The organism is Cytobacillus sp. NCCP-133 (genome assembly GCF_026011715.1).
Classification (GTDB): domain Bacteria; phylum Bacillota; class Bacilli; order Bacillales; family Cytobacillaceae; genus Cytobacillus.
In genome coordinates, this window is record NZ_BRVM01000003.1 from 233,981 (window position 1) to 283,653 (window position 49,673).

At 39.4% G+C, this 49,673-nt stretch carries 42 protein-coding genes, 4 tRNA genes and 1 pseudogene (1 of these 47 cut by a window edge); 7 read left to right on the forward strand and 40 right to left on the reverse strand.

Features of this window, described 5'->3' with window-relative positions:
- The 3 genes in view from NCCP133_RS06825 to NCCP133_RS06835 are tightly spaced (at most 12 nt apart) and all read right to left on the reverse strand, a layout consistent with a single transcriptional unit that may run on beyond the window.
- A protein-coding gene (locus NCCP133_RS06825) for a DEAD/DEAH box helicase family protein (protein WP_264804179.1) crosses the window boundary here: on the reverse strand, positions 1 to 2,409 show its 5' portion. Its footprint begins 756 nt before the window's first position; 2,409 of the gene's 3,165 nt are visible here — the first part of the coding sequence; its start codon is at positions 2,407 to 2,409; its stop codon lies beyond the left edge, outside the window.
- A gap of 11 nt (positions 2,410 to 2,420) precedes the next feature.
- Positions 2,421 to 5,417 carry a DNA methyltransferase gene (locus NCCP133_RS06830; protein WP_264804180.1) on the reverse strand — a complete coding sequence of 999 codons (2,997 nt, stop codon included), beginning with the start codon at positions 5,415 to 5,417 and terminating at the stop codon, positions 2,421 to 2,423.
- A 12-nt stretch (positions 5,418 to 5,429) separates the two neighbouring features.
- A complete protein-coding gene (locus tag NCCP133_RS06835; RefSeq protein WP_264804181.1) occupies positions 5,430 to 8,288 on the reverse strand; it encodes an SNF2-related protein in 2,859 nt (952 codons plus the stop codon).
- 311 nt (positions 8,289 to 8,599) lie between these two features.
- On the opposite strand from NCCP133_RS06835, the gene NCCP133_RS06840 reads away from it, so the two are divergent.
- The 3 genes from NCCP133_RS06840 to radC all read left to right on the forward strand — a co-directional run bounded on the left by NCCP133_RS06840 (position 8,600) and on the right by radC (position 10,419).
- Positions 8,600 to 8,848 (forward strand): hypothetical protein, encoded by a 249-nt coding sequence (locus NCCP133_RS06840; RefSeq protein WP_264804182.1) that lies wholly within the window; start codon positions 8,600 to 8,602, stop codon positions 8,846 to 8,848.
- A 19-nt stretch (positions 8,849 to 8,867) separates the two neighbouring features.
- Positions 8,868 to 9,593, forward strand: a complete 726-nt coding sequence (locus NCCP133_RS06845; protein ID WP_264804183.1) for a hypothetical protein — start codon at positions 8,868 to 8,870, stop codon at positions 9,591 to 9,593.
- Positions 9,594 to 9,813: 220 nt separating this feature from the next.
- The gene (gene radC, locus NCCP133_RS06850; RefSeq protein WP_264804184.1) at positions 9,814 to 10,419 is read left to right on the forward strand and encodes a RadC family protein; all 606 of its coding nucleotides are present in this window, start codon (positions 9,814 to 9,816) and stop codon (positions 10,417 to 10,419) included.
- Positions 10,420 to 10,567: 148 nt separating this feature from the next.
- On the opposite strand, the gene NCCP133_RS06855 is transcribed toward radC, so the two are convergent.
- Together NCCP133_RS06855 and NCCP133_RS06860 are read right to left on the reverse strand one after the other, a co-directional pair.
- Positions 10,568 to 10,807, reverse strand: a complete 240-nt coding sequence (locus tag NCCP133_RS06855; protein WP_264804185.1) for a hypothetical protein — start codon at positions 10,805 to 10,807, stop codon at positions 10,568 to 10,570.
- A gap of 259 nt (positions 10,808 to 11,066) precedes the next feature.
- Positions 11,067 to 11,978, reverse strand: a complete 912-nt coding sequence (locus tag NCCP133_RS06860) for a hypothetical protein (RefSeq protein ID WP_264804186.1) — start codon at positions 11,976 to 11,978, stop codon at positions 11,067 to 11,069.
- Between the two features lie 336 nt (positions 11,979 to 12,314).
- On the opposite strand from NCCP133_RS06860, the gene NCCP133_RS06865 reads away from it, so the two are divergent.
- From NCCP133_RS06865 to NCCP133_RS06875, 3 genes and pseudogenes are all read left to right on the forward strand, one after another.
- A complete protein-coding gene (locus tag NCCP133_RS06865; RefSeq protein ID WP_264804187.1) occupies positions 12,315 to 12,872 on the forward strand; it encodes a helix-turn-helix domain-containing protein in 558 nt (185 codons plus the stop codon).
- 30 nt (positions 12,873 to 12,902) lie between these two features.
- Complete coding sequence (locus NCCP133_RS06870; RefSeq protein ID WP_264804188.1) at positions 12,903 to 13,076, forward strand: hypothetical protein; 174 nt, start codon at positions 12,903 to 12,905, stop codon at positions 13,074 to 13,076.
- A pseudogene (locus NCCP133_RS06875) lies at positions 13,073 to 14,110 on the forward strand (recombinase family protein); the annotation flags it as partial. The gene NCCP133_RS06870 and the pseudogene NCCP133_RS06875, both read left to right, overlap by 4 nt.
- 618 nt (positions 14,111 to 14,728) lie before the next feature.
- Here the strand turns inward: NCCP133_RS06875 and rlmH are convergent.
- The 24 genes from rlmH to NCCP133_RS06995 form a co-directional block, all read right to left on the reverse strand.
- Positions 14,729 to 15,208 (reverse strand): 23S rRNA (pseudouridine(1915)-N(3))-methyltransferase RlmH, encoded by a 480-nt coding sequence (rlmH, locus tag NCCP133_RS06880; RefSeq protein ID WP_264804189.1) that lies wholly within the window; start codon positions 15,206 to 15,208, stop codon positions 14,729 to 14,731.
- Positions 15,209 to 15,288: 80 nt separating this feature from the next.
- Positions 15,289 to 15,450 (reverse strand): CxxH/CxxC protein, encoded by a 162-nt coding sequence (locus tag NCCP133_RS06885; protein ID WP_264804190.1) that lies wholly within the window; start codon positions 15,448 to 15,450, stop codon positions 15,289 to 15,291.
- A gap of 161 nt (positions 15,451 to 15,611) precedes the next feature.
- Positions 15,612 to 16,838, reverse strand: a complete 1,227-nt coding sequence (locus NCCP133_RS06890; RefSeq protein WP_264804191.1) for a S1C family serine protease — start codon at positions 16,836 to 16,838, stop codon at positions 15,612 to 15,614.
- A gap of 268 nt (positions 16,839 to 17,106) precedes the next feature.
- A complete protein-coding gene (locus NCCP133_RS06895; protein ID WP_264804192.1) occupies positions 17,107 to 17,901 on the reverse strand; it encodes an MBL fold metallo-hydrolase in 795 nt (264 codons plus the stop codon).
- Positions 17,902 to 17,907: 6 nt separating this feature from the next.
- Entirely contained in the window at positions 17,908 to 18,720 is an 813-nt protein-coding gene (locus tag NCCP133_RS06900; protein WP_264804193.1) for a two-component system regulatory protein YycI, read from the reverse strand.
- Positions 18,707 to 20,032, reverse strand: coding sequence for a YycH family regulatory protein (locus NCCP133_RS06905; RefSeq protein WP_264804194.1), 1,326 nt, complete (start codon positions 20,030 to 20,032; stop codon positions 18,707 to 18,709). The genes NCCP133_RS06900 and NCCP133_RS06905 overlap by 14 nt, the downstream gene beginning before the upstream one ends.
- Positions 20,029 to 21,864: a cell wall metabolism sensor histidine kinase WalK gene (gene walK, locus NCCP133_RS06910; protein ID WP_264804231.1), complete on the reverse strand. Its 1,836-nt coding sequence runs from the start codon at positions 21,862 to 21,864 to the stop codon at positions 20,029 to 20,031. Before walK ends, NCCP133_RS06905 begins: the two co-directional genes overlap by 4 nt.
- An 8-nt stretch (positions 21,865 to 21,872) precedes the next feature.
- Complete coding sequence (gene yycF, locus NCCP133_RS06915) at positions 21,873 to 22,583, reverse strand: response regulator YycF (RefSeq protein WP_264804195.1); 711 nt, start codon at positions 22,581 to 22,583, stop codon at positions 21,873 to 21,875.
- 205 nt (positions 22,584 to 22,788) lie between these two features.
- The gene (locus tag NCCP133_RS06920; RefSeq protein ID WP_264804196.1) at positions 22,789 to 24,264 is read right to left on the reverse strand and encodes a M23 family metallopeptidase; all 1,476 of its coding nucleotides are present in this window, start codon (positions 24,262 to 24,264) and stop codon (positions 22,789 to 22,791) included.
- Between the two features lie 394 nt (positions 24,265 to 24,658).
- Positions 24,659 to 24,731: transfer RNA gene (locus NCCP133_RS06925), tRNA-Phe, on the reverse strand.
- 182 nt (positions 24,732 to 24,913) lie between these two features.
- Positions 24,914 to 24,990: transfer RNA gene (locus tag NCCP133_RS06930), tRNA-Asp, on the reverse strand.
- Between the two features lie 62 nt (positions 24,991 to 25,052).
- Positions 25,053 to 25,124, reverse strand: a tRNA-Glu gene (locus NCCP133_RS06935).
- 14 nt (positions 25,125 to 25,138) lie between these two features.
- Positions 25,139 to 25,214, reverse strand: a tRNA-Lys gene (locus NCCP133_RS06940).
- A 365-nt stretch (positions 25,215 to 25,579) separates the two neighbouring features.
- A complete protein-coding gene (locus NCCP133_RS06945) occupies positions 25,580 to 26,872 on the reverse strand; it encodes an adenylosuccinate synthase (RefSeq protein ID WP_264804197.1) in 1,293 nt (430 codons plus the stop codon).
- Between the two features lie 391 nt (positions 26,873 to 27,263).
- Positions 27,264 to 28,628: a replicative DNA helicase gene (gene dnaB, locus NCCP133_RS06950; RefSeq protein ID WP_264804198.1), complete on the reverse strand. Its 1,365-nt coding sequence runs from the start codon at positions 28,626 to 28,628 to the stop codon at positions 27,264 to 27,266.
- Positions 28,629 to 28,803: 175 nt separating this feature from the next.
- Positions 28,804 to 29,253, reverse strand: a complete 450-nt coding sequence (gene rplI / locus NCCP133_RS06955) for a 50S ribosomal protein L9 (protein ID WP_264804199.1) — start codon at positions 29,251 to 29,253, stop codon at positions 28,804 to 28,806.
- The gene (locus NCCP133_RS06960; protein ID WP_264804200.1) at positions 29,250 to 31,223 is read right to left on the reverse strand and encodes a DHH family phosphoesterase; all 1,974 of its coding nucleotides are present in this window, start codon (positions 31,221 to 31,223) and stop codon (positions 29,250 to 29,252) included. Before NCCP133_RS06960 ends, rplI begins: the two co-directional genes overlap by 4 nt.
- Before the next feature lie 28 nt (positions 31,224 to 31,251).
- The gene (locus NCCP133_RS06965; RefSeq protein WP_264804201.1) at positions 31,252 to 32,193 is read right to left on the reverse strand and encodes a YybS family protein; all 942 of its coding nucleotides are present in this window, start codon (positions 32,191 to 32,193) and stop codon (positions 31,252 to 31,254) included.
- 401 nt (positions 32,194 to 32,594) lie between these two features.
- Positions 32,595 to 32,834: a 30S ribosomal protein S18 gene (gene rpsR, locus NCCP133_RS06970; protein ID WP_144544623.1), complete on the reverse strand. Its 240-nt coding sequence runs from the start codon at positions 32,832 to 32,834 to the stop codon at positions 32,595 to 32,597.
- Between the two features lie 57 nt (positions 32,835 to 32,891).
- Entirely contained in the window at positions 32,892 to 33,404 is a 513-nt protein-coding gene (gene ssb, locus NCCP133_RS06975; RefSeq protein WP_264804202.1) for a single-stranded DNA-binding protein, read from the reverse strand.
- Positions 33,405 to 33,441: 37 nt separating this feature from the next.
- A complete protein-coding gene (gene rpsF, locus NCCP133_RS06980; protein WP_053433307.1) occupies positions 33,442 to 33,729 on the reverse strand; it encodes a 30S ribosomal protein S6 in 288 nt (95 codons plus the stop codon).
- Between the two features lie 520 nt (positions 33,730 to 34,249).
- The gene (gene ychF / locus NCCP133_RS06985) at positions 34,250 to 35,350 is read right to left on the reverse strand and encodes a redox-regulated ATPase YchF (RefSeq protein WP_264804203.1); all 1,101 of its coding nucleotides are present in this window, start codon (positions 35,348 to 35,350) and stop codon (positions 34,250 to 34,252) included.
- A gap of 540 nt (positions 35,351 to 35,890) precedes the next feature.
- Complete coding sequence (locus NCCP133_RS06990; protein ID WP_264804204.1) at positions 35,891 to 36,088, reverse strand: DUF951 domain-containing protein; 198 nt, start codon at positions 36,086 to 36,088, stop codon at positions 35,891 to 35,893.
- Between the two features lie 2 nt (positions 36,089 to 36,090).
- Positions 36,091 to 36,993, reverse strand: a complete 903-nt coding sequence (locus NCCP133_RS06995; protein WP_264804205.1) for a mechanosensitive ion channel family protein — start codon at positions 36,991 to 36,993, stop codon at positions 36,091 to 36,093.
- A gap of 361 nt (positions 36,994 to 37,354) precedes the next feature.
- Between NCCP133_RS06995 and yyaC the strand changes: the two genes are divergently transcribed.
- Entirely contained in the window at positions 37,355 to 37,984 is a 630-nt protein-coding gene (gene yyaC / locus NCCP133_RS07000) for a spore protease YyaC (protein ID WP_264804206.1), read from the forward strand.
- A gap of 397 nt (positions 37,985 to 38,381) precedes the next feature.
- Here yyaC and NCCP133_RS07005 read toward each other — a convergent pair whose 3' ends face one another.
- The 11 genes from NCCP133_RS07005 to rpmH form a co-directional block, all read right to left on the reverse strand.
- The gene (locus tag NCCP133_RS07005) at positions 38,382 to 39,095 is read right to left on the reverse strand and encodes a DUF554 domain-containing protein (RefSeq protein WP_264804207.1); all 714 of its coding nucleotides are present in this window, start codon (positions 39,093 to 39,095) and stop codon (positions 38,382 to 38,384) included.
- Between the two features lie 122 nt (positions 39,096 to 39,217).
- Complete coding sequence (locus NCCP133_RS07010) at positions 39,218 to 40,063, reverse strand: ParB/RepB/Spo0J family partition protein (protein WP_264804208.1); 846 nt, start codon at positions 40,061 to 40,063, stop codon at positions 39,218 to 39,220.
- Positions 40,056 to 40,817, reverse strand: coding sequence for a ParA family protein (locus NCCP133_RS07015; protein WP_264804209.1), 762 nt, complete (start codon positions 40,815 to 40,817; stop codon positions 40,056 to 40,058). Before NCCP133_RS07015 ends, NCCP133_RS07010 begins: the two co-directional genes overlap by 8 nt.
- 230 nt (positions 40,818 to 41,047) lie before the next feature.
- A complete protein-coding gene (gene noc, locus NCCP133_RS07020) occupies positions 41,048 to 41,929 on the reverse strand; it encodes a nucleoid occlusion protein (protein ID WP_264804210.1) in 882 nt (293 codons plus the stop codon).
- Between the two features lie 140 nt (positions 41,930 to 42,069).
- Complete coding sequence (rsmG, locus tag NCCP133_RS07025; protein ID WP_264804211.1) at positions 42,070 to 42,786, reverse strand: 16S rRNA (guanine(527)-N(7))-methyltransferase RsmG; 717 nt, start codon at positions 42,784 to 42,786, stop codon at positions 42,070 to 42,072.
- Positions 42,787 to 42,845: 59 nt separating this feature from the next.
- The gene (gene mnmG / locus NCCP133_RS07030) at positions 42,846 to 44,735 is read right to left on the reverse strand and encodes a tRNA uridine-5-carboxymethylaminomethyl(34) synthesis enzyme MnmG (RefSeq protein WP_264804212.1); all 1,890 of its coding nucleotides are present in this window, start codon (positions 44,733 to 44,735) and stop codon (positions 42,846 to 42,848) included.
- A gap of 59 nt (positions 44,736 to 44,794) precedes the next feature.
- Positions 44,795 to 46,180 carry a tRNA uridine-5-carboxymethylaminomethyl(34) synthesis GTPase MnmE gene (gene mnmE / locus NCCP133_RS07035; RefSeq protein ID WP_264804213.1) on the reverse strand — a complete coding sequence of 462 codons (1,386 nt, stop codon included), beginning with the start codon at positions 46,178 to 46,180 and terminating at the stop codon, positions 44,795 to 44,797.
- Between the two features lie 365 nt (positions 46,181 to 46,545).
- On the reverse strand, positions 46,546 to 47,172 hold the full coding sequence (gene jag, locus NCCP133_RS07040; RefSeq protein WP_264804214.1) for an RNA-binding cell elongation regulator Jag/EloR: 627 nt from the start codon (positions 47,170 to 47,172) through the stop codon (positions 46,546 to 46,548).
- Positions 47,169 to 47,951, reverse strand: coding sequence for a YidC family membrane integrase SpoIIIJ (spoIIIJ, locus tag NCCP133_RS07045; protein WP_264804215.1), 783 nt, complete (start codon positions 47,949 to 47,951; stop codon positions 47,169 to 47,171). Before spoIIIJ ends, jag begins: the two co-directional genes overlap by 4 nt.
- A gap of 134 nt (positions 47,952 to 48,085) precedes the next feature.
- Positions 48,086 to 48,454 carry a ribonuclease P protein component gene (rnpA, locus tag NCCP133_RS07050; RefSeq protein ID WP_264804216.1) on the reverse strand — a complete coding sequence of 123 codons (369 nt, stop codon included), beginning with the start codon at positions 48,452 to 48,454 and terminating at the stop codon, positions 48,086 to 48,088.
- Between the two features lie 115 nt (positions 48,455 to 48,569).
- The gene (gene rpmH, locus NCCP133_RS07055) at positions 48,570 to 48,704 is read right to left on the reverse strand and encodes a 50S ribosomal protein L34 (RefSeq protein WP_026584874.1); all 135 of its coding nucleotides are present in this window, start codon (positions 48,702 to 48,704) and stop codon (positions 48,570 to 48,572) included.
- Between the last annotated feature and the right edge of the window lie 969 nt (positions 48,705 to 49,673).

Here is a 49,673-nt window from a genome sequence, read left to right on the forward strand (position 1 = left end):
TTCGCAATACTTCTTTAATAGAACTAGAGCAATTTCTTCCCATCGTTTTACCTTGTTAAAGGAATCAAATACAAGTTCCTCTTTGGGTATTTCGATTTCATACCAATAATCATTAGATAATAATTTAATGATTTCTTCTTTAGATAAGCTTAGGTTATACCATGAACGCTCATTCTTAAATTTTTGCATCTCATAGTAAATATGGTCCATATCCATAAAGGCAATATGTTTTTCCGAAAATGCTTCTTTGTTTAAAGTTATTGATTGAGTTTCTCGAACACTTAACCTTTTAATTCGACTATCATGTATTTGAAGCTTTGGATACCAGTTAACGATTATCTTATCGTTACTTGATAATCGTTCTGATGGAGCAGAAAATTTTGGTTTTGGTCCTTGCTTTTTAAAATCGATACCATCTTTTAATCGTAAGACCTTTAACTTTAGCTTTCTTTTATGGTAATCCTTCAAAACGGGCAGTCGTATTTCTTCATAGTCGGTTTCCGTTTGGATACCTTCATCTTCTAGATATTCTTTAAATTGCTGCATGTAGTCAGCACGAATGCCAAAAATGTTTAATGTTTCAATAAAGTTAAGATATTTAGGAATATCAGGTACTTCACCCTTTAATGCTTCGCTTCGCTTTAAGCTAAAGTCATATCCTTTAAGGCGTACCCCACGGCCAAATAATTGGATGATTTGTGAACCTTCGCTTCTACCTAAATTCATTAATCCCATTGTGCTTACACGCCAACTACTCCAACCCTCAGTAAACTTTTTAGAGCCAATTAAAATATTTATGCCTGAATCTTTTTTATCAATTTCATGAAAATACGATTTTGAAAAATCTCTGTCGGTAACAAGAAGCTCTGTGTAAGTTGCACAAAGCTTACTAAGTTCATTCGAATCACCTACATTGATAACACCAAAAGGTTCATGGTCTCCAATACGAAGTGCTATTTCACCATCGACACCTTTTAAATTTTCTACACGTAACGTAGCATTAGATAGAGTTGAATTAAAAACGATTAAGAGAATTTCACGATAAACTTCTTCAGCAGACATTTGTTTGTCTAGAAGATACGGGAAGGAGTTACCAAATATTTCACTCCCTTTTCCGTCTAAAAGACCTGGTTGCCCGCTTAGAAGGCGTTCTATCATACTTATGCCTTCTTTACTATCCTTTACAAAACGAGCAATAAATAACAAGATGTCTGTTACATCAGATACTTTTCTTTTATTTTGGGTTCTCAGTGCATTAACGCTGCCACCTACAAAAACCCATAAAGGTTTAGCCACCATAAAAGGACGATAAGCTACTTCATTTTCACTATAAAGTTTTAACTGTTGATAAAAGGCTGTTAAACATGCTGTTAAATATAAATGACGAATATGTTCATCTTCATCATCCTGTAGATTTAAGATGCGATAATCTTTTCCATATCCATCGCTATAAAAATAACGATAGGAGTAATCAAATAAAATACATTTTGAATACTCATCCATTAATTTCTTATTACCTGATACAGCTTGTCCAAACGTTGCTGAATACTCAAAGGCAAATCCTTGCTCACTTAGCTTTTCTCTTTTATTTCTCCATTCATCACCAGATGAACCACGATGTCCTTCATCAACAAGAACAAGGTTATTCCCTTCAAATGCATCAATGGCAACCGTTTTTTCGCCCATTTCATCCTTTAGTTTATGAATATCAATTATTGAGATTTCATTTCCTCGGAATAAGCCTTGCATATTCTTATCAAAGAGCGCCGCTTGTAGCCCTGATACTTCAAACTCCCTCAAATGTTGTTTGGATAGGTCTTCACTTGGTGTTAATAGAATAACCTGTTCCAATTCATTGCGACGATGTTTGTTATAAAAATAATGTTTATATTGAAGTATATTTACATGCATCAGCAGCGTCTTTCCAGAGCCAGTTGAATTCCAAAATGCTAACTTTTTTAGGTCTGTAACATTGTAATAGTTAAGTTGCTCACCTTTTGATTTATCCTCATTAAATACATCAATAAATGCATTTAAGTCATTCAATAGTTTTTCTCTGTGGTTAAAGTAACGGTCTAGATAAATTTCCGTAAACAACAACGAAAGATATTGGAAATATTTCCACCTTATTTTTTTCTCTCTCTTTTCACTAATTGTAAGGGTATGACTTACGATGTTTTCATCATACTGTCTTAAGATATCATTACTTAGTTCTTCCCGTTCGACTAATTTCATAGTAAGTTGTTTATAAAACTGCGAGACATTATCAATGTCTAATTCTTCGAGGGAACTATCCTTCATGTCTTTTGTAAGGTGCTCAAAATCCTCCACTTCAAAGAGACGCAGCATAAACTGATTCAATATTAATTGGTCACTTAATTGAATCTTTTTGGTTGTCCCTCTAGGCATAATCTCACCTCCTACATATCTTGTACATCAAACATTAGACGCTTAAATTCTTCCTCAATAAGAACCACTTTCCACTTATTTTCCGCCAATTTCAAGTTTTCTAAGTGATTATCTCCATTGACATAAATTCGTTCAAACTCAGAGTCACGTGTATTGTAACCTTGCTTTTTAAAGAAGTCTTCTAACTGTTCATTTGTGACTTCATCCGTGTTTCTCCAAAGAACTAAAGTATTTTCCCCTGTCCGTAATGTTCCTGTTATTACTTTAATACCTTTAATCAAATCAATGGTCTTAATATGTAAACCAATCAAGTAGTTAAAGGTTTCCACAAGGTCAACATTTGTAAGCTTAGATTCCGTTCCATTTGTAATCATCATTTTATAATCAAATGGATTTCTAAATGCCTCGGTATTTAATAATGATGAACTTCCTTCTGCTTCAACTTCTAGCATATATGAAAGTAAATATTCTTCCTTCGCTTCGCTAGACATTAATTCAGTCATAGCTGATTGTTGCTGGGAAGAACGTTTGAGTTGAATATTATTTAGAGCATCCTCATAAGACTCAAGCTTTATATATTTAAACATATGACTTGAACCCTCACGCGAAACAGGTTTCCCATCTTTCCAATCCTTCGAATAGATTGCCTTTTGTATTCTTGGTTTTGTTACTGTATTAAAGTATTCTCCCATTTCAACAAGAATGTATTTAAGGTCACTACCATTTTCCCTATTTAACTCTACAACTGCATGACCAGTCGTGCCTGAACCAGCGAAATAATCGAGTATTATATCCTTATTTTCATTTAAGGTAGATAAACTAATGCTTCTCTTTACAGTATTTATGGATTTAGGAAAATCAAATAACTTTTTTCCAAGCATATTTATTAACAATGTATTTCCATAATTTCCAGCATCGTATTCTCCACCACTCCACACGGTTTTGGGAACGGTTAATTCATGTGTTAAAAACAAATCAAAGACGCCATCATTCTCTATAATTGCAATTCTATCTAAATTACTCTTAATGGTATCTAAACCAAAATTCCATCTTCTTTCTATACCATTTTGGTCTATTGGCCATATTTCAATTTCACCGTTTTCTTGTCTTACATTCCTACCTGCCGGGCTAAATTCATCACTAGGAACGTCACCAATTCTTGTTATTTTCCCATCTTTAATATAAATTGGATAAAAGGATAATCTCCTTTCAGTTCTTAAAGAATTCTCTCCCCACCTTCTCATTTTTCTTGGTGTATCATTTTCTTCTAGAGTACGATTTATAACATTTTTTTCATCTTCATTAGTAATAAAAATTGCATATTCATGTACTCTATTGAAATCTTTAGTAATGGAACCTTTGGGATTATGGACTAATGTTATTGGAGAAATTCTATGGTTTGTGAAACTCCCTTTTAAGACAGACATCAGATTAACCATCTCCGTATCATCGATAGCAATAGCACACACACTTTTTTTATCCATTAAAGGCTTAGAGAATTCCAATCTATCCTTCATTAATGAAAGCCACGATGAATGCTTATAACCATTTTTATATATTATTGGAGTGGAATTGGTATTGTATGGTGGGTCAATATAAATGCTCTTAATACTTTTTTGATATTTTTCCTGTAATAAATTTAATGCTTGGAAATTCTCACTATGAATTAATAATCCATCAGCATTACCGTCAATATTTTCTATTTGAGCTAGTAATTTATCTGTAAAATTACTACTAAAGAATTTTGTATCTAGTAAGAGATAACGATTCTCTGATAAAAATTTAACTGATAATGGTTTGGTAAAATTACTTAATTCATCAATTGAAAAAAGCTTTTTCCATTCATCTATTTGCTGCTCATTTTGGCTAATTTCTTCATATAATTCTTCTGGGATTCTATCGAGTGAAATACAATAGTTGGTTTCAATGACAAATTTCTTTTTTAACCAAAGTTTCTTTTGGAAATCTTCTATTTGTTCTAGAAATGCAATGATTTTCTCGCCAATAGATTTAATCACCTTCACCTTTGATAGATATTGTTCAAATCGTTTCTCGTTTTCAGTATCAAGGTCATCTAAGTGCATTATTTCATTTTTGATAAAGAAGTCTAACTCACGCCGTAAAAAGCCACCTAGATCTTTATGGATAAAATAATCAAAGGTATTACGTGCTGTATAGTCATTTAAATACTTTTCTAGAATAGTACGTTTCTTATTCTTTTCAGTTGGAGAAAGAGTCTGTAGTTCTTGTAACCAATCAGCATTCCCTTTTATAGTGAATATCTTTTCTAATGCACTTTCATTTAATTGCTTTTGTGTTTGCTTTCCTTCACCAGGACGATATTCAAAATGGATAAATAGTTCCCCATTTTCCTCTTTAATTGGGTCATCTTCAAAAAGAATAAACCGTCGTTCTTTACCTTCCTGAGCTTTATTATTATTTTGTTCTGTATTAGCCTCTATCAATTTAAAATGGACTGTTCTTTCCGAAGGTAGTTTGAACGTATAATCACGGAAATACTCGGATGTTTTCACATAGTATTGGTCTGAGTTCGCCCAGTGAAGTTTTACTTCTTCCCCTTCGTATGGAATTGCATAAACATCCTTTTTATAACGTCGTAAAGAAATAAAATCACCATTGTCATAATACCGTCTGAAGAAACTTGTTAAATCGGAGAACACTTCATTTTCGAGCGCTGTAACATCTACGCCTTGATTAAGTTGTTCTGTAAGGGTTTTATACTTTTCAGAACTTTCCTTTGCCACACCCATATCACTTAGTTTTTTCTCAAGGTCTTCTATTTGTTGTTTAATTGTTTCTATATCTGCATTCTTGTATTTTTCAAATGCCTTTTGAGCCTGAGGTACTAATTCCTTCTCCAAAAAGTTAGTTACCTCATCACGTTTTTGGTTCATAATTCGATATATGCCGAAGTCTAAATCTGCTTGGTCAAATTGAAATATTTCTTTAAGTAAATCGATAAATTTCTTTTGTTGCGTTGTTGTCATTAAAAATCCTCCTTAAACCACTGTCCAACGTATAGTAAATAATTCTTCCTGTTCTGTTTTTTGAACCATTTTCTTTTCAAGTTCATCAATAAGGTCATCACGCTTATCCATTATTTCATCTTCAACATCAAATATACGTTGCCTTTGCCTCCGCTGCAGTCGTTCCAAGTCCTTAATGTGTTTTTGTATTTGGTGTTGCTCTTCTGTCGATTTGGCCAGCCTCGCTTGCCGCTTGGCCTCTTTAATTTTTGCCTTTGTATCATTTAATTCCTTTTCAGAAGCAAGTACTAAATCGTCCGCCCACTTTTCTAATCTTTCTCTTTCCTCATGGAAAAACTTATTATTGCTTTCAAGTGATTTGCTAATGGTTGCTTCAACGTGACGGTTAGCATCTTTTTTTAAGGTCAAAAGTTTATCACTAGAACAATTCGTTTGCTTATTTTCATGGCCAACGCATTGAAACAACTTTTCACATGTTTCCTGGTCCATTGTTTTATTATCATCAGTAACTCCGTTAAAAAGCAAATATTCTTCTTTACCGTAGGAATCTATTGATAATTTAGTTAATGTTAAAAAGCCACTTTTACCCTTAAGAGATTCAATTACAGATATTCGGACAGGGTGATTGGTTATATCAAATTGCACTTCGCTTAGATGGGTTGGTATTAATTTTGCCGAATTTATGACATATTCCCCGAGAGGGTCTGAAAGCCGGTAAAGATGTGCTCCTGTTTCCTTTTCGTCTTTGGAGATAAGCTCATATTTCCCCATAGGAATATTGGAAATTGGTGGCTCCTTTACTAGAGTAAATGTTAAGTCATCATCGTTGAATTTTGCCTTTTCCTTTAACATAATTTTAGTTAAAGACCAGAACATCTTACCTACTCGGTCTAAATGGTATTTGGTATCTTCAAGATGGACTTTTAATCTCGAATGGACATCCATATCAAAGTGCTCTAGTAAAGCTTTCCTTGTATCGTCTAAACGGCTTTGGATTTGTTGCTCCAATTCATTTTGCAACTCTTTAAAAGCATTCTCAATTTCTTCTGGTGTACGACAGCGTTGATAGATTGATAAAATTCGTTTTTCAAAATCGACGCCTGATTCAATACTACCTAACACTTCATCGGAAGCACCTAGAACACCTGTAAAGAGGTTAAATTTCTCTTTAAGGAGTTCATAAACCCTTCTATCTGCTTCATTACGCTCATTTAAGAAGTTAATAACCACCACATCATGCTTCTGTCCATAGCGATGACAACGTCCAATCCGTTGCTCAATTCGCTGCGGGTTCCAAGGGAGGTCATAATTAATAACCAATGAGCAAAATTGAAGGTTAACTCCTTCTGCTGCTGATTCTGTAGCTATCATAATTTCTGAAGAGTCTCGGAAATATTCAATTAACGCAGCTCTCATATCTGCTGTTTTAGAGCCACTAATTCTACTTGTATTTTGGTTCTTCTCTACCCAATTTTTATAGATTCCTTTTGAATGTTCATCAGTGTTTGTCCCATTAAACAATACAATTCTACCTGCATATCCATTCGCCTCCAAAAAGTCTTTTAGATACCCCTGGGTACGTCTAGATTCAGTAAAAATTAGGGCTTTTCGACTCGCACCCATTTTCCCCATTTCGACAAATCCTGTTTCAAGAGCTTTTAATAATGAACGTGATTTACTGTCAACACGGATAGACCTAGCCCAGTTTAATAATCTGTTAACCTCTTCTATTTCTTTCTTCAGCTTTTCTATATTTAAAGGCTGTATTACCTCATTTTCATCATCATCTTCATTGTACTCTTCCTCTATTAATTCCGTTTCCATTTCATCCAAATCTACTAATTTCTCTAACCAGTTATCTTCAGGAGTGTAACTGCCTAAAGTGGCTTCTAAACGCTCCTTTATCGTATTTAGTGTACCTGAAAGAGCCTGGGATGATGATGCAAGTAATTTGCGAATGATTAACGTCGTTAAGACCTTTTGTCTATTAGGGATGGCATAGGTATCTTCACGTAATAAAAACTCTGATACCGCTTGGTACAAAGCTTGTTCATCATCTGTAGGTCTGAACGGGAAAGTTATTGGGATTCTCTCTGTATAACGTATGTATTCCAAAACTTGAGAACGAAGGGTTATGTGACAGAACGCCCTTAACCTATCCTTTAAGTCTTGTAAATTACCATTATTACTCATATATTGCGAACGGAAAGCTCCTATATCACCAAAGATATGTTCATCTATCAATAAAGATAGGCCAAATAACTCTAGTAACGAATTATGCAAAGGTGTCGCTGTTAGTAGTAGTTTCTTAGTGTCATCTAACGCCCATTTGATTCCTTTACCTAGCTTGTTACTGTGACGATAAACATTCCGTAATTTGTGGGCTTCATCAATAACAGCCATATCCCAAGGAACAAGCTTTAATTCATTTCTTTTACGATTTGCAAATTGAAAAGATGTAATTATTATTGCATCTTGTATAAACGGATTACCTTTTCCATTACGTATATAGTCGTTAAACGATTTCGCCTCTAAAATAATACTTGGAAGATTAAATTTCTCTTTAAGCTCCATGCTCCATTGTTTACGCAGAGATGCTGGGCAAATAATAATAAGCTTCCTCTCACGCTCTGCCCACTTTTGACACAATACTAACCCTGCTTCAATTGTTTTCCCGAGTCCGACCTCATCAGCAAGTACAACACCTTTAGATAAAGGAGAACGGAAAGCAAACAGGGCTGCTTCAATTTGATGAGGGTTTAAGTCAACGGATGCATCAAATAGAGACCTGGACAGCTTCTCAACCCCAGCTTCGGTTGATTGCCTCGTTAATTCATGAGCAAAATATTTTGCATGATAGATTGTTGACACAAAAATCCCCCCTTCAAAATAATTATAACCATTAATATATTCAAATTCTATAAATTCCCTTTTTTTATATCTTCATTTAATTCCAGCATATCCGTGCTTCGCACTATTTACTAAGTTTCTAAAAAACTATATATACCAAAAATTTGATATAAAATTTCTGGGGGTACTAGGTATATCTATAATAGACTTTGTTGCCGTTCGGTGCCCCACCCCTTTTTAACAGGCCTACTCCAATATGGAATAGGTCCTTTTTTTATTTACAGTGAGGACTAGGATGGTGAGAGGCTTCCAACAACAAAGGAGGTGAAACAATGAGAAAGCTTCACAAGGAGACAGTAAAACGTGTCATAACTGAAAGAGGAGAATGGTCAGGGTTCCTAGCATCTAGCCAAGAAAGTAAGGGTCATCTCAAAGACCTATGGTGCTTTGGGATAAAGTGTACTATTCGTAGTTTAGAAGAACTTGAACAGACTATGGAGAGGTTAAGCAATTATAACGGAAATGGTGAACTGGAACATCTAATGTCATTTTATGAAGGAAGTAACGGAGAAAGCAACTAATACAAAGGAGTGAAAAACATTGAAGGATGCATTAGAAAAGCTACGTAATGTAATTCCACTGTCAGAAAAAGTGGAACAGGCTAATATTGTTCCTAGTCTAGCAATCTCTTTACGAGAAGCGAAAGAAAGAATTAAATTACTAGAACAGTTTGTTAGAGAGATGATGACGGAAGGGGTAGATTACGGGAAAATTGAAGGATTTGACAAGCCAACCCTACTTAAACCTGGTGCAGAAAAACTGTGTGATATATTTGGTTTTTCCAAACAAGTCAGTATTATCAATCGTATTGAGAACTGGGAGAAAGGGATATTTGCATACGAGGTAAAGGTCACTCTTATTAGTAAGCAAACAGGGCTGATGGAGGCTGAAGGAATCGGAACATGTAACAACAAAGAGAAAGCTTATATTAACCAAGACCCATTCAGCGTAATCAATACACTTCTAAAGATGGCAAAGAAACGTGCATTAATTGATGCAGTACTATCAGCAACAAGAGCTAGTGGAATTTTCACTCAAGATATTGAGGACTTCTCAAAACAAACTCACATCAAAGGAGGTAATGAACCAGTCACTGAAAGGCAGCTACAAATGATTTTTAGAACAGTTAAAGAAATCAACATGCTTCCTGAAGTTGCAAGGGAACTGATGAGGATGCAATACAACGTGGAGCACAGTACAATGCTAACAAAACAACAAGCATCATCTTTCATCCAGGACTTGTTGCTACTTAAGGAACAGCCCTAAGGAGGTGAATCAAATGAATATTAGTCATAAGATAAACCCATGAAGCTCTTTGAGTGCAAAAGCATTCTAAGGGCTCTTTTAATGCACAAAAAAAATGAGCTCAATTTACGAACTCATCAATAATCACCTTATAAACATCATACAGAAAAAATCTATTTCAATCAATTGGAGGGACATTTGTCTCTCCTTTTTTATTTCAAAATAACTGGAGGAATATTCTATGGATATATTTGATAAATACACATTTAAAATTTTACTTGCAGCTACAATCAGAGAAAAAGAAGATGGATATATCGTAAATGAGATTTTCAGCCGCTTTCCGTCCATTCAGGAATTACTTGAAGTAACAGAAGAAGAACTCTTGCAAATTAAAGGGGTTGGCAAGGGTAAAGCCCAACAAATTATGTCGGCATTAAAACTTGCACGTATGAATCCGACACCAATGGAAACTCGCTTTGCAATCAGAAGCCCTGAGGATGGTTATCGCTATTTAAAAGACATGCAGTACCTAAATAGAGAAGAGTTTGTTTGCTTAGGCCTTAATACGAAAAATGAGGTATTATTTCGTGAGACTGTATTTGTCGGCTCGTTAAACGCTTCGATTGTGCATCCCCGCGAGACGTTCAAATGTTTAATTCGTCGCAGTTGTGCCAGTGCCATTGTGGCTCATAATCATCCATCTGGACAGCCAGAGCCTTCAAGAGAAGATATAGAGATTACCAAACGTCTTGCCGAAGTTGGTAAGGTTGTGGGCATCGAAATTCTTGACCACCTAATAATTGGACATGAAAAATATATTAGTTTAAAAGAAAAAGGATACCTATAAAATTAAGAAGGATTAAAATGGGGACTGACTATTTGTTGGTCCCTATCCTTTTATAATTATAAGTACCCATTACAATTGAAATAATCCATTAATAGTTACAACCGCATGACGAGCATGAAGGACATAAAATCCAACCGTATCTATTACATTACTCCATTGTCTCATCAAGGCGTTTTCTACATTTCTTACTATGACATCTTGGAGTCCTTCCATCGTGCATCAATTCACTAGAATGGACATGCTTAGGAAGAATTTCTCCTGGAACTCTAACCACGCAAATATCTTTATGTACCTTATTACTTTCATATTCGTTAGAATCATAGATAATATCGTTTTTCCCCTTATAACCTTCCTTTTTATGCCTAACAGTTTGTCCGACCTTTAACATAATAAGAATCCCTCCTAGCTTTGATAATACATTATATGAACTAAAAGGGATTCTATTACTATATTCACTATCTGATAGATTCATAATAAGTTGTAAAATTGGTTATCACTTAATTGGTTATAACGATAATGTTTATTGGTAACTCCCCTTTACATATAGGTCTATCCCTAGTTTTGTCCGCTTTTTATTCACTTACTGTTATATTAAAGCCATTGAATCTATATATAATCCTATGAAAATGTTGGTTTTGTAACACCTATTATAAAAAAAATTCGTTGTCCTGCTTTCTCCATTTTAATATGGCATCTTTATATTGTGATAATAAAGATTTAACGAAACCTAATTCATTCAAAATACGTATGACTCGGTTTCTTTTACGAACATCTAACTGTTTTAATGTCGCTATCATTGAATACTTGCCATTATTAATTGCCTGTACATTATATTGTCTTAAAATATCATTTATATCTTTAGTTTCAGCATTAACAAGGATAACATCTTCAAATAGCTTCAATTCTGTTACACTATTCAAAAAAGTAATTAGAGTCATTTGTTCTGTTTTATCATATGACCTTGTAGTCTCTATCCTTGTCCAAACGATGCTTATCCCCTGTTCTTTCCCTTTGTCATATATCCGTATTCTTATTTTGCTATGAGTGCTTCCCAGATACAGAGTACCTTTTTCAAAATACCTTTCATCTATCTTTCTAAAATCCGAACACCACCATATTTTATTCATACACTCATATGGGTCAAGACCAAAGAAATCTAACTTTGTATCTACCTTTTTTACAAATATTCGTTGCACATCAGTTACTAAAAATCGACACCATTCATACAACTGTTTTGGAGAAAGCCCTCCTTTAGACGGATTAATCCTTATTTTGACTGCAGGGACACATGGAAATATTGGTTCAAGCATAACTGTAACACAACCTAAAGAATAACTGACCTTATATGGCTGCTTCTCGTTTGCTTTAAGATATTCTTTTCTAAAGAGGGGCTCAATTTCATAAAATCCAGCCGCTAAAGATGAGTCTGTCAATACCTCGATTCCATCAATCGGGCAGTCGCCTATCTCATTGTGTTGTTCAAACAAATAGGAATACGTTATAGCAACAGACGACGGTAATTGTTGTACCTTAGTGTTCCAAGTCTTTGATAACTTCAAAGCTACTTCCCCTATGCTGGTAAAACCAGAGGAGCATTATATTAACTTAAAGTATAAGTTTACTCCTCAAGGTCTCTATTGGTATACGGTTAGAGGAGTGGCAACCATATTATACCGACCTTAGCTAGTACCTGGTGTTCAAGCTTGTTCCAAACCTGATTAAACTAGATATATTGTATACAGCTTAATATAAATTGCAGCTAATACCTTATGTTATAGTAAACAATACATATTGTTAATTAAAATTCTTACACTATCTAAATAATATAGTATTATATTGAATTATTATTGTAAATAACAAATCTTACATTTATAATAGAATAGAGGTGATTAATAATGACATTTTCGCAAAAAGTTAAGAGAAAACGTTCAGATTTGGGACTTAGTCTACGTCAACTATCAGAAAAAACCGGTATTTCACACGCACACATATCCGATATAGAGAAGGAAAAACATCCTCCTTCATTTGAAGCATCGTTAAAATTAGCTAAGGCACTCGAATTGGATATTAAAGAAATCATCATCGAAACGTACCAGGCTCAGTTAAGACAGTCTTTAATGGAATTAGTTAAAACATGTCATGAAAATAATATTCGGATTCCCTATGAAGAGTGGGTTAAATCTAATTTACCAATGCAACCACTTGGAACTGAAGAAAGTAAAATCAGTGATGCGGCTTTTAAAATTGCTACAGCTTTGTTTAATGATTCAAATCAGTTTTCTGTTGAAGAAAAAATTAATCTACTTACAGCTATTTCAGCATCCTCAAATCAAGGAACAGTGTATACCTTCCTTCAAAGGCTCTTAGAACCTATCAGTATCGCTTGTGGATTAAAAGGGAGTCTTAAAGTGAATGAAGATATAAACAGATATATTAAAGAGTTAAGTTCTTAAGGAAGTAAGTTTTAAAAGGATGTGTTAATTATGAATATGTGGCAGAAAACAAAACCTTTTTATAATGAACTTAAAAGCTTACCTATTGAATCACAAAATGGTAAGCATAACAAACAAATATTTATAGCCGCGGTGTCTCAAGCAATTAACCGTGTTAAATACAAGGATTATAAAACACACATAGAAACGGAGGGAAAAGAATGAACATTAAAAAGGCAGTAATATATGCTCGTGTAAGTACAGAAGAGCAAGCAACCGAAGGATTTAGTATTAAGGCTCAGTTATCCGAACTATACAGACAAGCAGAACTGTTGAACATGGAAGTTATTAATGAGTACATAGATGAGGGCGTAAGTGGTAAGAGTATCGCTGGCCGTCCAGAAATGAAAAAACTATTAGCTGATGCACGTCATAGAAAATTTGATATTGTTCTGGTATATAAATTAGACCGTGTTTCAAGAAAATTAAAAGATGCTTTGGAAATTAGCGATGAACTGGAACGTAATAATGTTCAATTGATGAGTTTAAATGAAAACTTTGATACGACAACTCCTATGGGTAAAATGGTGTTTCAAATGATAAGCTCGTTTGCTGAATTAGAACGTAACACCATTGTTGGCCGTGTCAAAATGGGGATGACAGAACGAGCAAAGCAAGGGAAATTCAACGGAGGACTTTGCCTAGGATACGATAGTATTAATAAACATTTAGTCATAAATGATGCTGAAGCTATCATCGTGAAGGAGATTTTTAACCTTGCTGAACAAGGATTAGGATTAAAGGCTATAACACATCGTATAAATGAAAAAGGATTTAAATCAAAACGGGATAAACTTTTCTCCACTAATGCAATTAAACAAATATTAGATAATTCAATGTACATTGGTAAAATACGCTTCAATCAAGTTGAGGATTGGAATGAAAAACGCCGCAGAGGTAAAAATGAGAACTTTATTCTTGCAGATGGAGAGCATGAACCAATTATTACTCAAGAACAATGGGATAAAGTGCAGAGTATCCGTCAAAAAAGGTCTATCAAGCCATCCCGCTCACAAGAGCCATATATTCTCAGTGGCTTATTAAAATGCCCTGTATGCGGTCACGGAATGGTTCCGAGTCGTTCAAAAGGAGCTGCAGGTCAGACTTATCGTTACTATACTTGTGGCCAGTATCATAATAAAGGCAAAGAAGCATGTCGACCAAATTCAATACGTGCCGACAAAGCCGAACAACATGTATTTGAAGAGTTATTACGTATTGTCTCACAACCATCAGCATTAAAGAAAATCATTGCAGAAACCAATAAGCAGAGAAGTCATTCAATGGAGCCAATTCAAGAGGAAATAAAGCTGCTAAAGTCTAAGGTTAACAAAATCACAGGCCATATAGATAAACTAATGAATGCTCTTCTTGACGAGGAACTGCCAAAAGAAATTGTTAAACCAAAGCTAGTTTCTTCCCAGGAACAAAAAAAGCAGCTAGAAGAACGCCTGGAAGCGTTAAATACGGAAATAACAGAAGCCGATACTTCACCTGTTGACTATGATTCAGTACAACAACTATTAGGGGACTTTCAGGTTTTACTCTCACGGGTTGAGCCAGAAGAACAAAAGATACTGCTCCGCTCTATCATCAAAGACATCCAGGTAAGTCTGGAAGCCCCACGTGGTATAGGTCGTCATATTACAAAGATTAACCTTTTCTTTGATTTCACTATCGATGCTATGGCCGATAGCTACGAATTATTGCAAAGTATTTATCCTGACCTTGAGCAGCAGCTAGATACTTGGTCAACAAGCTCCATTTCATACGGTAAATATAAAAGGGACATGCTTGAGTCCCTTAATAGTTTACCTTTATTTATGGTACGGTTCACCCCGATTAATCCGAAATGCCCGATAAACCTGTTCCAAGAGTATCAGCTTCATCAGCTGATGAGGAAACGTCATTTTCGAAAAAGAAAGCTTCTCATCCGCCCGCTGCAAAACCTCCTGGCTTAATCCAAGTGATCCCCCGATAACAAAAGCAATTCTGCTTTTCCCGTATGTAGCTAGTTTATCGAGAGTGTCCGCAAGCTCTTCCGATGATTTCATTTTCCCTTCGATAGCCAATGCAATGACATGGGCATCTAGATGGATCTTCGTAAGGATCCGTTCCCCCTCTTTTTGCTTAACCTGAATCATTTCCGTTTCACTTAATTCCTCCGGAGCTTTTTCATCCGATACCTCTATGATATCCATTTTGGCATATGCCGACAGTCTTTTTAAGTATTCGTCAATTCCTTGCTTCAGGTATTTTTCTTTTAGCTTTCCGACCGTAATAATTGAGATATTCACAGCTCGTCCTCACTTTACAAACAAGATATCCACATAAGTTATCCACATGTCCACAATTTTCATCCACATCTTGTATGGGATCACTCGTTCGCTACAACATACATTGCGTTATTTTGACAATATTCACAGGGTGTTGATAACTTTTTTTCCTCTTCAATTTTTGTTAATTGTGGGAATGTTTCGTACTCATCGACGACTGTATCTATTGCCAGATCAACATGTTCCTCACAGCAGTAAATCATTTTTAGCTTGCTCCTTTTTAGGCTGGCAGCCTGTTTTTTTATTCCGTTCTGTGGATAATTTTTATTTTTCCATGTATACAACTTATCCACATCTCATCTTATCAAAACAACAAAAAACAGGAAAGCGCTAACCGCTTCCCCGTTTAGTATTTCCTGTATTCCTAAAATGTCTCGCCGCTCAGTTTAATTGTTGTTTCCTTCAGTTTGCCTTCACGATAAAACTTTATTTTCATTTGTTCTCCTACAGCTTTTTTCGTATAAAGGTGCTGGCGCAGCTCAATGATGTCCTTTATCTCTTCACCATCCATCTCAACAATAACATCCATCTCTTTCAAACCGGCCTGCGCAGCAGGAGAATTCGGCTCTACCGAAGTAATAGCCACTCCGGTTTTAACATCTTGAGGGAGCTTCAGCGCTTCCTGCTGGTAATAGCCTGGAATATCAGATACGGAAGATAATTGAATGCCCATGTAAGGACGTCTCACCTCTCCAAATTTCTCGAGGTCATCAATGACAGGTTGGGCATAGTTAATTGGAATAGCTAAGCCAATTCCTTCAACAGCCTGAGTAGCAATTTTCATGGAGTTTATGCCAACAAGCTGGCCGCTGATATTCACTAAAGCACCGCCGCTGTTTCCTGGGTTAATGGCAGCATCCGTTTGAAGAACCTCAGCCTGCCAATCAATCGTCCCATTTTGGTCAATATCAACGGGCACCGCCCTTTCGACTCCAGAAATAATCCCCTGTGTAACAGAGCCTGAAAATTGGCCTAGAGGGTTTCCGATTGCTATAACTGGTTCCCCTGGCTTTAGGGTATCTGAATCGCCAAACTCAGCAACTGTCTTAATTTCCTTCGCCTCAACCTCAAGCACAGCCAGATCAGTCCATATATCGCTTCCAACAAGCTTTGCTGGAATCTTCGTGCCATCTTGCAAGCTCACTTCAAGTTCCGTTGCCCCTTCCACTACATGGTGGTTTGTGACAATGAAAGCTGTATTTCCCTCTTTTTTATAGATGACTCCTGATCCTGTTCCAGCAGGCTGTGCACCGCCATTTCCGCCATTAGACCAAAATCCCGCAGTTTGAATATTAGTAATGCTCACAACTGCATCACCAGCTTTATCAACAGCCTTGGTTACATCGGTTACAACATCAAGAGTGACATTTTGAACATTGGCATTGCCATTGTTTACACCTGCTTCCTTCTGCAATTCCGCATCCGGTTCAACCGTATAAGGGAGCACATTATAATCGGATAGTTTAGGCACTGCGACAATAATAAGAATGGCACCTAAAATAATGCCAATGAGGCTGGCCAGAAAATAACCGCCTTTATTGCCTTTTTGCTCCTTATATCGGTTCTGATGATCTTGATCATAATAACCCAAGCCGCACCAATCCTTTCTTTATCATTACAGAAACACTTTGCTTCTCCCTGTACCGGAAGAAGCCGTTTAAGAATAATTGCTAAAATTTATTCTTCCTTTATACCCAATATTATACTCTCTCGATTTTAAAAATCTAAACAAAATGCATGGGTGAAAGAAATCTTACGACTTTGTTCATATTTTTGTTTAAAATTTTTAAAAAATGCCAAATAAAAAAGAAGGAGGAACAAAAACCAAAGATTTCGCTCATTCCTTTTTCACTTTTTTATTAAACTGCCGTTAAAATGGTTGGTATCTTGGGGTCTGTATCGAAAAGATCAAATTGTTCACCTACAATGATGCCTCGGCTCTCAAGTGTCTGTGTAACAGACATTCTCGCCAGATCCTTTATATTATTATCAAGGCTTAAATGGGCGAGATAGAAGCTCTTTGTCCGGTCTCCAGCCACTTCACTCATCGCAAAGGCAGCATCCTCATTTGATACATGCCCCACATCACTAAGGATTCTTCTTTTTATATTCCACGGATAGCGGCACATACGAAGCATCTGGACATCATGGTTGCTTTCAAATACATAGGCCTCTGCATTCGAAATAAGCCCCTTCATACGGTCACTGACATACCCTGTATCGGTGATTAACACAAGTTTTTTCCCATCTTGATGGAACACATAAAACATTGGGTCGGCCGCATCGTGAGAAACCCCAAAGGATTCAATATCCAGGGAACCGAATGTTTTAACGGTTTCCATATCAAAATGGAACTTTTGGTCAACGGGAACCTGTCCAATTAAACTGTCCATAGCCTGCCATGTTTTTTCATTCGCATAAATCGGCAAATTATATTTTCTTGCAAGAATACCGACACCTTTAATATGGTCACTATGCTCGTGGGTAACTAAAATGCCAGAAAGTTTCCCTGCATCCCGGTCAATTTGCTCAAATAAGGCTTCCGTTTGCTTACCGCTTAAACCGGCATCAACCAGAAAGGAATGTTCCTCCGTCTCGACAAAGATCGCATTCCCTGTACTGCCGCTCGCGAGAACGCTAAATTGTAAAGACATATTCTCTCACTCCACTATTTTTTTTTCGTCGTTGGTTAACTGAATAATTTGCCCCTCGAAGGCATGGACAAATAAATTTTCCTCGTCATTTATGACAAACCGCCAAGCAGGAGTCAGTACCTGGGAGGAACTTAAATGCACAAACGTAAAATAACCCAATTCCAAGTTGGTAATCTTGGATTTTGGCTTTAACAAGCCGTTTTCACTAAGGGTTTCAATTGCCTTTAATGGCTGAATCACTTTTTCGCTTTCCTGCATCTCTTCAATTTCTTCAAGCAATGTCTGCTTATAAGATACAATTTCATTTTCGTCATTTAAGTAGAAAGTCAGCTCACCGTTTATATTCATATAGAACATCTTATCTTCAAATTGCTGATAATAAGTCAGCGTATTACTGTTTTTGCTTTTTTCCCAAAAACGATACTGATCACCGTATAAGACTTTATTTTTAATAAATGAATTAAGTTCTGAAGGGTTAAATTTCTCACTGATTTCATATGGTTCATCCAGGACTGAATTTAGGATCGTGCCATCCGTAATCTTGATGTCCTGCCCTTTCAGCTTTGTCCTTTTAGCCTCTTCTATTTCATCAGTATCAAAAACCATCGGCTTCGCGCTTAAGTATCTATCTTTCGGATTTGTTTTTGGAAGATCAACACCAAACTCAATTTCATCCGTCTTAAGCCGCTTTTCAAATGATGCGTGTGCCATCGGTTCATATTGGCTTGAATCCTTCAATTTAAAAAATTCATACATCAAATAGATATCCAAGACCAGGAAGGTTAAAATAAAGATTGTTTTGATTTTACTCCAATCCATTATTCATCCCTCCTGTTTCATTGAGTGACACACTTTTCCATTCGCCTTCATAGCGGTAAAACCAGGATGGCTCTATTCGGACAAACATGGTTTGAGGGACTTTAACCATTTGGTACCCCAATTTAACATCCTCCAGATTTTTAGGATCAAAACCTTCTAACTTCTGCAAAGAATCAATAATTGCCTTTCCGGAACTTAGTAATACTTCGGTAGTTTCTGCCCGCAGGCCAAGCTGGAAATTGCTGCGGTAATATTCATAGATTTCATTTTGTCCCCAAACTTGGCGAATTTCAGAAATCTTTGAATCATCGCTGAAAACCGGGTAGCCTGAAGAATCATAAAGACGGAATATGACTCTATGGTTTACTGGATCCATCTCAGCATATTGGTAATTATCTGTCCACCCGGCATGGCCATTTATAAACTCAATACTCTTTTTTAGCAGGTCTGCAGAAGGGAAGGTTGGATTATTGCCCGCAGCCGGCTTTACATATCGAAGTGTATTCTTAGCAGAATTCACCCGAAGCAAACTTAAAGTATCATTGTATTCTTCTTCTGATTGCTGATCATTTTTCTGAACAACACTTGGGTCACTGAATAAGGCATTTTTATATTTTTCAGAGTCCAGCTTTTTAGCCAGATATTGATATCTCTTCATTTTTGTATCTTCTGCTGGAAAGTATAGAGTTCTGTTAGCTGAAGCTTTATACGCAAAATACTCTTTGTATTCCCCAGTTACTTTAAAGAAGTTACTTTTGAAATTCTGAATAAAAGAAGCAGGAACATGACTTCTATAAACCTGCTGGCTGTCCATGGAGACAAAATAGACGTTCCCATTATCCTTTTGAGTTTCATCTACATCAATAACAATTCGATCAAATTGGAAGTTGGGGAGACTTTTATCGCCTACTTTTATGACGGATCTATATAAATCTATTGGAACAGAATCAGGATAGGCAATCACTGCATTTCCCTCATTGTGAACAAAAGAGGGCAACCCATTCCCCTCCTTTTGGGAGGTGATATTTTCGAAATCAGTAAAGTTCCATCTGCTTATTTCTTTAATGATATTTTCGATCTCACTTGGACTGACAGTTCCGAAATGCTGATTTCCGTCATAGTGAAGCAAGAGGGTGTCCGGTCTTACCACTTTCCCGATTTCCTTTTTCGCTGCAATGGCAACTTCCTGGACCGTATTTGTCTGCTCCATGGTTTCGTAGTTGGGCTGATAGGTCCAAAGATTCCAGGTTAACAACGCACTTGTCAAAACCAGGATGGTTAGTAGGATGGTTTTAATATTTTCATATGTCATTCCCAATCATCCTCTTCCGTCCGCACATAAGGAAGGCTGAATGAAATCGTTGTTCCTTTTCCTTCCGTACTGGTTGCCCAAATTTTCCCGCCATGTGCTTCCACCATTTCCTTTGCAATAGCCAGTCCAAGGCCTGTTCCGCCAAGTTTTCTAGTTCTCGCTTTATCCACACGATAAAAACGTTCAAATATCTCATCAATATTTTCTTTTGGAATGCCGACTCCCTGGTCAGAAATACTGACAATAATAAAGTTATCTTTCTCTTCCATACTGAAAGTCACTTTTCCGCCCTCAGGAGAATATTTAAGCGCATTCGAGATGATATTGTCCAGGACCTGAGTCAGTTTGTCTTCGTCTATATCTACAAAAGCTGAATGATCGGGAAGCTTTCTTTCAAACGTCACATTCTGCTGCTTCGTCATCTCAAAACGATCGATAATCCTGTTGTAGAAAAAGATAAAATCAATCCATTCCTTTGTCAATTGATAATCCTTGCTGTCCATCTTTGAAAGCTGAAGCAAGTCATTAACAAGGCGAATCATCCGTTCCGTTTCATTTTGCGTGACATCCAGGAAGTTTGGAGCAATTTCTTCATCTTTCCAAGCACCTTCTGCAAGTGCCTCGAGATAGCTTCTCATTGTGGTAAGAGGAGTACGGAGTTCATGTGAGACATTGGCTACAAACTCACGGCGTTCCATATCAATCTTCTCCTGCTCAGTAATATCGTGCAAAACGGTAATTAACCCGTTTACAAATCCCGTTTCTTTCTGAATAACTGAAAAGTTAGCACGGAGGATCAGTGTGTTTGCTTTGCTGCTATAATCCAAAATCACAGAATCCCGTTCATTTAAAAGCTCTTCAAACGTGTACTCCTCTTCCAGGCCCAGTAAGGATACAATTGGTGAAGATAATACTGTTTCACGTGAAACATTTAGTATTTTTGCAGCTGGCTCATTGATTAAAATGACTCGGCCTTTTCGATCGGTTGCAATCACTCCATCTGTCATATAAGAGAGGACAGATGAAAGCTTTCGACGCTCGCCCTCGGTTGTTGCCTGCGCTTCCTGCAGCTTCTTTGTCAGACTGTTAAATGTAATCGCCAATTGGCCAATTTCGTCATAGCCATAAACCTTTACCTTTCGGGAGAAGTTCCCTTTTGCCATGGCTAAAGCCTGTTTTCTCATATCCGATATCGGGCGTGTAATGGTCTGGGCCAGAAGAATGCCCAATACCGCTGTAATCGCAAGCGCTATCGCTGTACCGCTTGAAAAAATGTTGTTGATTTGCCGCATCTGGTCGTAAATATTTTCTATTTTAGCCACCAGATAGATGGCCCCAATCACCTCTCCATTATTTTCAATAGGAGTCACCAGGACCCAAATGCGATTGCCTGTTAAGGGGTCAATATAATCCTCTGGAACCGGCTTAGAAGTAGCGATAGCCATTTTGATTAAATTGTCAGTCGATCTCTGGCCGACGATCCCTTGATTATCCGGATCAGATGTCCCCAATATTTTTAGTGTGTCTCCTTCGATTACACGAACTTCTGTTATATCAGTAGAGTAATAATTTTCCCTTAATAGCCTGTGGACATCTTCCTCCAATGACGGTCCATCCTCATCTGGCAGCCTTTCCTTCGTCATCTGCTCTTCCAGATAATACTCAAGCAAATCAACCCGCTCCTGTATGGTGTCTTTGAAGTTATCTTTTAAGGTGGATTCCAGCTGCCTGACAAAGTAAACGCCAATAATTTGCATCGCAACCAGGATAAGAAGGACATATATAATCACAAACTTTAAGTGAATGGACCGAAAAAACCCGACTTTTTCCATCAATTTTCTTACTCCTGTTCAGGATTCCGCAAGTAATAACCGACTCCTCTTCTTGTAACAATCCATGTCGGATGGCTTGGATTATCCTCAATCTTTTCCCGCAGCCTTCTTACAGTTACGTCAACTGTACGTACATCACCATAGTAATCATAGCCCCAAACAGTCTGAAGCAAATGCTCCCTTGTCATGACTTGGCCAATATGCTTCGCTAAATAGTGCAGAAGCTCAAACTCTCGATGTGTTAATTCAATCGTTTCACCGCGTTTGGATACCACATAAGCATCCGGGTGAATAACAAGTGAACCCACCTCGATTTCATTTGTTTCTTCCTCTTTCTCAGCCTTGGAAGCAATTTGCTGATGACGCCGTAAATTGGCTTTCACACGGGCAATTAGCTCTCTCGTGCTGAAGGGCTTTGTAACATAATCATCCGCACCCAGTTCAAGGCCCAACACCTTATCAATCTCAGAGTCCTTGGCTGTCAGCATAATGATTGGCATATCATACTTTTTACGTACCTCACGGCATACTTCAATGCCATCTCTTTGAGGAAGCATGATATCCAGCAGGATTAAATCCGGTTTCATTTCTTCAACTTTTTCCAAGGCATCATTGCCATCATAGGCACAAACCACCTCATAGCCTTCTTTTTTTAAGTTGAACTGCAGAATATCTGCAATTGGCTTCTCATCATCTACAACTAGAATTTTTTTATCCATCCCTATCTCCTTTTTCTTGCAAAATGTATTTATTTTTGGAGCAGTAGAATTCATTAAAAAAACCACATGTTATCTACTTTACTTTACCATGTTACAGGTGGGAATTCATCTATTTGAAAAGCTCTGTTAAACTTTGGTGTTTCTTATATATGTTGTTGTTAACTATAAAAGCCTCTAGCACGTAACTAGAGACTTCTCTCATCCATTATTTTTTTATATATTTTAGCGGGTCCTGCATTTTTCCATTTTTATAAAGTTCAAAATGAAGGTGAACACCTGTCGAATCTCCAGTTGTGCCCATAATGCCAATCTTTGAACCTTTTGAAACGGTCTGGCCTGCACTTACGCTAATGGAATCCAAATGAGCGTAAACAGTGCGGAATCCATTATTATGATCAATTACAATCTTGTTTCCATAACCGCCATCCCAGCCTGCAGAAACGACCATGCCATTATCTGCTGCTTTGATGGTCCGGTCACTGGGGCGGGCAATATCAATTCCTTTGTGCATTTTGCCCCAGCGATAGCCAACCTTGCTGGAAATATAGCCGCCGACAGCAGGGTAGGCAAAGCTTCCTTCTCCTCTGGATGGAATTACTTTTGTTCCTTTAATGACAATATGCTTAACTGGTTCTTCCAGTACTTTTTCTTCGGATACCTCTTTTTTAATGGTTTGACCATTTTCTTCAGAGATCAGATAGGTTGCAGAAAGGATACCCTTTTTTCCTTCTTGTTTCACTTTTGTATCGCCTTTGGGCATGCCGCTATCTTCGATTACTTCTTTTTTATATGCAATCTCTTCTTTTTTGAATACTTCTTTATCAACAACAACTTTAATATATGGTTTAAGAGCGGTAACATTCAATTCTTGTCCAGCTTTGATGACTGAATCTTTCTTAAGTCCGCTGTTTAACTTCATTAATTGCTTCAGATCAAGACTGTGTGCAGATGCTATGCTGCTCAGTGCATCTCCCTCTTTCACCTGATATTTCTTTTCTTCAAGCGTTCCTTTCTGAAGAAGCTTTGCTGCATCTGCTGCACTAACAATCTGGTCCGGCTTAACTTTTGTTTGTGATACTGAAACTTTCTCATTAAACCGAACATCTAAAATACGTGTTTCATCTTCCTTCAGCTGTGGTAAAGATTCAGAGGAAGCTTTCCTTTGTTCTAAATCTTCTAGTTCTTTTTCTGTTACATAGGATGCTTTAATTTTAGTCAGCGCTGCTTCTGCCTGTTCTTCATCTTCAACATAAGCGACTTCCTTTCCGCCAATAACCAGGGCGGCTGCTTCAGCTTTAATGTCGATATCGTCCTTAATTTCATTTACAGTCTCTGCGTTATTAACCTCAGCATTGGACTCGAATACTTGCTCAGGAATAAAAGAAAGGTCAGAACCAAGCGATAAATTCAAACCTTGATAAGAGCCCTCAAGCTCCTTAATTTTGGTTTTAACCAGATTCTCCATTACACTTTTATCAGAAACGGTTCCGATATACTGATCGTCCATATAAACATAATAAACAGTCATCAATTGATCATCATTAGCTAGGGCGGAATCACCGCCTGCAAACGTTACAGCGGCGGCTGCAACTCCAGCTGCAACTGTTTTATTGATTATATTTTTATAGCTCTTGGCTGTATATTCTGTCGCAGAAAATAAATTCCTCACCCATTTAAACACGGCTACATCCCCCTAGACTACGGTAGCAAACACTTTCATTTATTGCTATGTAACGACTAATTTATATACCTGATTTTTCACCATATTTACTTTATCATATCGAGGATGAAATAGATTAAGAGACTTTGTAATGTTACAAAAATGTATAATAACTGCCATTTTGTTACTATTAATGGCAAATAGTTAAAAGCAGCATGATTAATTTCGCCGAAAAAAAAGGGTAAAAAAATAGGCACTAATCCCTATACAGAAGGATTTTCGAATGTTTCAGATGTAATAGCAGGATCGAAAAGATCGAACCAAAATCATTACAAGCGATTAGCAGAAAATAACTAGTTATATTACAATAACGTAACAAAAAGGAGTATGAATGATATCATACTCCTTTTTAGGATGGCTCAGGACGGAATCGAACCGCCGACACAAGGATTTTCAGTCCTTTGCTCTACCGACTGAGCTACTGAGCCATATTGAATTATTGGGCCTAAACTTCGAAAGATGTGCTTCAAAGTCCCTGCGTGCTTTGTCGCAGATTTTAAAAGCATGCCATTCGATGCTGAATCGCTTCGCAGCTGCATTCTTTTAAAATCCTCTACCGACTGAGCTACTGAGCCATATTGAATTATTGGGCCTAGATTATGTATGTAAATGGCGGTCCGGACGGGACTCGAACCCGCGACCTCCTGCGTGACAGGCAGGCATTCTAACCAACTGAACTACCGGACCAGAATAATAACCGTCAGCAAGTGAGCTGGGCTTGCCAGCTGTTTGCTGACGATTATTCGCCATGACCCCTACGGGATTCGAACCCGTGTTACCGCCGTGAAAGGGCGGTGTCTTAACCGCTTGACCAAGGGGCCATATAAAAATATAATGGTGAGCCATGAAGGACTCGAACCTTCGACCCTCTGATTAAAAGTCAGATGCTCTACCGACTGAGCTAATGGCTCATACTAATAATGTTGCCTAAAACTTGATACTGCTACGTCAGATGTTCCAAAGCATTGCATGCTTTGTCAAAGATTGCTATTCGGTGGAGTACTACAAGGATGCTGCAATCTGCTCTACCGCTGAGCTAATGGCTCGTACTTAGCTGTCATCTTGGCGACGCTTTTTATAATATCATATAGTTTTATAAAAGCGCAATAACTTTTTCACAAAAAAATTTTTTCAAAGAAAACTCGGCAGGATGTGCCTGATTCCTAGACTGCAGGCGCCCATTGGAGGATTTCATTCCCCAAGTTCACAATTTAATTGTTTTTACCCAAAAAATCAGAAAAAGCCCTAATTCTCATTAGGGCTTTCCATTCAAGTATTAGTTCTGTCTCCAAGGGCTGCGGACTACATTTGTTTGCGTACGATCAGGTCCTACAGAGAAGATGGATAACGGGATGCCTGTCAGCTGAGATACGCGCTCAAGATAATGGCGGGCATTAACCGGAAGCTCGTCCAGTGATTTGCAGCCTGTGATGTCTTCTGTCCAGCCTGGAAGCTCTTCAAATACCGGTTCACATTCAGCCAATACTTTTAAGCTTGCTGGGAATTCTTCAATAACTTCACCGTTTTGGCGGTATGCTACACAGATTTTCAGGGTTTCAATGCCTGTTAATACATCGATGGAGTTAAGAGAAAGATCTGTAATTCCGCTGACGCGTCGGGCATGACGGACAACCACGCTGTCAAACCAGCCAACACGGCGGGCACGGCCAGTAGTTGTACCATATTCACGGCCTACTTCACGGATCTGGTTTCCAATTTCGTTATCAAGCTCTGTCGGGAATGGACCGTCTCCAACTCGGGTCGTATAAGCCTTTGAAACACCGACAACATGTTTAATTTTTGTTGGTCCTACGCCAGAGCCGATTGTTACACCGCCAGCTACCGGGTTGGATGACGTAACAAATGGGTAAGTACCCTGGTCGATATCAAGCATAACACCTTGTGCACCTTCAAATAAAACACGGCGGCCTTCGTCTAATGCATCATTTAACACTACTGATGTGTCGCATACATGATGTTTGATCTGCTGCCCATAATCATAGTATTCGTCTAGAATGTCTTCCATTTTGAATCCTTCCGTTTCATAGAAGCGCTCAAGCAGGCGGTTCTTCTCTTCAAGGTTACGCGCCAGCTTTTCTTCAAAAACTTCGCGGTCAAGAAGATCTGCGATTCGAATGCCATTACGGGCTGCTTTATCCATATAAGCAGGGCCAATTCCTTTTTTGGTTGTACCAATCTTGTTGGCGCCTTTACGCTCTTCTTCCACTTCATCAAGCTTCAGATGATATGGTAGGATGACATGGGCGCGATTACTGATGCGCAGGTTTTCAGTTGTAACACCTTTATCATGAAGATATGCCAGTTCTTTCACAAGCGCCTTCGGATCGACTACCATACCATTTCCAATGGTACAAATCTTATCGCTATAGAATATTCCAGAAGGAATTAAGTGAAGCTTATATGTTTCACCGTTAAACTTGATTGTATGACCAGCATTGTTTCCGCCTTGATAACGTGCAATTACTTCAGCATTTTCAGAAAGAAAGTCTGTAATCTTTCCTTTCCCTTCATCTCCCCACTGTGTTCCAACAACTACTACTGATGACATTAAAAAAGCACCTCCGGGAATCCCATGGTTTTAAAATTTCTATAAATTCATTTTTAATTAAGTAACTCATTTCAACCACTTTAGTTTATCAAGATGCAGTGTGATAGTCAATAAAACACGAACGATTTTAACAAAAATATAAAAATATGTTCGTAAAACCATGAAAATATGAAAATAAGAATAAGAAAAGCGCAAGGCGCCTTGTCCACGAAGGAACGTAGACTAAGAGCACCGCGTCCTGTGGCAACGTCTGCATGACCGCATCCCCAAGAGCGCAACAAGACAAACTTGTGACCTTGAGGGAGTGGGCTGGAGCATTAGATGAAGTTCAAAGTTTTATACTTTCTTACTCTGTAAAAAAGAGGGCTTGCAGCACAGCTGCAGGCCCTCTTTATGCACCAGGCGGAGCAAAAGAATCGTCAAAGCGTTTCTCTAAGTTTACGAATTTATTATACTCCTTAACAAATGCCAGCTGAACAGTTCCAACCGGGCCGTTACGCTGCTTTGCAATAATAATTTCAATGATATTTTTATCCTCGGACTCTTTATCATAATAGTCATCACGGTATAAGAATGCCACAATATCGGCATCCTGCTCGATACTTCCTGATTCACGAATATCCGACATCATCGGACGCTTGTCCTGGCGCTGTTCCACTCCACGTGATAGCTGAGATAGTGCGATAACAGGAACATGAAGTTCACGGGCTAATTGTTTAAGGGAGCGAGAGATTTCAGATACTTCCTGTTGGCGATTTTCTCCAGAACGTCCGCTTCCAAGAATTAACTGCAAGTAGTCTATCAGGATCATGCCAAGCCCATGCTCCTGCTTTAAACGGCGGCACTTAGAGCGAATATCTGTGATTCTGACACCTGGGGTATCGTCAATAAAAATCCCTGCATTTGATAAGCTTCCCATCGCCATGGTCAGCTTCCCCCAGTCCTCGTCCGTCAGGGAACCAGTACGAAGCCTTTGTGCATCAATATTTCCTTCTGCACAAAGGATACGCATGACAAGCTGTTCGGCGCCCATCTCCAGACTAAAGATTGCAACGTTTTCTCCGGTTTTCATTGCAACATTTTGTGCGATATTCAGAGCGAATGCAGTTTTCCCCACGGAAGGGCGGGCACCCACTATAATGAGGTCATTTCGCTGGAAGCCGGCTGTAATATGATCCAGCTCGGCAAACCCAGTCGCGATTCCTGTAACTTCACCTTTATGGTTATGCATTTCCTCGATATTATCGTAGGTCCTGACAAGAACATCCTTAATATTATGAAAGGCACCAGCGTTTTTGCGCTGTGCTACCTCCATGATATTTTTCTCAGCTTCTCCCAATAGGACTTCCACTTCATCTTCACGGCTATAACCGTCTTGTGCAATATCTGTAGCTGTTCGGATCAAACGGCGAAGCAATGATTTTTCTTCGACGATTTTAGCATAATACTCGATATTTGCAGCAGTTGGAACGGATCCCGCCAGCTCACTCAAATAGCTGACTCCTCCAGTATCCTCCAGCAGTTTCGCTGCACTGAGTTCTTCTGTCACTGTGATTAAGTCAACCGCTTTTCCCAGATCACTCAGCTTGAGCATCACATTGAAAATCTTCTGGTGTGCCGCCCGGTAAAAGTCTTCTGGTATTAATATCTCTGATGCTTGTGTAAGAGAGGAGGGTTCAAGAAAGATTGCCCCAAGCACTGCCTGTTCCGCTTCAATATTTTGAGGCGGGAGCCGATCCGCAAATAAATCACTCATCTATTGAGACCTCCTTAATATAAAAGCATGAATCAATCTATAGTTATATAAAAATCTTTAGATTTCCTTTAAAAAATGTGACCAGCAAAAACTGATCACATTTTTAATCAACCCTTTTATTTTAACATGTTTGCAGGCAAAATCTACTTCCAATATTAGTTTATATACAGGAAGATTAGTTCGCTTCTTTAACATGCACGTTTAATGCTGCCATTACTTCTGTGTGAAGTTTAACCGGGACCTTCGTGTATCCAAGAGAACGGATCGCATCATCCATTTCAATTTTACGCTTATCAATTTTGATGCTGTGCTTCTTTTGGAGTTCTTCTGCAATTTGCTTGCTTGTGATGGAGCCGAATAAGCGTCCGCCCTCACCAGCTTTTGTAGTAATCTCAACCGTCAGCTTCTCCAGTGTTTCTTTCAGCTTTTTTGCTTCAGCCAGCTCTTCTGCAGCAAGCTTTTCTTCTTTTTTCTTTTGTGCATTCAGGCTGCTGACATTAGACTGGTTTGCTTCAAGAGCCAGCCCTTGTTTAATCAAGAAATTATGTGCATAGCCGTCTGCCACGTTTTTTACTTCGCCTTTTTTCCCTTTGCCTTTAACGTCTTTTAAAAAAATCACTTTCATTCCTTTTTTCTCCCTTCAAGATATTCATCTATAGCCATTTTTAAGCGGATCTCGACATCATCAAGCGTCGCATCATGAAGCTGTGTGGCAGCATTCGTTAAGTGCCCTCCGCCTTCAAGGTTCTCCATAATCACCTGAACGTTGATATCCCCGAGGGAACGAGCGCTCACACCAATCAAATTCTCAGAGCGGTTTGAAATAACAAAGGAAGCTATGACACCGTCCATTGTCAGCAATGTATCAGCAGTCTGCGCAATCAGCACCTGATCAAATACCTGCTCTGGCTGTCCTTTGGATATGGCAATGCCCTCACGGTAAAATTGAACCGTCTCAATTAGCTTTGCTCGCTTGATATATGTGTCTACATCCTCTTTTAAAAATTTTTGGACGAGAACGGTATCTGCACCCTGTCCACGAAGATAGGAGGCCGCATCAAATGTCCTGGAGCCGGTTCTAAGGGAAAAACTCTTCGTATCGACAATGATGCCGGCCAGCAGCGCTGTTGCTTCCAGCATTTCAATTTTCCCGTTTTTCGGCTGATATTCCAGAAGCTCAGTTACAAGTTCTGCCGTTGAGGATGCATACGGCTCCATATAAACAAGCAGAGGGTTATGAATAAATTCTTCTCCCCGGCGATGATGGTCGATAACCACGACATGCTCGATTTTATGAAGCAATTTTTCCTCAATGACCAAGGAGGGCTTATGGGTGTCTACCACTACAAGAAGTGTATCATCAGTGGATATTTCCAATGCCTGTTCAGGTGTAATGAATTTTGAAAAAAGTTCTTCATTCTTCTCAATTTCCTTCATCATTCTTTTGACACCTGTATCCAATTCATTGAAATTCAAAACCACATAGCCTTCACGCTGGTTCATCCGTGCTACCTTCTGAATGCCAATGGCTGCCCCAATGGCATCCATATCCGGGCCTTTGTGACCCATTATCATTACTTTGTCACTCTCTGAGATAAGTTCTTTTAAAGCATGCGAGATGACCCGTGCTCTGACTCTGGTCCGTTTTTCCACCGGATTGGTTTTTCCTCCGAAGAACTTAACTTTTCCATTTGTCTGCTTTATCGCTACTTGGTCGCCGCCACGGCCCAAAGCCAAATCAAGGCTTGACTGGGCCAGTGAACCCAGCTCCGGAAGAGAGGAAACCCCTGTTCCTACACCAACACTTAACGTAAGAGGTACATTTTGTTTAGATGTTGTTTCCCGAACATCATCGAGAATAGTGAACTTTCCTTTTTCAAGAAGCTGCAGAATGTGTTCATTAAAGACTGCAATGAATCTTTCAGATGACACCCGTTTCATGAAAACGCCATTATCCTGTGCCCACTTATTTAAAATCTGTGTAACAAGGCTGTTTAGGCTGCTTTTTGTTTGATCATCCATGCCTTGTGTCATTTCGTCATAATTGTCGAGGAAGATGAAGGCAATTACTGTTCTTTCTTCCTGATACAATTTTTCAATTTCAGTCTGTTCCGTGACATCAAAAAAGTATAAAAGACGTTCTTCAGGCTTATGAATGACCCGGAACTTTCGGTCATGAAGTGTTATAATTTCTGTTTCCACTTCTTGTTTAATAAGTGGAACAAGCGAATCCGCGACATCATAAAGTGATCTTCCGACTAGCGTATCTTCATCGAAGCAAGATGCTAAAAAGGGATTGGTCCATTCAACATAGAAGTCATCATTAATCAGCATGATTCCAATCGGCATTTCCATCAGAGCTTCTTCGCCAACTTTTTTTACCCGGTAAGATAGGGTAGAGATGTATTCTTCCGTTTCCTTTCTTTGCTTTTTATCAGCCCGAAAAAAATAGTAGTAAGGAAGGATGGCTAGAAACAGTCCTAGTAGTGCAAAAAGCCAATTATAATACGCCAATATACCGATAAGCACCACTGTTATGCCCATCAATCCAAATAAGGAATAGCGCATGGACCGCTTTTCTAAGTACGAAGGCATGTTTTCAGCTCCTAAACAGTAGTGTTGTTCATCGCTTTTTTCCTAATCTTTGCCTTAAATCAAATCCTAAGTCAATTATACCTAATATCCTCACAATATAAAGAAGAAATGGAATTAGAAATGTAAATACAGTTGCGATAACTGGCACAGCCTTTGGAAATCCTTTTAAATGGCTGAAAAAGAATATAAATGCCAGACCTTGAATGACCATAAACAGCTGCAGGATAAATGCGATATTGACAAGTGCCAGAAACCAATAGCTTCCTTCAGCGGGATTAAGAATAAACGATGCGACAGTCACAATGAGATAATACCATAAGATGCTTTTTGGCAGGTTCATTTCCCTAAATGGCTTCCAATTCTCAACTTGAATGCCAAACCTTTTGGCAATTGGAAATGATACCAATTGAATAAGAAAAACAGAGATAACCGCCGTCATCACAAAAAGGCTCGGGGTTAATGTTTCAATCATTTTCAAACCAGCTGTAAACTGTTCCATGACCCTGTCATCCATATTCTGGCCCATGCCTTCCAGCATTGCTTTAGAGATGGAAATGGACTCTTCCATAAGCCCAATGCCTTCTTTTATAAAATTCACATTAAACAAAGCTGCAGCTGCAGCATACTGGAGCAGCAAACTTGCCAGAAATACAAGCGTTCCCGCAATAAAAGAATATGTTCTTCCTTTTTGCTCCCTGATAAAATCACCGATGACTGTTCCGGTAAGTCCAAATGTCAATGCAAGAGGAATCGCTGCAATCGATCCAAAAATCAAAGAAAGCAGGACACCGCCAGTTAAAAATACTGCGGAACCCCTCCGATTATTTTTTGCAGCAAACATAATAAACGGAAGAGCTAAAAAGAAGATTGAAACCGTACCGAGGACCGGCACATATAAGGAAATCAGAAGTAGCACTGCAAATACAGCTAAAAGCACTGCTCCTTCTGTTAATTTATGTACATTATTCATTCCTACACCCCTCAAACTGCGTATCCAAAAAGACGGTAAAGTTCGCTATTCCCGTTTTTTGAACCAATCCCATAAATGTCAACTCATAAGATCTATTCTAGCTAGTATTAAAGACAGGTTCAACCTTGCTGTTTGCACAGCAATCAGAAGAGCTGTCCTTCCTTAGTTTAATCAAAAAAGACGGGGTGCTAAACATTTTGAAAACGAATAAGAAAAGCGCGGGGCGCCTTGACCACCCCCGACAAGCACAAGACGAGTCTCTCGAAAGGCATTCTTTGCCTTTTTGGGAGGCTCAGCTAGTGACCTCGAGGGGGTAGCTTGACAGTTATCTAAGTTCAAAGGGATATAAATTCTGATATTATAAAAAAGACACCGGAAACCGGCGTCTTTTCATTTTATTATTATTCACCTGAAACGTATGGCAGTAATGCCATTTGGCGCGCACGCTTAATAGCAATCGTTAATTTACGTTGATATTTAGCGTTAGTGCCAGTTACACGACGTGGTAAAATCTTACCGCGCTCAGAGATGAATTTTTTTAGAAGATCCACATCTTTGTAGTCGATGTGAGTGATTCCGTTTGCAGTGAAATAGCAAACCTTGCGACGTTTTGCACGTCCGCCTCTGCGTCCTCCAGCCATGGTCATTTACCTCCTTTAGCATTTTTATTATATAGATCCGTTCATAATCAAGCGCTATTAGAATGGCAGGTCGTCATCGGAAATATCGATTTGGCCGTCATTTGCGAATGGATCCTGATCCACACGGGTATAGCCGCCCTGATTACGATTATCCTGGCGTTGATTCTGATTGCTGTTATTTCCAAATGGGAAATCCTGATCTCTTGGGGCGCCGTAGTTCGGGTTGTTGCCGCCCTGGCCGCCAGAACTGTTCTTCGGCTCCAGGAATTGCACACTCTCTGCCTGGACTTCTGTCACGTAAACACGCTTTCCGTCCTGGCCTTCATAGCTGCGGGATTGAATTCGGCCGTCTACACCAGCGAGGCTTCCTTTTTTAAGGAAATTCGCTACGTTTTCAGCAGGCTTTCTCCATACCACACAGTTGATAAAGTCTGCCTCCCGCTCACCCTGCTGATTCGTAAAAGTACGATTCACTGCAAGAGTGAAGGAAGCGACAGGCACTCCGTTCGGGGTATACCGCAAATCAGGATCCTTTGTCAAACGTCCGACAAGAACAACACGGTTCATCATCAGAATCAACTCCTCTCGGTAAAAATGTCTTTATCTATTATTTCTCGTTTTTAACAACAATGTAACGGATGATGTCTTCGCTGATTTTAGCTAAACGAGTGAACTCGTCAACTGCTTTTGCTTCAGCATTAACGTTCATTAGCTGGTAGTAGCCATCGCGGAAATCATTGATTTCGTATGCAAGGCGACGCTTACCCCAATCCTTTGATTCAGAAACCTCCGCACCATTATCAGTTAAGATTGTGTTGAAACGTTCAACAAGGGCTTTTTTAGCCTCATCTTCAATGTTTGGGCGGATGATGTACATAACTTCGTACTTTCTCATCACTTTCACCTCCTTTTGGTCTAACGGCCCTTCAAAAGGGCAAGGAGCAATATATTCATTACTCACAAGTTGAAATTATAGCACATTAATTGTGCAAAAGCAATAACGCTAGAAGTAAATACTAGATGGAAGATTCTTTGAAGGCGAGTTTCTTTCGGGAGTAATTTGTCTGCACATAAAATTTTTTCTCTAAGTTTGAATTTTTCTCTGCAGATCGTTTCGTTTTTTCAGCACTTGCCGTATGTAATTTAAAGTCCTTTTAAGCAAGATAATCCCATTAAAACCAAAAAAAAGAGCTCTTTCAAAGTCAATCTCAGGTCTTCACTTGCTATATCGGTCAATTTCACCAGTTTATCGGTCAGATTTCTTTTTTATCGGTCACTTTACTAAAATATCGGTCAAAATCCCAGGTTTATCGGTCACTTTTCCAATATATCGGTCACTCCGCGTGAAATCAATTTCATACTGTCAGCATAGTGAAAAACAAAAAGAACCCCTATAAATAGGAGTTCCCTGCAAGTTAAACGTTAAAGCGGAAGTGCATGACATCTCCATCTTTAACAATATATTCTTTCCCTTCAAGGCGGACTTTTCCTGCTTCTTTCGCAGCTGTCATGCTTCCTGCAGCCACAAGATCGCCATAGGAAACCGTTTCTGCACGGATAAAGCCTTTTTCAAAGTCTGAGTGAATAACTCCAGCGCATTGAGGAGCTTTCATGCCTTTGCGGAATGTCCAGGCACGGACTTCCTGAACACCGGCTGTAAAGTAGGTAGCCAGTCCAAGAAGGTTGTAAGCAGCTCTGATCAGCTGGTCAAGACCAGATTCTTCGATGCCAAGCTCCTGAAGAAACATTTCTTTTTCTTCCCCTTCAAGCTCAGCAATTTCAGATTCGATTTTCGCACAAATCACGATTACTTCCGCATTATCCTTTGCGGCAAATTCTCTAACCTTCTGCACATACTCATTAGATGAAGGATCTGCCACATCGTCTTCGCTTACGTTTGCAACGTAAAGGACAGGCTTGATTGTCAGCAGATGAAGACCTTTTACAAGCTTCATTTGCTCCTCAGTAAATTCAACTGTACGTGCCGGTTTGTCTGCTTCGAACGCTTCTTTTAATTTTTCCAGAATTTCAAGCTCAAACACAGAATCTTTATCTTTTTGCTTAGCCAGCTTGCTTACGCGGCCAATTCGCTTTTCAACAGATTCAAGGTCAGCCAGAATCAATTCCAGGTTGATGACTTCAATATCATCGATTGGATCTACTTTACCTGAAACATGTGTAATATTGTCATCCGCAAAGCAGCGGACAACCTGGCAGATGGCATCTACTTCACGGATATGGGATAGGAATTTATTTCCAAGTCCTTCCCCTTTGCTAGCACCCTTAACAATGCCTGCGATGTCCGTAAACTCAAAAGCTGTTGGCACAGTTTTTTTCGGCTGAACCAATTCAGTTAATTTATTCAAACGGTGGTCAGGCACTTCAACAATTCCCACATTCGGATCAATTGTACAGAACGGGTAGTTCGCAGACTCCGCTCCTGCCTGGGTAATTGCATTAAACAGTGTAGACTTCCCGACATTCGGCAAACCTACGATCCCAGCTGTTAAAGCCATCCAAGTCACTCCTCAATGTTTTAAAATATCATCTATAAAAAATCCGATTCATCCTATTTTGAACAAGCCTCTAACAATTATAGATATTCACCCCGGAAAAGTAAAGACAACTAGAAAAGTCCAGCACCAGCGCATCAATATGAAAAGCGCAGGGCGCCTTGCCTACGAAGGAACGCAGACTAAGAGCGCCACGTCCTGTGGCAACGTCTGCATGACCTCCATCCTGGGGGCCTCAAGCACAAGTCGAGCCTCAGTTATCTAAGTTCAAAGGGATATAAATTCTGATATTACAAGAAAGATGCCAGGCATCTATACCATTCTGCAATAAATTGGTATAGGTGCCTGGCACCCATTACATTTTCTCAATATTCACAAGGCAGCTGACGATGCGAACTCACACCTTCCGCCCGGTGTACAGTTTAGCTCCATTTTCTTTGAAGCCAGCAGCATTTGGGGCAGAAATGCATGTTAGTCCGTGCTGCATTTCTGCCCCAAATGCGCGCTTAGACCCTCATCTCCCTGATTTCAGTCTATCAAAAATTATTCCTCGTGCTTAACAAGAATCTTCTTCATTTTGCGGGAAAATTCCCTACGCGGGATCATGACGCTGTGCCCGCATCCTTCGCATTTAATTCTGATATCTGCACCCATTCTGATAATCTTCCAGCGGTTGGCACCGCATGGATGCGGCTTCTTCATTTCAACAATGTCATGTAAATCAAATTCTTTTTGTTCCATTTTCATCCCTCCGAATTCAGTTTTTGCTTATTGGCTGCAGGCACTTCCTCATTCCGTGTATACATAACAAGACGCGGAAATGGAATCTCAATGCCCTTTTCATCTAAACAAAGCTTGATTTCCTTCCTCAGCTGGCGTGCGATATAAAAATGCCTCATTGGCAAAGTTTCCGATACTACCCTAAGCACCACATCTGAAGCAGCGAGGTTCTGGATGCCGAGAATTTCCGGCGGCTTGACCATATCTTCATATTTTTCGGGAAGCTTTTGAAATAACTCCTGGAGCACTTTCTCCGCTTTTACAATATCTCCTTCATAAGCAATACTGACGTCCACAAAAGCGACGCTATTATTTAAGGAAAAGTTGGTTACCTGCAAGATGCTTCCATTCGGAAGAATATGAATCTCGCCGGTCCAGCTTTTAATTTTTGTCGTCCGAAGGCCAATCTCTTCAACCGTTCCTTCAAATTGATCAATTCGGATATAATCCCCAACCGAGAATTGATCTTCAAAAATTATAAAAAATCCGGTAATGATATCTTTAACTAGGCTCTGTGCACCAAAACCCACTGCCAGCCCAACAATACCAGCCCCAGCTAAAAGAGCTTTTACATCAATGGTCAGCACCGATAAAATCATGATGGCTGCAACAAAAAACACAACATAAGTAAGGATATTTTCCAGCAGTTTCAGCAGGGTAGCTTCACGTCGCTCTGAGATCCTCAGCTTCGAAGGTGTTCTTACTTTAAAAATATTCCGGATGGCCAGCTTGCCGATCCTGATTAAAATACTCGTAAGTATTAATATGGCAATAACCTTAAGAAAGCCTTCCCCAATTGCTGCCCATGTTTGTTCATTCGAGAGCTTATCTATCATACTGTTAATCAGATTTTCAATATAACTCATGGTTTCACCTGCTTCTTTTCTTGTGAATGTAATTAAGAAAGCAACTAATTTATCTATCCTCAGCCAAGCAATAGGCTTTTATTGGCTTGAAGAAATTATACTGCATCTCCCCTCGCAGTGCGAATCCCTATTTAAACAGTATTAGTTTATCAATTTTCCATTATGCTTTACAGTAATTTGTTTTAGTAAAAATGAGCCAAGCTATCACCCGAGTCATTGTTTAATCATTAAATATTACAGGTATGTATAGATTACAAAAATTTTCCGTATACTATTAAAAACGTTCTGATAATAAAAACTTCATTCACATAATCTCATCACTTTGAACCATGGCAAGGACTAAAGAGGGAGTGGGACCTAAATGAATTTCAAACCTAATTTGTTTGACAAAAAAGGCGGTGCTTCTGCCAGAATATCGCACGAAGAAACAAACTCTGCTGCAATATTGGCCGCTGAACTGAAAAACATATTGCCTTCAGGCATTGGAAGCCGGCCCATCGTTTTTGTCTGCATCGGTACAGACCGGTCTACAGGCGATTCATTAGGTCCGCTTGTCGGCACGTTCCTTGAGGAAAAGGCCATTTCCGCCTTCCATGTTTACGGGACATTGGAAGATCCTATCCATGCAGTAAATCTGGAGGAAAAGCTGAACGAGATCAAAAAGAAGCATTTCAATCCTTATATCATAGGAATCGACGCATGCCTTGGACGCCTAAAAAGTGTGGGAGTCATTCAAATAGGAGAAGGTCCTGTAAAACCAGGTGCCGGAGTCAATAAAGACTTGCCTGAGGTAGGGCATATGCATATTACCGGAATTGTGAACGTAAGCGGATTTATGGAGTTTTTTGTCCTCCAAAATACAAGGCTAAACCTTGTTCTAAAAATGGCCAAAACTATTGCCAATGGGATCTATGAAGCAAGCCTTGCCCATCAATCAGCACCAGCATGGCCAGCATTCAAGTGGGAGCTGAAACGTGAACAAACCCCTTAATAGTAAGTCAGCCATGGAGCATCCGCTTCCATGGCTTTTTTGCTGCAGTTTATTCATTGAACAACAGGTGAATGCTTCCGAACTCCTTCGGAAGGTATTCAGAATATCTTTTACAAAAAGCATTTTCATAAATCTTATTGTATCTTAATAACGTAGTTTAAATTGCTGAGTTGATTGGAGCGGAGGGCACTTGATCCTCGAAAATGCTGGCGCATTTCCTTCGTGCGGTGTTCATTCGAGGAAGCTTATTCAATGTCCTGCGGGAGGAGAGGGAAGTGGGAGACCCCACAGGCAAAGCCGAGGAGGCTCGCATTCCTTCCCGCGGAAAGCAAGTGCCTGGAGCGGAATTCAACGGGCTGAATTTATAAGAAAAAACACCCTCTATGAGAAAAGAGCCTTAAAAGTAAATCCCATAAAAATAGATTACAGAAACGATGACTCCTGTCACCAAGATTCCCGGCAACAGGTTGGCAACCCTGATTTTTGTAATGCCGGTTAAATTTAGGCCAATAGCAAAAATCATAATGCCGCCTGTAGCAGTCATTTCCTTAATAAAACGATCCATCAGCACCTGTGGGACGAACCGGTCAATCTGAGTAGCAAAAAGAGCAATCAATCCTTCATACAGCATGACCGGAAAAGCAGAAAAAAGAACCCCGATTCCGAGCGTAGTAGTAAGGATTAAGGAGGTAAAGCCGTCAATAATCGATTTGGTATAAAGGACCGAATGGTCTCCTCGAATCCCGCTGTCAAGCGCTCCTATAATAGCCATGGCACCGATGACAAATATGAGTGTAGCGGTAACAAATCCTTGCGAAATGCTTCCTTCGCCTTTGGATCCTATTCTTTTCTCCAGCCAGTTGCCAAGGCTGTTCAATTTATCTTCCAGTTCAAAGTATTCACCAACAACAGTTCCAAAAACAAGGCTTAAAATAACCACGAGGAAATTCTCGCTCTTAAATCCCATCTGAAGGCCAAGTACCATTACAGCCAGGCCGATAGCATACATCACCGTTCCTTTCATATTTTCAGGAATGCGATGAAGCAATTTTCCCAAAAAGGTTCCGATAATAATTAACAACCCATTCACAAGCGTACCAAGCAGAAACATACTCTTCACCTTATCTATTATTATTTCGTATTACGAATGATTTCTAATTACATTATCACGAAACATACGTATTCACAATCTTTTTTAATCCTCGTAAAAAAATAAACCATCTTGAAGATGGCTTAAGAATGGGTATCCAAGAGTTCGATGATCCGTTCCAAATCCTCTTTTGAGAAAAATTCAATTTCAATCTTTCCTTTGTTTTTGGATTGCTTAATGTGGACACTCGTTCCAAACCGTTCTCTTAGTGAAGATTCACGTTCTTTAAGGAATAAATCCTTCTGCACCTTCGGCTTTTTCGTTTCACGTGAAACATCATTGAGCTGCTGGATCAGTTTCTCCAGCTGGCGGACATTGAGGCCTTCTTTAACCGTCTTTTCAACAACGGCCGGCAGCTTTTCTTTCTTTCTTAATCCAAGCAGCGCCCGTCCATGACCCATAGAGATTTTCCCATCGGATATCAGTTCCTGAATTTTAGGCGGAAGGGAAAGGAGACGGATATGATTCGCAATATGAGGCCTGCTTTTCCCAAGCCGTTTGGCCAGCTCCTCTTGTGTCACTGTCAGCTTATCCATTAAAAGCTGGTATGCAGCAGCTTCCTCAATAGGTGTTAAGTCTTCACGCTGCAGATTTTCAAGGACAGCCAGCTCCATCATCTGCTGTTCATTTAACTCTTTGACCACAACAGGAACTGTCACCATACCAGCTTCTTTTGCTGCCCGGAAACGCCTTTCACCGACAACAATTTCATATCCCTTTATGCTTTTTCGGACAATGATTGGCTGAAGAATGCCATGTTCAACGATGGATTGCTTTAATTCCTCAATGGCTTCCTTTCCAAATATTTTCCGCGGCTGATAAGGATTCGGACGAAGTTCCTTGATTTGAACTTCTTTTACCGTTTCTTGTTTTTCTTCTTCCATGTTATTAAAAAAGGCGTTCAGACCTTTGCCTAAACCTTTAGCCATTTGAATTCACTTCCTTTGCCAATTCTAAATATACTTCAGCTCCGCGTGACTTCGGATCGTAAGTAATAATAGGTTCACCATGGCTCGGAGCTTCGCCTAACCGCACATTGCGGGGAATAATGGTTTTATATACTTTATCCTGGAAGTACTTCTTAACCTCTTCAATGACCTGTATGCCCAGGTTTGTACGTGCATCAAACATGGTCAGCAAAACGCCCTCAATTTTCAAATCATGGTTCAAATGCTTTTGCACCAATCGCACTGTATTTAAAAGCTGGCTTAAGCCTTCAAGTGCATAATACTCGCATTGTACTGGTATGATGACTGCATCCGAAGCAGTCAGCGAGTTAATGGTTAAAAGCCCCAGCGAAGGAGGACAATCGATGATAATATAATCGAAGGCTGATTTTACTTCTTCCAACGCCCTCTTTAATCTTACTTCTCTTGATATGGTGGGAACTAGTTCAATTTCTGCACCAGCCAGCTGAATCGTAGCAGGAATCGCAAATAAATTTTCAACCGATGTCGGCTTGATTACCTTTGATGCTTCCACATCGTCAACAATTACATCATAAATACATTGATCAACATCAGCCTTTTCAATGCCAATCCCGCTTGTTGCATTCCCCTGGGGATCAATATCAACCAAAAGCACTTTTTTTCCTATGTATGCCAAGCATGCGCCCAGATTGACGGAAGTAGTTGTTTTGCCCACTCCGCCTTTTTGGTTCGCAACAGCTAGAATCTTACCCACGGTGTCACCTGCTTTCATCAAAAAATTACAATCTATCTATCTGTTCATCTATCATTCTTGTTCAATCACGTAGTCTATTTTATCACGAAAAAGGGAACAGAATTATTTTTTTGTTAAAAATAAGAAGATTCTAACAGTCTTTTGGTATGAAAGGAGGATGATACCTTCTGGAAATAAAAAACGCGCGAAAAAACAGGAGGGCACCCGCTTTATTCCCGCGTTTAGATGAATTACTTCTTTTTAGGGATTTTAATTGTAATTTGGTAGAATTCATCAAATTCTTCTTCTTCTGAATCAAGATTAATGCCACTGTCAGATACCATAGAAAGAGATTGGCGGATCGTGTTGACCGCGATTCTCATATCCTTGCTGAAAGCTTTTCGCTTTGGCTTCGGCTTTGGATTTTTTTGTTCGAGAATCTTTACGACCCGATCTTCCGTCTGCTTAACATTCAGATTTTTTTCCACAATTTCCTGAAGCAATGCAACCTGCTTTTCAGGATCTTTTAAGGGAATAAGTGACCGCGCATGCCGTTCAGTAATGGATTTGCTTAATAATGCATCCTGTACAGGCTGAGGCAACTTTAACAGCCGAAGCTTGTTTGCAACAGTTGATTGCCCTTTTCCGAGGCGCTGAGCCAAAGCCTCCTGTGTAAGATTATGCAATTCCAGCAGCTTCCCATAGGCAAAAGCCTCTTCAATCGGCGATAATTCTTCCCTTTGGAGGTTTTCAATCAGTGCAACCGAAGCGGTTTCCGTATCACTGAGGTTCTTTACGATTGCCGGAGCCTCTTCCCATCCAAGCTTTTTCATGGCACGGTATCTGCGTTCACCCGCAATGATTTCAAACTGGCCATCTTCAAACTCCCGTACAACAATCGGCTGGATGATTCCATGTGTATGGATGGTTCTAGAAAGTTCTTCTATCTTTTCCTCATCAAACACCGTTCTTGGCTGAAAACGGTTGGGAACAATTTTATCAATAGGTATTTTCTTAACTTCTTCTTTTTCGCTTAAGTCTTCCATATCCAATTGTTCTTCTGCTGTTTTTTCTGCTGTAACTTGTTCTTCCTTTTCGCCTAGGCCAAAAAAGCGTGAGAAAGAATGCTTCATCACCCTGCACCACCTTTACGAAACTCCCTATTACATATTCTCTATAATCATGACATTTCCTGCCGGACTGTAACAATATAATATTTGGTAAAGATATGCCAACCTAAACTATTATGTCATATATTGCGGAAATGCGCACCCTACTCAATAGGTGTTTTATTGGGAGTACCCGGCTTTCTTGGATACTTTTTAGGTGTGCTTTTTTCTTTTTTAATAATTATAATGTTGCGCTCGCTTTCTTCCTCTGGCAAAGAAAAAGTATGGGAATCAACGAGTTTTCCGCCTAATACTGCTATCGCCTTTTGGCCGGCTTCGAGTTCTTCCTTTGCACTTGCACCCTTCATGGCAACAAATGTTCCTTCTTGTTTAGCCAGCGGCAAACAAAGCTCGCTCAGTACTGACAATCTGGCAACAGCCCTCGCTGTCACAACATCAAAAGACTCACGGTATTCCTTGTTCTGCCCAAAGGCTTCCGCACGGTCATGGATAAACTGGACCTTTTCTAATTCCAGCACTTTAGCCAAGTGCTCAAGAAATCCAATTCGTTTATTTAATGAGTCAACGATTGTAATATGTAATTCCGGGAATGCAATTTTGATCGGAATGCTTGGAAAACCTGCACCCGCACCGACATCACAGACTTTAAGCGGAAGAGTAAAATCAAAATAGAATGCTGCGGTAAGGGAATCATAAAAATGCTTAAGATAAACATCTTCTTTGTCTGTAATGGCTGTTAAATTCATTTTTTCATTCCACTCGACCAAGGTGGAGTAGTATGTTTCATATTGATGTAATTGCCGGGACGAAAGGGAAATCCCCTTCGCCGCCAGCATTTTTGTAAATTGATCTATATTCATGGCAAATCCTTTCCGCTGTGAGACCTGATCAAATGGTTTCCGAACATGGCAAGTTTGCTTTACTCTGCTGATATCTTCGCAATTCTTCCCTGTTCTAGATAAACAAGCAAAATGGAAATATCCGCAGGATTAACTCCGGAAATTCTGGAAGCCTGTGCAATTGATAGCGGCCTAACTTCCTTCAGCTTTTGCTTTGCTTCGGATGCTAGTCCATTAATGGCATCATAATCAATGTTTTCAGGGATCTTTTTGTTTTCCATCTTCTTCAGACGTTCAACCTGCTGAAGAGATTTTTCAATATAGCCTTCATACTTGATTTGGATTTCCACCTGTTCGGTTACATCCGGATCAAGTGTCCCTTCAGCCGGAATAAGCTTTTGAATATGTTCATAAGTCATTTCAGGACGCTTCAGCAAGTCAGATGCCCGAATGCCATCCTTCAGCTCGCTGCCGCCCTGGCTCTTGATCAGTGCCTGCACTTCACTGGCTGGTTTAATAATAATGCCCTGAAGGCGATTTTTCTCTTCTTCAATCGCCTGTTTTTTCACCAGGAACTTTTCATACCGTTCTTCACGAATCAGCCCAACTTTATATCCAAGCTCTGTCAGACGCAAATCGGCATTATCATGGCGAAGAAGCAAACGGTATTCCGCCCTTGAAGTTAATAGGCGGTATGGTTCATTTGTCCCTTTGGTGATTAAATCATCAATTAGCACGCCGATATAAGCATCTGAACGGCTTAGGATGACCTCTTCTTTGCCAATTGACTTTAATCCGGCATTCATGCCTGCCATAAGCCCTTGTCCAGCAGCTTCCTCATAGCCGGATGTGCCATTGATTTGGCCAGCGGTATAAAGATTTTTCACGTTCTTTGTCTCAAGAGTCGGCCAAAGCTGTGTCGGCACAATCGCATCATATTCAATGGCATAGCCTGCACGCATCATCTGAACATTTTCCAATCCAGGAATGGTTCTAAGTATCTTCTGCTGAACATCTTCAGGCAAGCTTGTTGACAGTCCTTGCACATATACTTCCTGTGTATTCCGTCCTTCAGGCTCCAGGAAAATTTGATGGCGGGGCTTATCATTAAAGCGGACAACCTTATCCTCAATGGATGGGCAGTAGCGGGGCCCAGTACCTTTAATCATTCCCGAATACATTGGTGAACGGTGAAGGTTATTGTCAATTAAAGTATGCGTCTCTTCATTCGTATAAGTCAGCCAGCATGGCAGCTGATCCGTAATATACTTTGTTGTTTCATATGAAAAAGCTCTTGGTACATCATCGCCTGGCTGTATTTCCGTCTTGCTGTAATCGATGGAATGACTGTTTACTCGCGGAGGAGTCCCTGTTTTGAAGCGCACCAATTCAAATCCAAGCTCCTGCAGGTGTTCAGAAAGCTTTATAGAGGGCTGCTGATTATTAGGACCGCTGGAGTACTTAAGTTCTCCAAGGATAATCTCTCCTCTTAGGAATGTTCCGGTTGTAATGACAACCGTTTTCGAAGAATAAACAGCACCTGTCTGTGTCATAACGCCCTTGCATTCTCCATTTTCTACCATCAGACGCTCCACCATTCCCTGAATCAGCGTCAGGTTCGGTTCATTTTCCAAGGCCTTTTTCATCTCATGCTGATACGTGAATTTATCAGCCTGGGCTCTTAATGCACGAACTGCAGGCCCTTTCCCTGTATTCAGCATGCGCATCTGAATATGGGTCTTATCAATGTTCTTGCCCATTTCACCGCCTAGCGCATCGATTTCCCTTACAACAATCCCCTTAGCAGGTCCACCTACAGAAGGATTGCAAGGCATAAAGGCTACCATATCTAAATTTATCGTAATCATTAATGTCTTTGCGCCAAGACGCGCTGAAGCAAGACCTGCTTCAACACCTGCATGTCCGGCTCCGACCACTATGACATCATAACTTCCAGCTTCATAGGTCATGATGCACCCTCCTTACTGCTCAAAAATCCGCTTATTCAGCGTCATTTCCAAAAATTTTTCTATTTCCCTAAGCAAAACTGCGAGAACAACTGATCAATCAAGCTTTCATGGACACTGTCTCCAATAATTTCACCAAGCAGCTCCCATGTCCTCGTTAAGTCAATTTGCACAATGTCGATTGGCGTCCCCATTTCAACGCCTTGCATAGCTTCATCAATTGTATTCAAAGCCTGGTTTAAAAGGGCAATATGGCGGGTGTTTGACACATAGGTCATATCCCCGGCTTCAATGGTTCCTTCAAAGAACAGGGAAGCAATCGCTTCTTCAAGGTCGTCCACTCCTTTATCTTCTAATAAAGAAGTTGTAACGAGCTTATGTTTTTTCGATAGCTCTTTAACACGTTCCATATCGATCTTTTGATCCAGATCCATCTTATTGACGATCACAATCACATCCATGCCTTCGACCGCTTTAAAAATATTTTCATCCTCTGCCGTTAATTCATCCGAATAATTGAGTACCAGCAAAATCAGATCAGCTTCCTTTAAAACCTGTCTGGATTTTTCGACGCCAATCCGTTCAACAATATCCTCCGTCTCCCGGATTCCGGCAGTATCCAGTAATCTTAGCGGAACTCCTCTTACATTAACATATTCTTCAATGACATCCCGGGTTGTACCAGGGATGTCTGTAACGATTGCCTTGTTTTCATGGACCAGACTGTTCAATAATGAAGATTTTCCTACGTTTGGACGTCCGACAATCACAGTTGATAGCCCTTCACGCAAAATTTTCCCCTGCTGGGAAGTTCGGAGGAGCTTTTCAATTTCCTTCTTTACATAAAAAGACTTCTCCATTAGTATATGATGAGTCATTTCCTCTACATCATCATATTCAGGATAGTCAATATTCACTTCCACATGGGCCAAAATTTCCAAAATTTCCTGTCGGAGCTTTTGGATTAGCTTTGAGAGCCGTCCTTCCATCTGTCCCAGAGCCACATTCATGGCACGATCCGTTTTAGCCCGGATCAGATCCATAACTGCTTCGGCCTGTGACAAATCAATTCGGCCATTCAAAAATGCCCGTTTTGTAAATTCACCGGGCTCCGCCAATCGAGCACCATTATTTAATAAGAGCTGTAATACGCGGTTAACCGAAATCAGGCCGCCATGACAGTTAATTTCAATAACATCCTCTTTGGTAAAGGTTTTCGGTCCCTTCATAGCTGAAACCATGACTTCTTCAGCGATCAGTCCTGTTTTTGGATCGATAATATGTCCATAATGGATGGTGTGGGAGGCTGCATCTTTTAAACGTTTACCTCCTGCCCCTCTGAACAAACGATCCGCAATCTCAAAAGCCTGATCGCCGCTTAGTCTGACTATCGCAATTGCCCCTTCGCCCATCGGTGTTGAAATGGCTGCTATTGTGTCAAATTCCACTTTCTTCACCTCTCTTTAACATTTTCTCTCATCGATCTATATATAAAAATAATGATTATATCGATTGCCCAAATTAATAGAATATCATATGCCTATTTTTTATAAAAGCATTCAATCCGCTCAATTTTCTGCTTGTCCACAGGTTGGACTTGTGGATTTTTTTAAAAAAATTATCCACATGCCTCGTATTTAATATGCTCTATTTTAACTTATCCACATGTGAATAACAATAAAACCAAACGAGATTAAATATTTTACCTTGGAATGGCGGTGCTGATTGGTTTTTATATACTTTCCTATTAGTTTCCTCTCCTTGAAGATAAAAAAACTCCCAGTCCTAAAAATGGACTGGGAGTGAATAGTAGCTATCGTGTTCTGGCTGGGGCAATGACAATATGGCGATGCGGGTCATTTCCATCAGAATACGTTTTAATTCTTTTATTGTTAACGAGAGCAGTATGAATGACTTTCCTATCATAGGAAGGCATGGGTTCCAATGAAATTTCTTTACCCGTCTTCAAAGCTTTTTGAGCAAGCCTTTCAGCCAGTTGAATCAGAGTATCCTTGCGTCTTTTCCGGTAATTCTCTGCATCCAGCACTACATTCAGATACTGATCGGAATAGCGGTTAATGACAAGCTGCGTCAAATATTGCAGTGAATTGAGTGTTTGTCCTCTTTTTCCAATTAAAAGAGCAATTTTCTCACCGGATAGAATCAATTGAACATTTTTTCCATCCTTTATTGTCTCAATTTCAATGGACACACCCATTTTTTCACTGATATCCTTGAGGAATTTTTCTGCTTCCTCAATCGGATCGATTTTTTTAACAGCCTTGACCACTGCTGGACGGGAACCAAAAATCCCGAAAATGCCTTTTTTACCTTCATCAACAATTGTGATCTCTGCGCGGTCTTCAGTTGTATTTAATTGAGCTAAAGCTGACTCTACTGCTTCCTTGACGGTCTGTCCTGTAGCAGTTACTTGATTCACTTTTTGGCTCCTCCTGCACTGCCGGCCGCTGCAGCTTTCAGGTCCGGCCCTTTAATAAAATAAGTTTGAACAATCATAAAGATATTACCTACTACCCAGTATAAAGAAAGAGCAGCAGGGAAATTAATGGCGAAAATCACAATCATAATCGGCATAAGATAGAGCATCATTTTCATTTGCGCAGCCATTTGTCCAGTATGCTGAGTGCCGGCCATCATCATTTTTTGCTGAATGAATGTTGTAACACCTGCAATTAATGGCAACAAGTAAATTGGATCCGGAGACCCAAGGTCAAACCAAAGGAAGTTATGGTCTGCAATTTCGCGCGTACGTGTAATCGCATGGTAGAAACCAATCAAAATCGGCATTTGAATGATTAAAGGAAAACACCCTGCAACAGGATTAACTCCATGCTTTTGGAATAACGCCATGGTTTCCTGCTGAAGTTTTTGCTGAGTTTTCTGGTCTTTTGAACTGTATTTTTCACGAAGCTTCTGCATTTCTGGCTGAATCGCCTGCATTGCTTTTGAACTTCTCGTTTGTTTAATCATTAATGGCAAGATGACCAGACGGATAATGATCGTAACGATAATAATTGAAAGACCATAGTCACCTGTGAATTCTGCTACTTTAATAATAAACAGCGAAAGCGGGTAGACAATATACTCGTTCCAAAAGCCCTTGCTTTCAGATGTAATCGGCTGGTTAATCTCTGTACAGCCTGATAATAGCGCTGTTACGAACACTAAACCGATTAATAGGAATATTCGTTTCTTCAACCGTTTTTTCCTCCTTATTGCTCCAGATAAATTAGATAGATTACATTTGCCAGCCCATACAGGACATGCTCATATGTATTTTATTTTATCATCTTTTAAAAGGAAGTGCTTCAAAATATAAAGAACTATAAAACCTATTGGTTTCTAGTATTTCCAAGTCGAGGTTTATTCAAAACCCGCGATATCTTTAAAACATGGACAAGGCTTTTTTTCACTTCATGAAATTCCATATCCGCCACGGGTTTCCTCGCAATCACAATCAGATCATACTGTGGCTTTATTTCTCCCTCCAGCTCTAAAAAAGCTTGGCGAATATACCTTTTAATCTGGTTTCTCATCACAGCATTGCCTATTTTTTTGCTGACCGAAAGCCCTATGCGGAAATGGTCCTGTCCTTCTTTTTTTAATATATAAACGACAAATTGACGATTGGCGAATGACTTACCCTTTTTAAAGGCCTCTTGAAATTCTTTATTCTTTTTTACACGGAACTCTTTTTTCAACGCCATCACCTACTTTAAGCTAACATATGGACGAATAAAGGGGCATTCTCTTTTAGCCCAGCTGTAATCATTTTTCTATATACATGGAAAAAAAGACCACTGACGTTTCAGTGGCCTAAGCAGATAATACTTTTCTTCCTTTGCGGCGGCGGCGAGCAAGGACGTTACGCCCGTTCGGAGTGCTCATGCGGCTGCGGAAACCGTGAACTTTGCTTCTCTTACGTTTGTTTGGTTGATAAGTTCTTTTCATTATATGACACCTCCCTGAGGATTTGCTGTTAAAGACAGTCTTTCTAATTATATAGATGAACTAGAAAATTGTCAACTATGCATATAAGGCAATCTGCCTTCAATGGCAAAAAAATTTTATTTATTTGGCACTTCTCATAAAAGAGTTGTTTTACTTATAAATTTTGCCCGTTGATCTTAGTGGGTAAAAGTTAGTATGCACTTAAAAAACAACAAACTTACGAATATATTCCTTTTTCAATAACTAGGCTTCTTTCTTTACGGCTCTTTTTCTTTTACACTCCCGAAAGAACCCACTCAGAAAGTGTACCTTCTTTTCGCTTAAATGTCACCCTAAAATTTTGTATTTCCACGTTTTTCTCATTAGTTCGCAGTAAAAGCTCATTTTTCTGCCTATCACCCCGTCACCAGACGAACAGGTCACTTTAAAAGCCGCATCACCAAATCCTAAATTCCACAGTCCATTTTATTCAAATTCTCCCCAAAAATAGGCTTGTGGATAAAATTTCGACAGCATTTTCATTATCCACAGCACATATTGACATGTTTTTCACAGAAACAGGGGCTGTGGACAATTTTAATACACATGAGTGAAGACTTGTGGATAAAGGTTTAAAAAGCATTGCAACTGTTAGGATTATCTGTTATCATTATTGTGTTTTCACACTTAATAAGTCATAACACATATCTTCATTATCCACAGATTGTGGATAACATGTGGACAGGTTATCCAAAGGGTTTGTAAAAGTTTGTCCACAGACCGTGGATACTGTCGAAATCCCACTTTACTTCCTTATTATATAATTTTTCCACATAAACAGTTTCGTATATTTATGAAATCAAGGGTTGTACAAGTTGTATAACCTATAGTTTTTGTTGCACGAAACAAAGAAAATCAGAGGTGTCCTTGCTCATCAGCGGAGCGTGACGGGATGAGCTGGTAGCGATTCGATGCTGATTATCGGTGACG

Bases quoted from the DNA above. Each gene is read 5' to 3' on its own strand.
- NCCP133_RS06885 (WP_264804190.1), bottom strand. From the start codon at position 15,450: ATGATTTACTGCTGTGAGGAACATGTTGATCTGGCAATAGATACAGTC.
- NCCP133_RS06990 (WP_264804204.1), bottom strand. From the start codon at position 36,088: ATGGAACAAAAAGAATTTGATTTACATGACATTGTTGAAATGAAGAAG.
- NCCP133_RS06870 (WP_264804188.1), top strand. From the start codon at position 12,903: ATGAATATGTGGCAGAAAACAAAACCTTTTTATAATGAACTTAAAAGC.
- noc (WP_264804210.1), bottom strand. From the start codon at position 41,929: ATGAAGCATTCTTTCTCACGCTTTTTTGGCCTAGGCGAAAAGGAAGAA.
- mnmG (WP_264804212.1), bottom strand. From the start codon at position 44,735: ATGACCTATGAAGCTGGAAGTTATGATGTCATAGTGGTCGGAGCCGGA.
- NCCP133_RS07010 (WP_264804208.1), bottom strand. From the start codon at position 40,063: ATGGCTAAAGGTTTAGGCAAAGGTCTGAACGCCTTTTTTAATAACATG.
- ssb (WP_264804202.1), bottom strand. From the start codon at position 33,404: ATGATGAACCGTGTTGTTCTTGTCGGACGTTTGACAAAGGATCCTGAT.
- yycF (WP_264804195.1), bottom strand. From the start codon at position 22,583: ATGGATAAAAAAATTCTAGTTGTAGATGATGAGAAGCCAATTGCAGAT.
- NCCP133_RS06945 (WP_264804197.1), bottom strand. From the start codon at position 26,872: ATGTCATCAGTAGTAGTTGTTGGAACACAGTGGGGAGATGAAGGGAAA.
- NCCP133_RS06830 (WP_264804180.1), bottom strand. From the start codon at position 5,417: ATGACAACAACGCAACAAAAGAAATTTATCGATTTACTTAAAGAAATA.
- NCCP133_RS06995 (WP_264804205.1), bottom strand. From the start codon at position 36,993: ATGAGTTATATTGAAAATCTGATTAACAGTATGATAGATAAGCTCTCG.
- NCCP133_RS06895 (WP_264804192.1), bottom strand. From the start codon at position 17,901: ATGTCTTTACAATTTAGCGTTCTCGCGAGCGGCAGTACAGGGAATGCG.
- NCCP133_RS06900 (WP_264804193.1), bottom strand. From the start codon at position 18,720: ATGGATTGGAGTAAAATCAAAACAATCTTTATTTTAACCTTCCTGGTC.
- NCCP133_RS06960 (WP_264804200.1), bottom strand. From the start codon at position 31,223: ATGCCTTCGTACTTAGAAAAGCGGTCCATGCGCTATTCCTTATTTGGA.
- yyaC (WP_264804206.1), top strand. From the start codon at position 37,355: ATGAATTTCAAACCTAATTTGTTTGACAAAAAAGGCGGTGCTTCTGCC.
- rpsR (WP_144544623.1), bottom strand. From the start codon at position 32,834: ATGGCTGGAGGACGCAGAGGCGGACGTGCAAAACGTCGCAAGGTTTGC.
- NCCP133_RS07005 (WP_264804207.1), bottom strand. From the start codon at position 39,095: ATGTTTCTGCTTGGTACGCTTGTGAATGGGTTGTTAATTATTATCGGA.
- rplI (WP_264804199.1), bottom strand. From the start codon at position 29,253: ATGAAAGTGATTTTTTTAAAAGACGTTAAAGGCAAAGGGAAAAAAGGC.
- rpsF (WP_053433307.1), bottom strand. From the start codon at position 33,729: ATGAGAAAGTACGAAGTTATGTACATCATCCGCCCAAACATTGAAGAT.
- NCCP133_RS06855 (WP_264804185.1), bottom strand. From the start codon at position 10,807: ATGTTAAAGGTCGGACAAACTGTTAGGCATAAAAAGGAAGGTTATAAG.
- NCCP133_RS06840 (WP_264804182.1), top strand. From the start codon at position 8,600: ATGAGAAAGCTTCACAAGGAGACAGTAAAACGTGTCATAACTGAAAGA.
- rpmH (WP_026584874.1), bottom strand. From the start codon at position 48,704: ATGAAAAGAACTTATCAACCAAACAAACGTAAGAGAAGCAAAGTTCAC.
- rsmG (WP_264804211.1), bottom strand. From the start codon at position 42,786: ATGAATATAGATCAATTTACAAAAATGCTGGCGGCGAAGGGGATTTCC.
- NCCP133_RS06965 (WP_264804201.1), bottom strand. From the start codon at position 32,193: ATGAATAATGTACATAAATTAACAGAAGGAGCAGTGCTTTTAGCTGTA.
- radC (WP_264804184.1), top strand. From the start codon at position 9,814: ATGGATATATTTGATAAATACACATTTAAAATTTTACTTGCAGCTACA.
- NCCP133_RS06865 (WP_264804187.1), top strand. From the start codon at position 12,315: ATGACATTTTCGCAAAAAGTTAAGAGAAAACGTTCAGATTTGGGACTT.
- dnaB (WP_264804198.1), bottom strand. From the start codon at position 28,628: ATGAGTGATTTATTTGCGGATCGGCTCCCGCCTCAAAATATTGAAGCG.
- NCCP133_RS06905 (WP_264804194.1), bottom strand. From the start codon at position 20,032: ATGACATATGAAAATATTAAAACCATCCTACTAACCATCCTGGTTTTG.
- walK (WP_264804231.1), bottom strand. From the start codon at position 21,864: ATGGAAAAAGTCGGGTTTTTTCGGTCCATTCACTTAAAGTTTGTGATT.
- ychF (WP_264804203.1), bottom strand. From the start codon at position 35,350: ATGGCTTTAACAGCTGGGATCGTAGGTTTGCCGAATGTCGGGAAGTCT.